Source organism: Flavobacterium arsenatis (assembly GCF_031456785.1).
Classification (GTDB): Bacteria; Bacteroidota; Bacteroidia; order Flavobacteriales; family Flavobacteriaceae; genus Flavobacterium; species Flavobacterium arsenatis.
This window is the reverse complement of sequence record NZ_JAVDVI010000011.1, coordinates 57,672-115,342: the sequence shown is the minus strand read 5'-3', so window position 1 is coordinate 115,342 and position 57,671 is coordinate 57,672. Positions and strand designations below refer to the sequence as shown.

Sequence of the window (57,671 nt, the reverse complement as noted above, 5' to 3'; positions counted from 1 at the left end):
CAAGCCTTTTGGCGGAGAAATTCTTCTTCCTTTATATTTACCCGAAATGATTCTCACGATTGAAAAAGTATAAAATGCTTCAAATTATCAGCAGTTGAAAATGAATTGTTTTTTTGTAAATCCGACACGTCCAGCAATTCCACGTGTCGCACATATTTGTAGGCCATCTTGAAAAGCGAACTCTCCTCGGCAATAGCTCCTAAAAGATGCAACTTGAAATGTTCCGGATTCAAATTCAGTTGTTCGGCAGTAAACAGCAAATAATAAATAAAATCAGCCTCCGTCAGATATTCAAACGAATTAAATAAAATCAGCTTCTGGTTTTGCACCACGACTATTTCAAATTTTTCAGTTCCAAAATGTACAAACACCTGTTTTTCCTCCACATTTTTCGATTTCTCAAGCAATTTGCTCACCAAAACACTGTTCACATGCTTGTAATCAAAACTCTCAAATTGATCCAATAAATAATTGTTCAAGTTAACGTAAGGTACATAAACATTATTCATTTCCTGATTCGCAATCGCATCAAATGTAAAGAAATCCGTCTCAAAAACCTTCGTGTTATACTGCAAATAACTCCCTAAAAACTGCTCGTCAAACAAAGCCGTCGGAACAAAAGTATTCAGATTGTTATCGTGCAAAACCACCACTTCGTCATACATTTTCGTCAATTCCTGATGGTCCAAAAACGCCTTCCAATAGTGGTCTTCCACCTTTGCCGAAGCAGGAAAAACTTTAAAATCAACTTCCTTAAACAACAAAACCGAATGATACAAAGTGTCCACAACAGCAAAACAAAATCCATTCAAAGATACCTGAAGGACCAGTTTTTTATATTTTTTTTCCGTTATGTTTGTGTTAACCGTCATTGAATTGTACTGCTGTTGGCAAACTTACAATTTTTTTAAACGACAGTAATTTTTAGGAGCAAAAACTTCAGGCATCTTTTAAACATCGTCCCGCCTTCCTTCCAAATCTTTTTTGTCTCGTTAAAAAAAAACGAGACAAAAAAGGATTTTCCCTCCAGTCGGGGCTAAATGGAATCGGTGTTGTGTTTTTGTAAACTTTCCTTAAAACCGTACAGAAGAAGCCCTCGTTTTCATCAAGAAACCTTAATTTTGTCAACACAACTTACAAACAATGATAAAAACAGTAATTTTTGATATGGACGGAGTAATTGTCGATACAGAACCCGTTCACTATTATGCCTATCAGCAACATTTCAAGCAACTCAATATCGAAATCTCCGACGAACTTTATGCAAGTTTCACTGGATTTTCCACCAAAAACACCTACGAAAGAATCATCAAAATCCATAATTTAAATCACGATGTTCAAACTTTGGTGCAAACCAAGCGAAACATATTCAACGACGCTTTCGACACCAAGAAAGACCTGCATTTGTTGGAAGGAGTTGAAGATCTGATAAAAGATTTGCATCAAAACGGCATTCAATTGATAGTAGCATCTTCGGCTTCAAAAGTAACAATCGATAGGGTTTTCAAGCGTTTTCATCTGCATCAATATTTTTCACACATCGTCAGTGGCGAAGATTTTCCAAAATCAAAACCACATCCTGCCATTTTTGAACATGCCGTATCATTGTCAGTCGCACCAAAAGAGGAATGCATTGTTATAGAAGATTCAACCAACGGAATTGAAGCTTCAATTGGAGCCGGAGTTTTCTGCATAGGCTACAAAAGCGAACATACAAAAGGGCAGGATTTATCAAAAGCCAACCTTATAATCAATCATTTCAACGAACTATCAGCCGAGAAAATTAAAAATTTAAATTCCAATATTTTAAATCCCAAATCCCAAATAAAAAACTCCAAATCTAAACTCTAAAATCTAAAATCTAAACTCTAAAATGGTCAAAACCGTAATTTTCGATATGGATGGAGTGCTGGTCAACAGCGAACCCTTGCATCACGAAGTAAGCCAAATACAATTCAAAGAATTAAACATAGAAGTAACCGAAGATATTTTTGCCACCTTCACAGGCAATTCCAACAAGATGATTTACCAGAAACTGAAAGATAGGTTTCAGCTTCCGCACAATATTGAAGAATTAATTTCAGCCAAAAACACCTTATTCATTGATGCTTTCGATAAGAAAGAAGATATGCATCTAATGCCAGGAGTAAAAGAGTTAATCATCGATTTGCATCAAAATGGCGTTCAACTAATCGTAGCTTCTTCTTCCGAAATGGAAATCATCAATAAAGTCTTTGAACGCTTCGATTTAGACCAATATTTCACGCATAAAGTCAGCGGAAATGATTTTCCTGAATCCAAACCAAATCCAGCAATTTTCTTGAAAGCGGCTTCGTATTCAAAAGCTCCAATCGAAGAATGCATCGTTATTGAAGACAGCACAAACGGAATTAAGGCTGCAAAAGCGGCAGGAATTTTTTGTGTGGCCTACAAAAGTGAAGAAGTCAATTCACAGGACCAATCCTTGGCCGATATTATTGTTTATGATTATAAAGATTTGGATTTCGAGAAGATTCAACATATAAATTCGTAATTTTTGTAGTTTTGTTTTCCCCTCCTCTGGAGGGGTGCCCAAAGGGCGGGGTGGTTATCAACTCAAAAATAAAACTATATGCCGAATAAAATTGTACTCACGAAAATTAACGAAATTACAATTTACAGAAATTTCATAGAGAATTTACCTTATAATATTAAATTAAAGGATAGGTCACGGGCTTTAAGAAAAGCCGGAAATTTTCCTGAAGTTGTATTTTGGAAGCAAGTACATACATCCATATTTTGGAAAATAGATTTCGACCGACAGCGAATAATTGGAAATTATATTGTCGATTTTTATGTAAAGACATTAGGATTGGTAATTGAAATTGATGGCAATAGTCATAATGATAAAGATTCATACGACAAAAAAAGAGAAGAGTTCTTAATTTCTTTGGGAATTAAAATAATTAGATTTTCAGATTACCGAATCTTAAATGATTTGGATAATGTTATGAAAGAATTGGAAGGTTTTATTATTAAAGAGTATTTTGTTTAAGATATTTGCCACCCCACCCTTCGGGCACCCCTCCAGAGGAGGGGAAGTTGGAGTCTAAAAATATTGAGCTTGCAGAATCAACCCACAGCGTTTTTATAAACTTTCAAACATTTTTCTCTAGCTTCTTTATGATCCACGATAGGTTCTGGATAGTTTAAAGTTTCCAATTCCGGAACCCATTTTTTGATGTATTTCAAATCCTTGTCGAACTTTTTTACTTGTTCGGTGGGATTAAAAATCCTGAAATAAGGAGCGGCATCAACACCTGAACCTGCAGCCCATTGCCAGTTGCCAACATTGCTGGATTGTTCATAATCTAATAATTTGGTTGCAAAATAGGTTTCGCCCCAACGCCAATCGATCAATAAATGTTTGCATAAAAAACTGGCTACAATCATCCGAACACGGTTGTGCATGTGTCCCGTGGAATTCAATTCCCGCATTCCCGCATCAACAAAAGGGTAACCGGTTTTTCCTTCGCACCATTTCTGAAAAAGGATTTCATTATTGTCCCAAACAATTGTATCGTATTTTTCCCTGAAACTTTTGTGTATTGTATTTGGAAAATGCCAAAGGATTTGCATGAAAAACTCCCGCCAAATCAATTCATTTAAGAAGGTTTCATTTTTAGAACCCAATGCTTTTTGTATCATTTTCCGGATACTCACAGTCCCAAAACGTAAGTGGGTTCCCAGCATCGAAGTCTTGTTTAGAGCTGGAAAATTTCTGGTTTGTTCATAATTGTCAATCAAATCCGAAGAAATATCATAAGGAGCAACTTTGATTTTTGAAGCTTCAAAACCAATGTCTTTTAAATTCAGAAAAGGGTAGGAGTGATTGGTAATATTCTCAATTAAATCTTCTGAATTATAATTATCTAAAAGACTTTTGTTGAAGTTTTGCTTCCATTTTTTTGAGTAAGGTGTAAAAACGACATAAGGTGAATTATCATCCTTAACTACTTCGCTTTTTTCAAAAATAACTTGGTCTTTGTAGGTCTTGAATCCAATAGTATGTTTTTTGAAAATCTGAAACATTTCTAAATCCCGCTTTCTTGCATAGGGTTCATAATCGTGATTGGTATAAACTTGCTCAATCTTATTTTCTTGAGCTAATTTTTCGAAGATTTCCGCAGGTTTTCCGTAAAAAACGGCAAGCGATTTGCCTTTTGCTTTCAGGGTTTCATTCATATTAACCAACAAATCGCTGATGAAATTTACCCTTGCATCATCTTTTGGAAGTTCGTCCAAAATGGTTTTATCAAAAATAAAAATGGGAAGGACTTCTTTTCCGGCACTTAATGCTTCAAAAAAACCTTTGTTGTCGTCGATTCTTAAATCACGCCTGAACCAGAATACATTCATTTTATAATTTTATGTTTTCAAACAAATTTAGCCATTTACTAGTAAACTCGACATTCCACCATCTACGTGAAAAACTTGTCCTGTAATCCAAGACGATTTTTCATCCATCAAGAAACTCGTCATTTGGGCAATATCTTCGGGCTGGCCAAAACGCTTCAAGGGATGTCTTTCAGCTGCTTTTTGCTGTTTGGTTTCGTTGTTTAAGAACTTGTCTGCCAGAGGAGTATTTGTCAAGGAAGGTGCAATGACGTTTACACGGATTTTTGGAGCATATTCAGCAGCCAAAGCTTTAGCAAAACCTTCAACAGCTCCTTTTGAAGCGGCAACACTAGTGTGGAATGGCATTCCCATTGCTACAGCGACACTACTAAATAGTACAATGCTAGATTGTTGAGAAGCAATAAGTTGAGGTAGAACTGTTTGTATCACTTTTACCAAATTGATGAAATTGATTTGCAGATCATCTTCAAAAGTTTCAATTTTTAATCCTTTGAACGGACGAAGGTTAATGCTTCCAGGACAATACGCCAAGCCATCAATAACTTCAGGTAATTTGGAAACATCTAAAATATCAGTTTTAGCATCAAAAGGAAGGTGAGTGATTTTTAAATTTGCAATGTTTTCTGAAGTTCTTGATGCAACGAATACGTTGTTTTCCTTTTCGAGGATTTTAGCAATTTCCAAACCAATTCCATAAGAACCGCCAATTAAGAGTATGTTTTTCATGTTTTATCCTTTAAATTCTCCAAACAATTCGATTAGTTTTTTTCTTCTGTATTCAAAAATTTCGTTCAATTTTGGCTGAACGATAAAGGGATGCACCATTTGACCCAGAATTCCCATTGGAAGTTTATAGTCAATGATGTCTTCCATTTGGACACCGCCCGGAATTTCTTTCAAAAAATGCTTGTGATGCCAAAGGTCATAAGGTCCAAAGCGTTGTTCATCTACAAAATACTTTTTATCTTCAACATGGGTTATTTCGGTTAGCCATTTGGTTTTGATTCCGAAAATTGGGGTTACAATATATTGAATGATTTGTCCCGGAAACATTGGCCTGTCTCCACCTGAAATAATATCAAAACTCATATAATCTGGAGTTATGGTCTTTAGATTTTTTGGACTTGACAAGAAATCCCAGGCTTCATCCAAAGTGATAGGTAGATTTTGAATCGATTTCAGAGTGTAGATTTTCATTTTCTAAATTTCTGTAAAGGTATAAATTGTTTAATCTTTTTGATTATTTGTTAAACAATATATTTTCGTTTTATGGTATTTTTAACATTTAAAGCCCTATCGAAATAGTATCTTTGAAGCATTAATCTTTAAAAATAGAATTTATAATGAAAAAAATACTAGTCGCTACAGCACTATTTTTAGTAAGTCTTCCTGTAATTTCTCAGATTAGAACTCCACAGGCGAGTCTAAAAGCAACGGTTAATCAAACTGTTGGTTTATCAGAAGTTACTGTTGAATATAGCAGGCCAAGTGCTAAAGGAAGAACTATTTTTGGTGACCTTGTTACTTTTGGAAAATTATGGAGAACCGGAGCCAACCAGAATTCAATGGTAACGTTCAGTGATGATGTCGTTATTGACGGAAAGACGTTGAAAAAAGGTAAATATGCCATCTTCACAACTCCAAAAGCGGATAACTGGGAAGTTTTTTTCTATACTGATACTCAAAACTGGGGAACTCCTGAAAGTTGGGACGAATCTAAAGTTGCTTTGAAAACAAGCGTTAAGCCAGAAAGTTTGAACAGAAAGGTTGAAAGCTTTACAATTGGAATCAATAATTTGGATAACAATTTTGCACATTTGGAGATTTCTTGGGAGAAAACATTAATTGCTGTGAAATTTGAGGTTCCTACTCATAAAACAGCAATGGCTAGTATTGACAAGGCTTTGAATGGTCCATCGAAAGATGATTATTATGCAGCAGGTGCTTATTTCTTTCAATCTAATGGAGATATGAACAAAGCTTTAGAATATGTCAACAAAGCTTTAGATATGAGTACAGATAAACCTTTTTGGCAGTTGAGACAAAAATCTCTAATCCAAGCTAAATTAGGAGATAAGAAAGGTGCAATCGAAACTGCAAAAGCTTCTTTGGCCGCTGCTGAAGCTGCAAAAAATAACGATTACGTTAAAATGAACAAAGACAGCATTGCTGAATGGAGTAAAAAATAATTTCATTCTTTTATAAAACTAAAACACCGACTTGAATTGTCGGTGTTTTTTTATGCTATAGCTTCAGCTTCTTTCTTTGTATTTGGTAGGATATATTGGAATAGTACTGATAATATGATGGTCAGCATTGCCCCAATAAAATTCAGCCATAAATAACCCAGCTTTTCATCGCCACTTGGATAGATGTGTATCGTGTAGTAGTAGATAAAAAATATTGTAATCTGGCTAACAACAGCTCCCCAAAAAATGGCTTTTGCTTTTACATATTTGATGTAGAAACCAACCAAGAAAATTCCAAGAACAGTTCCGTAGAAAATAGAGCCGATGATGTTTACCAATTGAATAAGGTTTTCAAACAAAGTTCCGATACAGGCGAAAAGAATCGCTATTATTCCCCAAATCAAGGTAAAGAACTTTGAGGCATTCACGAAATGTTTCTCGGATTTTTCACCTTTTAAGTTTCGTTTGTAGATGTCAATTACAGTTGTAGATGCCAATGAACTCAAACCCGAAGCTGTTGAGGACATTGCGGCACATAAAATCACCGCCAATAATAATCCTATAAAACCTCTTGGTAAATAATTGATAATAAAATGGATAAATACATAATCAGCATCACTGGTCTTATCTTTTTTGTCGGCTTTTCCAATCAAAACTTTTGCTTCGTCTCGGATTCCTTTTTCTTTTTCGGCCAAAGCCATAATCCTAGATTTCAAGACTTTATTTTCCCTATCGATATTCAATTGATGAGCATAATCCAAGGTTACCTGCTTTTTTTCTTCAGAAACCACAACGAGTTTTTCTTCCAAACTTTTATATTCTTCAGCATAAATAGAAGTTGCAATCGTTTTCTTGCTGTTTGGATTGAAGTTGATTGGAAGCGTTTGAAATTGAAAGAAAACATACACCATGACTCCCGTAAGCAAAATGAAGAATTGCATCGGAACTTTCATCAATCCGTTGAAAACCAATCCCATTTGACTTTCTCTGATTGATCTTCCAGACAGATAACGCTGCACTTGGGATTGATCGGTTCCAAAATAGGAGAGTGCCAAGAACAAACCACCTGTTATCCCACTCCAAAATGTATATCGGCTTTCGGGATTAAAGGAGAAATCAATGATGTTCATCTTGTCGTTTGCACCAGCAATCTGCAAGGCATTACTGAACGTAACTTCTTCTGGCAAATAGCTAAGAATCAAATAAAAGGCAATAAACATTCCCGACATGATGATGAACATCTGCTGCTTTTGGGTGACGTTCACGGCTTTTGTTCCTCCGGTGAAAGTATAGATGATAACCAAGGTTCCAATAGCGATGTTCATCTTGGTTAAATCCCATCCTAAAATAGATGAAAGGATGATTGCCGGAGCATAAATCGTTAATCCAGTTCCCAAACCTCTTTGGAATAAAAAGAGCAAAGCGGCAAGCGAACGTGTTTTTAAATCAAAACGTTGTTCGAGATATTCGTAAGCCGTATAAACCTTGAGTTTATGATAAATCGGAATAAAAGTGTAGCAGATGATAACCATCGCTAATGGCAAGCCAAAATAGAATTGCACAAAGCCCATTCCGTCGTTAAAGGCCTGTCCGGGTGTGGAAAGAAAGGTAATGGCACTTGCTTGAGTTGCCATTACAGAAATTCCAACGGTGTACCAAGGCGTTTCGTTGTTTCCTAATATGTAGTCGTTTACGTTTTTACTTCCTTTGGTTTTCCAAACGCCATAAAAAACGATAAATAACAGTGTGAGGATTAATATAGTCCAGTCTAATTGCTGCATCGGCTATGAAAAGTATTGCATTAGGAAATAAAAAATCAAGATATAAATGGCATTGGCAACAATCACCAAGGTGTAGTTTTTTTTCCAAGCTTTTATTTTTTTATCGTCCATAATTTTAGTTGTTTTTTTCTCCCATCGAAATCATATTCGCCAATAACCTATAAGCTCCTGGAACTCCGGCAGGCAATTCCCTGAAAAAGCTTAGGCCTGTGTAAATATAGTATCCTTTTCCATAATTTGCCACTAATAAAGCACCGTTTTTTGGACTTTCTCCATTATCGTTTGAAGATAGGATAGGAGTGAAGGCCTTGTCCCATTCATCTGGGTAGTATAATCCTTGTTCCTGAACCCAACCTTTAAAGTCGTTTGAGGTAATTTTATTCGGTGAATTAAGCATTTTATGTTTCGGTTGCAGGAATCTAACCTCTGCGTCTTCTTCTGTAACGCGGTCTCTGGAAATCTTTAAAGGATATGGAGCGAGTTCTTTTGTTACGAACTTTCCTGTAGTGTTGTATTGCACAATCATCGTTTTACCTTCTTTTACAAAATCAAATAAGATGGATTGCTTGAATTCTAGTTCATCAATAGTGTTATAGGCACGGATTCCGACAATAACGGCGTCAAATTGCTGTAATTTTTCTTTAGAAATATCAGATGGTTTTACGATAGAAACCTCATAACCCATTTGCATCAAATATTCAGGAACTTCATCTCCGGCACCCATGATATAGGCAATTTTTTCATTTCCGGTTTTAATGTCTAGCTTGATGAATTTAGCTGAAGAAGTTTTTAAAACCTGCTGGTTTGAAATGTGTTCGTAATTGATGATGATTTGTTCCTTGTCGAACGTTTTTCCATCAATTATTGCGATTGCTTTTGCATCAATTTCGCTTGCATTTGCTGGTGGCGTTATTTCGAAAGTTACGGTTTGTTCCGAACCTTTTCGGGTCAATTCAAAGGGAATTTCAGTTGGAGTCACTTTCCATCCTGTTGGCAATTCCAAGCGCAAATTACCTTTTACATTGTTTTTACCTGCTTTTATTTTTACTCCAATGGTTTTTGAATTGTTGTTGTTGAAAATTTTCACCTTGTCCGAAAAAGTAGTCGTTACATCAGGAACAATGTCAAACGGTTTATAGACTTCTCCTTTCACTTCGTCGTTGTATTTATAGATCACATTACGTTCATATGGCAAAGCCACACCATTTATGCTAATGACAAATTCTGTCTTTATCTCACGGATAATATCTGGGACACCGATGTTTTTCTGTTCATCCACACGATACATTCCAACGGTTCCTTCTTTTTTAAGCCAATAAGGATCGGTATAGGAAGCGTTTTGAGGTATGGTGATGTCAAGTTCTATGTTTTCATCAATATTTCTGTTCAAGGTTTTGTTTTGTATGAATTCCTTTGATTCGGGAAATATTTTAACAGAAGTCAAATCAATTTTCACATCACTTCGGTTGATGGCTTCCAATTTCAGTTTGATTGCACTTCCAGGAGTTGCTTCCTGATTTTCGGCAACAGCCTCTAAATATAAACCTGCACAAGACGCAATTATTTCCTTTATTTCCTTTGATTTGACAGTCTTCCAATGTTCGTCTTCCAGTTTTTGAATCATCGAGTAGGCTTTTACCAATTCAGAAATACTTGCTGAAGGATTTCTAAAATCGAAATTCTTTTCTACATTTTGCAAAACAGTTCCAACAGCATTTCCGCCTTTGATTCGGTTCCAAGAAGTATCAATTCCTTCAAAGAGATTGTTCTTTTCTTTTGGAGCATTTCCTTTTATCAATTCCATATATTCAAGATCATCGCCACGGCTTCCTGTACTTCCGAATCCTTGTGATTGATGACGGCTTCTGCTTAAAGCGGCAATTTCCTGATTTGATTTTCCTAAAGTTGGATAGTAAACACCAGTTGGCAAATTCACCAAAGCGGATTTATCTGCCTTTTCAAATTTATCTCTTCCTCCATAAAACCAGTAGGAAGTATTGAAAAGCAATCGTTTTGGTTGCCAAGGCTTCACCAATTCCAGTTGACTTGAATAAGCACTTTTATCGATGGCAATATCAAAAGCTTCCTGCGAAAGCATCGCCGAAGAAGTATGATGTCCGTGAGTAGTTCCAGGAGAACGATGGTCAAAACGGGTGATGATGACATCTGGCTGGAAATTTCTGATTACATACACCATATCGCTCAAAACCTGATCCTTGTTCCAAACTTTCAAGGTTTCATTTGGGATTTTTGAATAGCCGAAATCATTTGCACGGGAAAAAAATTGTTCACCACCGTCAATTTTTCGAGCTTCGATCAATTCCTGTGTTCTTATTACTCCAAGAAGCTCTCTTAATTCCGTTCCAATTAAATTCTGTCCGCCATCGCCTCTGGTTAAGGATAAATAACCCGTTCGAGCCTTTTGATGATTGGCCATGTATGAAATCAATCGGGTGTTTTCATCATCGGGATGAGCTGCAATATATAATACAGAACCTAGAAAATTCAGCTTTTGGATTTGGTTGTAAATATCTACTGCTGTTGGCTTTTTTGGTTGTTGGGCATTAGTTTTCTGAAAACTAAAAAGAAGGCATAAAAGGAATAGAATGGAAAGTTTTTGCATTGATGAGGGTTTAATTTTCAAATATACTAATAATATAAAACGCAATAATACTTTAGAATTTGTTTAACAATTGGACATAAAAAAAGACCCTTGATTGGGTCTTGATTATTTTGTCATTAATTATTTCTTGTCTTTTCCTTTTCCTTGTTTCCCGTGGTGTTTTCCACCTTTTTTATGAGGATGTCCTTCTTTGTGCTTTTTTGCGGGTTTCATTCCAATTGTTTTTTGTGGTCCGCCTTTGTAGCCTTTGTGGTATTTTACTTTATGATGTTTATGGTGAATGTAAGGCGTTGGGCCATGATAATCTGTCAAAACTACTTTGTAGCCACTGTATAGATCATACGTTCTGTATTGAGCCGGAAGCCGTGTTGCTCTAACCCATTTGCCATTTCCGTAATAGATAAATCTTGAAGCTCTAACGTCATAATAGGCCTCAACATCTGGAAGATAGTAATATTCTACGGTGTCATAGCCAGCTGGTCCCCAAGCCGGAGGAGCTCCAACGTTTACATTGACGTTTACTTGAGCTTGTGTCAAACTAGAAATCATTAAACCGATTCCTAACAATGCTAATTTTAGTGTTTTCATAGTTTTAAATTTTTAAGGTTAATAGTGTAAAGCCGTTAAGCCAATAAGTGTGCCAATACAGGATTTTTAACTTTAGATTAAGATATAAATATCACTTATAAATAATAGTTCGGGGTTTTCCAAACTCAAAATCCTGAAAGCCGAAATCCTCACTCTGAATCGAATTCGTATTGATGATATTGGTTCCTTGTCCAGGAATACTCGGATAATAGGACAAGGAGAATTGAAAGGAATTGAATACCAAAAAGTCGTTGCTGATGATGAGTCCAACACCAACAGAGGAATATAATTTGCTTTGTGTTAATCCAATTTCGTCGCTTCCAAGCATTGCTGCTGTAAAATTAAAATAGGGATTGAGTCGGAAACCCCACAAATCCCATGGCGAATAAAATTGTGTTTGCAATGCAAGAACAGCTTTCTTGGTGCCGTAAACAGCACTATTAAAGCCAGGAATTCCTGAACCATTTCTGCCAATATTCCCAGCCCCAAAATTACTTTGAAAGTGGCTATTCTCATTTATAGTAAGATAATCTCCTGTGGATTGCAATCTGTTTGTGCCTATAATCAACTGTGGTTTTATGAACTGTCTCATTTTCCATCGGTCGCCCAATTGGATCAGGTTTGTAAAATAGTTGGCTTGAAATGAAAAGGCAGTTTGTTCAGGTTTTGAATCACGGAAAAAAGTACCGTATTCAAAGTTGGTGCTCAAATAGCCCCATTTGAAGTAATTTCCGTAGGATGCTCTAGCACCTCCATACATTCGTCCAACTCCATTTTTAATTTGATAGCCACCCGTTATGCCATAAATTTTTCCAACTGGAACATCCTCAATAATTCCATAATTAAAGAGGTATTCGTCCTCAACAAACTGCCGGGAAGAAATACCTATACCACCTAAATAAAATTTTTCGTCACTATAAAAATTTATACTATCATAGGCAATGGTTGGTCTTTGTTTGTAATTAACATTCAAGTATCGAGCAGAAGTGATAAGATTCGAAGTCCTATCGTCCTCGGTATTTCCCTTAAAGATTCTAAAGGAATGGCCGCCCCAAAAATCCTGTGAATCGTATTTGAAATTTTGGATTGCATAATTACCTTCGGGACTTTGCAAAGTATCTTTTCTAAAAACCTGATCAAAATAAACTCCACCAGCCCATCTTGCAAAAGGAGAGTAGAACGGTCTTTCAAGGCCTAGGATTTTCCCATAATTATTATCAAGATCTTGTTCATAAGAAACGGTGGTCCGGATGAAAGTATTCATGATATTCGGAACAATATAAATCATCCTGTAGGCATTTTTGCCATCCTCATTCCGGTTGATGAATCGGTTGCTGAATTCATGTCCTGAACCCAAAAAATTACGTTCGGTTATTTCGATATTGGTTCTGGAAGTTGATGCTGAAATCTTTGGGATAATGCTCCAAGAATCCAAAACGCGAATAAAAACATCCACAGAATCTGAATTTTTAGAAACGGGTTCCGCAGTTATCACAACTTCCCTAACATAGCGCTGTGAACGAACCAGACGCTCACTTTCTTTAACCAAAAGAGAATCCAAAGGGCGATTTCTTTTGATAAGGAGGAGGTTCTTTATTGCAAGCCTGTTTGTTTTGATATGAATTCTGTTTCCCGTTCTTTCGGTCCAGTTTCGTGCTTTTCGGGTAGTGTCTGATATAGAAAAGCCAAAAGGGTCTAAGGTTTGGATTTCGATGTTCCTAACAATTCTGCCTTCATAGTTTTTATAAACCCTTTTTTTGGGTTCCCTAATTGGATTTGCCTTTTTCTTCTCGGTGGGTTCAAAAATGAGTTTGTGAAGTAGTTTGGTAAAACCTCTTTTCTTGGAATATTTTTCGATGTTTCGGTACATCTTTGCCGTATCTTTTTCTGTTGGTTTCACTTGCGAAAAACCATTACTGCAAATGCAGAAAAATAGAATAAAGATAAATTTGAATTTAAAATTCATTAGCAGCAATTAGAAATGGATATTAGCAAGATCATTACTATTTCAAAAATAATGTATTTAGCATTGTCTTTTACAACATCATTAACCTCAAAGTAGTTTTACGGTTAATTTAACTAAAAACAATTTCTAATTGCTTGATAATGAAATTTTGGAAAGTGTAGTTTTTTCTTCAATGCTTATTCTCTATATTGACTGTGATCGACCTCTTCTGTTATTGGCAGCTTTTTCATAACAAAACCCGAAACAGCCGCTTGAACTCCCATTCCTAGAAGCTTTCTAAAAAAGCCTCCTGAAGACCCCACAACTAATTTTTTTGTTAGAAAGCCACTTGCCAGACCCACGCCAATTTTCAACGCCTTCGTCTTAAAGTTTTCAGAGGTTACGCTCTCGCCAATTGACGAAACTACTTCTCCAATTTTTTCCTTTACAATATTAACGGGATTCAAATTATCAATAGTGAACTCGAAATGTGCTTTCAACAAGCTCAATTCGGCTCTTTGCTGATTTTTCATTACTCTGATTGCTTCAGCCAGAGATTGGTCGTCTTTAATTACTTGCATTTTTCTTTTCTTTAAAGATTTCGTTTATTAGATAATTGTTCAATTTGTCGTCCAGCCAAGGTTTTCTTTTTTTGACTAAAACAAGTGCCAGAACGCCATAAAACAATGCTAGAGTAAAAAATCCATAGTAGTTTTTACCCAGAATTTCTCCAATATAGAGTGCCATTCCAACAGTTAATAAAACAAAAAATAAAGCAAGGACTGCTACAATAGCAAATCTCGAAGCAACGGAAGCAAAAACATCCGTAACCTTGTCTATAGTTTTTAGTCTATACAATTCAAAGGTTGTCTTTGTATATTGCTCTGCTTTTTCATATAGCATTTCAACTAGAATCACTTTATCTTTCATAATATTTGGTTTTTAATTTTAAAAAAAGAATGTCCGATAAGTTTACCTGTGAGGGACAACCTATCGGACAATACAATTATTTTACGTTGCTTTCAACTGTTCTTTTAGCGTCGGCAGCAATTTCTTTTCCTTCATTGATGTAATTTGAAGCATCATTTTTAACGCTTTCATATTTTGAAGAAATAGTACTGATTACATCTTCATATTTCTTTTTGATGTCATCAATAGATCCTTTGCCTTTATCGGCAATTTTCTTACGTGTGTTAGTTCCTTTATCCGGTGCGAATAAAATTCCTAAAATTGCTCCTGCAGCCAATCCTGCCAATGCTCCTAATACTACTTTACCTGAGTTCATATCTAATTGTTTTTAATTAATAATTTATTTTTAAAAATTGTTGTAAAAGATATAGCGGTCTTCTACAGTTTTTCTTTTTCAAATAGCAATCTTTCCCATCCTCAATCGGATTGTAAGATTACATAAAGGTATAACCTACCGTAAATTGAATTATTTGGTTTTTATATCTTAATGAAGATTCATCACCATCTTTATCGCTTTTGCTTAAATCCCAAGCTGCTCTTGCAGAAAGGATAAAGTTTTCAACGGTAAAATCTACACCAGCAGAAAGTCCCCAGATACCTTTTTTGTAGTTATCATCGTTAATATCTTCCTCTTGTTCAGCGCTAAATCCGTTAAACTCATTTTTAGTACTCAACAAGTAAGAAAATTGAGGACCTACAAGGATAGAAAAATTTTCTATTGGTTTAATTTGCAAGTGTACAGGAATATCAAGATGTGATGTAGTTCTTGTAAACTTATAATTTTCTCCAAAAAGACCTTCTCCTTCAGATTTGAATCCTTTTTCAGAATATAAAACCTCTGGCTGAATCCCAACAAACGTTCCAAGAGGAATAGAAACAAATGCACCACCGGCAAAACCTACTTTACCATCGGCAACAAATTCATCTCCTTCTTCGTCATACACATTCGATAAGTTGATACCGGCTTTTACACCAAATTTAAAATTTTCTCTTGTGTCACCAGATACATTTGATGTGCCATCTTGAGCGAAACCTGTAGAGGAAACTGCCATAGCAAATAACAGTAACCCTGATCTTAAAATCTTTTTCATAGCTTGTTTAATCTTTTTTTGTTTTCTTTTTTAGTTTTCTGATTCAAATTCTTTTTCTAGTGCATCAGCAGTACTCTGAACATCTGCCTTGAAAGCTTCCCAAGTATCAGCACTGTATGTGGTGTATTGGTCTAGTTTTGCTTTCAATTCGCTGTTTTTTTCTTCCAGCCTAGCAATTCTTTTGTTGTGACGTTCTTGTGCATCTGCCGAACCTGTCATTTTTTTAACTTTTAAATCAGCAATCTTTTGCTCATTTTTGGTAATCTTTTCATTGATTTCCATTTTGTAGTTTTGATACTCTTGGTTCGCTTCGTTTTGTTCCTCAGCTACATCTTGTTTTGCTTCCAAAACATCTTCTTGAGCATCTTCTACTTTTGCTTCTCGATCTTTACAGCTTGTTAAAGTTCCTGCAAAAATCATAGCGATCATTCCTAGTGTTACAATTGACTTTTTCATAATTATAAGTGTGTTAAGTTTACATTACAAAGATGCCACTACTATCAAGAGATTCTGTTACAGTACTTTTTGTATATTTTACAATATTCACATATAATTCTTACAAAGGCTGGTTTTATTGGGGTAATGTTTAAATAGTATAGTTTTTACTATGTATTTGGTATGATAAAAAGATACCAATCAGATAATTTTTTGATTAAATAATAAAAAGTTGAGAGGGAAGAGAAAACAAGTGGCAATTTAAGGAAGAATTTAATCTGTACGTTAATTTGATATTTTATAAAGCACGAATAAAAACAATTAATTGATATTATTTTTATTTAAAACCATGGAACTGTTCCAGCATACTGTTCGGCAGAATTTAAAGCACTGGAACAGTTCCAACATAGTGTTCGGTAGAATTTATGGCATTGGAATTGTTCCAATATACTGTTCGGCAGAAATTAGGGCATCGGAACTGTTCCAACGTATTCTTTGGCGGAATTTATAGCATTGGAACTATTCCAGAGGTTTTATGAAAAATAATTTATTTAAAAAGATAATGACCTACTAAAACAATAAACACTTAAAGCAAAAAAGCTACATCCGGTTTGAATGTAGCTTTTAATTTTCAATGCAATTTTTATTTGTTTTTCTTGGCTTCTTTTTCTGCAGCCTTTTCTGCTTTCTCTTTTGCCTTTTCTGCTTCTTTTTTAGCTTTTTCTGCTTTTTCTTCGGCTTCCTTTTTCTTCTTGGCTTCTTCTTTTTCTTTTTTCTTGAAGTAACCTCTCAAAAGGAAATTACTTTTGGCAGCTTCCATGTTTTCATCCAAACCTTTTGTACTGCTTTTTAAGTTGCTGATGGTTTGGTCAATTTCGTTTGCCATGCTTTTGTCGTTGATCAGTTTTCCTAAAGTTCCATCACCACGGTTGATCTTCATTAGGATTTCGGCAATTTCGTTCGATGCAATGGCGGCATTTTCAGAGGTTACTTGCAAGCTTTGGATGATGGCATCGGTTTCTACAGGTTCGGTCGATGCAATCCTTTGACCGTCTTTCACAATTTTAGAATTTGGGTTTCCTTGCGACAGCACAACCACTTTATCGCCAATAATTCCTTCGGATCCAATTCCAGCTTCACTATCCGATTTGATGAATCTTTGAACATCTTTCTTGATGAGCATATCTACTTTTACCATCGAGTCGTTGATGATTCGGATATTGTCAACCGTACCGACGTTGATTCCAGAGAAACGAACCGTGTTTCCAACTTGGAGTCCACTAACGTTTCTGAAATCGGCAGTCACCTTAATCACAGGGTCGAATAGATTTTTTTGTTTTCCGATGACAAAAATTGCCAGGAAAAAAAGTACAATCCCTACGATTATGAATAATCCCAGACGTACTTTAAAATTGTTGCTTTGCGTTTCCATGTTTTATATTTCTTTTGGGTTTCTACTATTTTGACTTTGGAAGTAAGAATTGATCAATTCGTCGTCGGTGTTTTCAAACTCTTCCAGTTTACCTTCCTTATAAACTTTTCCTTTCTGCAACATGATCAATCTGTTGGCTACTGTTCGGGCACATTCTATATCGTGTGTGATGATGATAGAAGAGGTTTTATATTTTTTCTGAATATCATTTATCAGCAGACTTATTTCGTGTGAGGTAACGGGGTCTAATCCTGTTGTTGGTTCGTCATAGAGCATAATGGCAGGATCTACGATGATGGTTCTTGCCAAACTGATCCTTTTTCGCATACCTCCTGAAAGTTCCGATGGCATCTTGTCTATGGCATCTGGAAGACCAACATTTTCAAGTGCTTCCTTGATTTTGTTTTGAATTTCTTCATCCGAAATCTTTTCTTTCATACGCTTTAGCGGAAATTCAAGATTTTGACGCACCGTCATCGAATCATACAAGGCACCACTCTGGAAAAGGAATCCAATTTTTCGTCGAACGTCTTCCAGTTCCTTGTATTTCATTCCGTTTACTTCATCGCCCATAATATTGATCATTCCTGAATCTGCTTTAAGCAAACGAACAATGCATTTTATGAGTACAGATTTTCCAGTACCCGATTTTCCAAGAACAACAAGGTTTTCGCCCTTGCGAAGTTCAAGTGTCAATCCATCCAGTACTTGCATCTCACCAAATCCAATACGGAGGTCTTTGATTTCGATTACGTTTTCGGTATTTGTAGTTGCTTCTATCATATAATATCAGTTATTTGAACCGCAATTAAATCGACAATAATTACCAGTAGGGAAGACATCACTACGGCAGAATTGGCCGCAATTCCAACGCTTTCGGTTCCTCTTCCTGCATTAAATCCTTTATAGCATCCAACAAAACCAATCACGGTTCCGAAGAAAAAGGTCTTGATGACGGCCGGAAACAAATCGCCAAATTCTACATCTCCAAAAGCTTGGGTGATGAACAAGACAAAGCTCACATCGCCTTTGATATTCGCTGCCAGCCAACCGCCCAAAATTCCTAATGCATCTGCATATAAAACCAATATCGGTAGCATTAATGTTGCGGCAAGAACCCTTGGAACGATAAGGAATTTTATAGGATTTGCCGATGAAACTTCCATGGCGTCAATTTGTTCGGTAACTCGCATGGAACCAATTTCTGCACCCATGCTCGAACCAATTTTTCCTGCACAAATCAGGGCTGTAATTACGGGACCCATTTCTCTGATGATGGAAATGGTAACCATTCCCGGAAGCATTGTAACGGCTCCAAAATCAACCAAAACTGGTCGTGCTTGGATTGTAAGAACCAATCCGATGATGAGTCCTGTAACGGAAATCAATCCTAATGATTTGTTTCCAATTTGAAAACACTGCTTGAAGAACTCCCTGAATTCAAACCCAAGCGAGAAGGTGTTTTTGAATACGTTGGTAACAAACATGAACACATCGGCAACATTAATCAGAAACTTTTGCAAGCTGTTTTTTCTGTTTATGGTTACATCGGTAATGTCTTCTGTTTTTTTCCTAGCGTATGTTTTAATCTTTGTAATCGGTTTTTTCATTTGAAGTGTAGATATTTTAAAGATTAATTTTTGGTGATTTTATTCATTTTTGGTATCTGGACCAGTAGTGGTTTCTGTGAAAATGGTCTTGGATACTTCTTCTTGATTTACATTGATGGTATCGGTTGCATTTTCAAAGTTATAAAGCGGAAGCCTTATGTGTCGCCACTCGTAAGTCTTGGGTAAATCATCTCCCATCAGATAGCCCCAAGCCTGCAATCCTTCAATCCTGTCGAATATTACTTTCAAGATAGCAATCAATGGAATTGCCAAAAACATTCCGGCAACTCCGGCCAAAGAACCTCCAATGATGATTCCTACAATAGAAACAAAAGCATTGATTTCTACTTTTGAACTCACCACCATTGGCACAAGAATGTTGTTATCGATAAATTGAACAACAGCATTCACGACTAAAACACCAATAACCAATGACAAATCGGGAGAACCTGTGAGTGAAGCAAAGATGCTGATGACGTAGGCAAACATAATTCCTACATAAGGAATAAGGTTCAGAATTCCTGTAATTACACCAAGCAAAATGGCATATTTCACTCCAACAATAGACAATCCGATGCTGGTTAAAGTTGCGACACTAATGAGCTGGATGGTTAAACCAACAAGATAACTTTTTACAGCTACTTTAACATTGCCCAAAATATTCTGTAGTTTTTCGTGGTGTTGAGGTTTGAATAATTTACACATGAATTTTATAAAATGTGTTCTGTATAAAAGAAGCAGGAACATATAGATTGGAACCAATGCCAGATTGAATAAAGTATCTGTAAATGACATCAAGGTGGAACCAAGCATTTCCTTGCCTGATTTTAAAGAATCCGATGTGGCTGAATTGATGTATTCTTCCTGTTCTTTTGTACTGATGTTGAAATGATCCCTCACATACATCTGGATGTTGGCAATATGAATTTTTATGTTGGTTTGGATCTTGTCCCAATCGCTGACAAAATCGCTAATTTGCCAGGATAGAAATGTTATTATGCCAACAATGAACATTACAAATAATAATACCGAAACTATGACTGCGAGAATATGAGGAAATCGGAGTTTTGATTTGAGGAACAACATTATTGGCCTCAAGAGTATAGAAAACAAGATGGCCATTAATATTGGAATGATAATTCCTTGTCCTATATAGAAAATAAAAAAGATAGAAATTAAACTCAATAAAACAAATGCCAGTTTAGCATAGAAAGGAAATTTGTAGATTTCATTCATATAATTTAGCTATATAAGTTAGGGTACTTAAGGTTTAGCAAATATTATATTAATGCTACGATAACACGTTACATAAATTGGTAAATATGTTATATAATTTACACGTTTTTAGTAAAATTAATCTGTAAATTCTTTGTCATCAAAAGAATTATTTTTGATGATGGAAATACCTTTTTGAAGCAACAAAGTATTCGGATAGGTAATCATTTCGCCATCACTGGTTTTGAGCAGGGTATGAAACGTATTGATGTCTTCGATTTCTGCTTCGATAGGGAAATCCTTGTCGTGAATCTTGATGGTGTCGCCAATTTTGAAAGGAAAGGAAAACAATAAAATAATTCCGGAAGTGATGTTGCTCAAAATAGACCATTGGGCAAATAACGCAACACCAATAACTGTCAATACGGATGAAACCGTCATGAACAAATCATTGGTTTCTACACCCCAAATTATAAAAAGAGAAGTAAAGAACATGACAGTCAGAAATACACTTATGTATTTGATGATTAGGTTCGTCCTGTGTTCTAATATTTCGCTTGTCTTGGCATATTTTCGAACAAGTTTTGTACTTCCAACACGCAATATTAATGCTAAAATGATTAAGATTCCTGTAGAAATTATTTCAACAAAATATTGATTGATAAATGACATCATTTTTTATAAACTATTTAGATAATTATAAACCTTATCAACCGGCAATCCCATTACGTTTGCATACGAACCTTCAACCTTTGAAACTCCAATAAAGCCAATCCATTCCTGAATGCCATAAGCTCCAGCTTTGTCATAAGGTTTATAATTTTCAAGGTAATAATGAATCGCATCTTCAGATAATTCATTGAAGGTAACTTTCGTCAATTCATAAAAAACATCTGTGTTTTCAGTAGTTTTGATGCAAACCGAAGTAATCACATCGTGTGTATTGTTTGAAAGTGATTTCAATATCTGGAAAGCATCGTTGTAATCCTTTGGTTTTCCTAAAGCCTTTTCATCAAACCAAACGATTGTGTCGCTTGTAATTAAAATATCATTTTCTTGCAATTCGCCTTCAAAAGCATTGGCTTTCAATTCGGCTAGGAAATTGGTGATTTCTTCTGCTTCCAAACCTTCAGGATAAATCTCTTCAACGTCTTTCAATCGGATTTCGAAATCCAGATCCAAATCTTTCAGAAATTGCTGTCTTCTTGGCGAACCCGAAGCGAGAATGATTTTATGGTTTTTGAATTTATCTTTAAGCATTCAATTGAATATTTAGGTTAACAACTAAGGCCGATAGAATACCGAAAAGCAATACAAATTTAAGTACCAAACTCAAATGATGAAAATCTTCTTTGTTTTTTGCCGAAGCACTTTTTACGGTAAAATAAATGAGTGGTGCTACAATTAGTAACAAGCAGTAAATTGTAGCGATGTATAATCCATTGATAAAATAATATTCATTGATGTAGTAAAGAAGGATTACAATCGGAATAAAACTGATCAAGAAAACAAGCCTTGCGGTTCTAGTAACGCCAAGTGCAATAGGCAAAGTGTTCATTCCTTGGTTATAATCTCCGTTAACATCTTCAAGGTCTTTCACAATTTCTCGGATGAAATTAATGATGAAGGCGAAGATGGCATAATCCAGAAGCACTCTGAAAATCAATCCTAAAAATGCTTGATTTTCTGGAGTTATCAAAGGATATAGATTAAAAATACCAATGATGATTACCGCAAACGATGTTAGGATTGCAACAATTATGTTCCCAATCAACAAACTCTGTTTTAGGCTTGATGCATAAAGATATAAAACAGCAGAAACCAAGATAAAAACCAATGCAAATGCGGGTTTTTCGATGACATTGGCCAGATAGAATCCAGTTCCAACACCAATGATGTTCAATGCGATATATAAATTAAAGGCTTTATCTTCAGAGATGTATTTTCCAACTACAACTTCATTTGGTTTGTTGATAAAATCAGTTTCCTTATCAAAAATATTATTGATCAGGTATCCGGCTCCTGCAAGCAAAACTGTTGTGAAAACCAACAAGAAATACTGCCAATCGTTTAACGCAAGTGGAATATTTTGCTGGTCCAGAAAGCCATATTTGAATATAAATTGCATCAAGGCAATCATCAATAAATTCTGAAAACGTATTAACTTTAAAAATTTCATCAGGAAATGGATAGGTTTTGTGTTTGTAAAAATTTGATAATTAATGTATTATATTTAATTATTTCATTTTCAATTATCCTCCTAAAGGTAAATTCTTTAAACAGATAATCTCCTTTTATTTTTAGTTTTTTTAACAAAAAAATACCCGAAATCTCTTTCGGGCATTTAAAAATTCTATTTTCGATTATCCTCTTGAAGCTCTTCCAACGCTTGGACCTCCGTTGCTTCTAGTGTTTCCACTTTCTGCTTTTTGGGTTCTTTGTGGCTGACTCACGTTTTGAGTTCTTGCAGGAGTGCTTCTTTGTGGCTGAACCGTTGGTGCCGTTGTTCTCACAGCTGGAGCGGTAGTTCTGGTGGTGTTTACCCTTTCGGTAGTTACTTTTTGAGCACTGTTGCTTCTTGTATTTTGAACCGGCTGCACCGTCTGACTTCTCGTTGGAGTAGTGGTTGTGGCCCTAACCGTTTTCGTTTCCGTTTTAACTTGAGTAGGAGTGGTGCTTCTAACAGCATTATTACTTCTCACAGCATTATTGCTTCTCACGTTTCCAGTTTCAGTTTTAGCTTGTGCAGGTTTAGTGTTTGTTCTAACGGTGTTGGTTCTAGTCGCTTCAACAGAATTACTACGAGTTACAGTTGATGTGTTAGCATTTCTAACGCCATTGTTGGTTCTGGTCTCGCTTGCATTTCGTGTTTGAACCAACTCATGTCTGTTGCTTACGTTGTTGTTTCGTCTTGTAAATGAACTGTTTGGGTTTTGTCTTTCATATCCATTAGCACGTCTTGTTTGGTGCATTGCAATTGCTCTTTCGCTTCTTCTAACATTTACATAATTGTAAGTATTATAGTTGTGAATATGAATGTTCACGTTGTTTCTATATCTGTAAATCGGATAAGGAGCCCATCCATAATAATATCCTGGATAATAATTCCAATAGTATGGAGAATAGTAAGGACGGTAAGAATTTACCCAAAACACGTTATAAATAACGGGTCTGTTTACATAAATTGGCTCATAGATATAGTTGCTTCCGTACATATAAACATCTCCAACTACCTGAACTTGAACATTATTGTTGTTGTCTCTTTCTACTTCAATTGTAGCAACATCCTGAAATAGATCTCGATCCAAAACTGCTTGAAGCACAATCAAGTGGGTGTTTCTTTCAACAGATTCTACAACTCTCAAATAATCTACCTGACGGTCGTTGTTCAAGTCAAGGTTTGATATTTGGTTTTTTGGATCGTTCAATCTTCTTTCAAAATCCTCCAAATTTTCCGAATCTCCAAAGATTGAAGCAACAGCTCTCAAATCTAAATTATCACTAATGTCAGAATTTTTGGCATTAACAGTTGTCACATCTTGTGCATTGGTTTCGTTTGCAAATAAGAAAGCAAACAGGGCTAGGGTGAGTATCTTGGTTTTCATAATGTGGAAATTTATTGGTTAAAAGTTTTTGGTTTTTTTTCTTATAACCGTAATTCCAACATCTGTGCCACGAATTTTATTTTAATATTTAATTAACTAAATCATTGGTAAGATTTCAAGAATTGGGAAGGAGTGAGACCTGTTTTTTGTTTGAAAAGCCTTGAAAAATAAGCATAATCTTCATAGCCAAGACCAATTGCAATTTCAGAGAAACTTTTGCCGGTGTGAAGCATTATCCTTTTTGCTTCTAATATTATCCGATCCAAAATAACTTCCGAAGTCGTTTTTCCGATAACACTTTGCGTAATCCTGTTGAGGTGTTTGGGGGTGATGTTCATCATCGAGGCATATTTTGAAGGCGATTTTTCAACACTAAAATGTTCCTCGATGAGGTTTTCCAATTCATTGAATTTTTGTGCATACAAGCTATGATTGACAATTTGCTCCGTTTCATCATTCAGATAAATCCTAGAAAGTTTGGCATATATTATATCCGAATAACTCACCAGAACCTGATGCTTCAGTATATTTTTGTTTTGATATTCCGACAGCATCGACTCAAATAAAGCAACTATTTCTGTAACCGGATTTTCTTCCAATTCAATCAACGGGCTATTTTGAACCGATTGAAAGAAAGGGAAATTAGAAATGCTGTTGTGTGAATAATGCAAATCATAAAAATCTTTGGTATGAGTGAAGATAAAACCATCAACATCATCTGAAAGTTCCCAATGATGTGTTTTTCCGGGAGAAATAACGAATATATTTCCGGGTTTTACTTCATAGGTATTAAAATCAATTTCATGAGTTCCAATTCCTTTTGTAAATAAAATACACAGATAAGAATTGTGTTTGTGCGGTTTTGTAATCTTGCTTTTATTCTGAAGGATGTGTTCCCGAAGATTGTTTACGTAGAAATCTTTTTCGTTTTCTTGATTTTGAAGTTGGGATATGTCGAGAATATTGATCATTAAAACAAATACTTTTTTGAATTTTGTAAAGTTAGTTTAAAATGATGAATGTCCGAATAATGCAAAAAAATAAAATGCCACTAAATCAATCAGTGGCATTTTATTTTATTCAACTCTTTTCATGCAAATCCTTTCCGGCGGATGCAATACCATCGGGAATTTTTCAATTTTCACCGAGCTACTGTCCAATCCAAAGGCTTTTTCTTCGGATAGGCTTAATTTCTTGATCAAGAAATAGGTGTTCATGACTAATTTTTCGTGCCACAACATGTCGCTGTCATTGGAAAGGAATTTCTCTGAAAGTACAAATTTAAAATCACCAATGATGTTATTTCGGTTTAATGATTCGTAACGGCTTGTAATATCAACTTCGCCATTTTTTACCATGTCTTTCACCACTTCCTTAAACATGATGTTGATTTTTGTAGGTTCTCTAAAACCTAAATTGAAATCAATTCTAATCAAATCATCTTTGATTAATTCGGTTACTTTATATTCTGTTTTATAAGGTTCGTTCAAGATGTTAACGTGGATAAACCAATATAAGTCGGCTCGTTTGGGACGTTTTTGCAAAATTGAATACAATACTTTTTCTTCAATTTCATCCAATCTTCCGGAGTTGGTCATGTAAACCAAATGAGTTGCATATTTAGGAATAGATAAATCGCTACTCAATTCGCCAAGGACTTTCTTGTAATTGTCAATCTTGACCATTTTAGTATAAGCCTTGCTGATTTTTTTAGCCCTATACCAAGTTGCCATGATCAGAATCAAAGCAATTGCAATGATCAAAGTTACATAACCTCCATGCGAAAACTTTTTGATATTGGCCACAAAAAAGCTCAATTCAATCAAAGCATAAATCGAGATAATTGGCGTGATGAAATACCATTTTACCCTTTTCATAATTAAATAATAATTGAGCAAACAAGTGGTCATAATCATGCAAAGCACGATGGCCAATCCGTAAGCAGCTTCCATATTACTTGATTCTTTGAAGCGTAAAACAATCAATACGCAACCAACAAATAACAACCAATTTATTGATGGAATGTAGAGTTGCCCTTTTAATTCAGTAGGATATTTGATTCTTACTTTTGGCCAGAAATTCAATCGCATTGCTTCGTTAATCAAGGTAAAAGAACCACTAATCAAAGCTTGAGAAGCAATAACCGCTGCAAGTGTTGCAATTGTGATTCCGATAGGCTGAAACCAATCGGCCATAATCAAATAAAAAGGATTTCCGTTAGATCCGCCAAGACTTTTCAAGGTTTCGCCTTCATGATGAATCAAATAGGCACCTTGTCCGAAATAGTTTAAGACCAATGTAGTTTTTACAAAAATCCAGCTTACGCGAATGTTCTTTCTGCCACAATGCCCCATGTCAGAATACAAAGCTTCGGCACCAGTTGTACATAAAAAAACGGCACCCAGAATGTAAAAACCTTCGGGATGTAGGGATAACAAATGATAGGCATAATATGGATTCAAAGCTCTTAAAACATCTGCATGATAGTAAATTTGAATGACTCCAAGGGTTCCCAACATTCCAAACCAAATAAGCATCATTGGTGCGAAAAATTTGCCTACCAAATTGGTTCCAAATTGTTGAATGAAAAACAAAACAAATAGAATTCCAATTACGATGGGAACCGTATTTATTTCAGGATAAAACGTTCGTAAACCTTCAACGGCAGACGAAACAGAAATTGGAGGAGTGATAATTCCATCGGCCAACAAAGCACTTCCACCAATTACGGCAGGAACAATTAGCCATTTGACTTTTGTCCTTCTTACTAATGCATACAAAGCAAAAATTCCACCTTCGCCATTATTGTCGGCATTTAGAGTAATAATTACATATTTAATTGTGGTTTGAAGTGTTAAGGTCCAGAAAACACATGAAATTCCTCCTAAGACAATGTCTGCATTTATTGGAAGATTTCCAATAATTGCCTTCATTACATACAACGGAGAAGTACCGATGTCACCGTAAATTATTCCTAAAGTAATCAGTAATCCTGCTAAAGATAATTTACTCAAATGACTCTTATGCGAAGCACTCATAAAATGGTATTAAGGGTGCAAAATTAATTAAATTTCGGATAAAATTAACATTTTAACACAAGCATATATTTTGCAGAAGCTTTTAGATCATCCATTTAAAAAAAGTAAGTTTGCAACTCTAAAATTCCATCTATGAAAAAAATAGTTTTTATACTCTTAAGTTTCTCATTGATAATCTCTTGCAAGAAAAAAGAAACTAAAGTAATTGAAAATGAAGCAATTCCATTTGTTTCCGCAACTGTTGATAAGATTTTAACCGACAGCATTTCAATAAGAGCCATTTCCATTGATTCTGGGAAAATTTGGTATGCCGGAAACAACGGAAAGTACGGTTATTTCGATTTGAACAGCGAAAAAGACTTCAACGGTCATGTTGCTAAAGATACTTTGAAACTTGAGTTTAGAAGTATTGCCAAAACTTCCTCACATATTTTTATTCTCAATGTTGGAAATCCAGCACTTTTATACCGAATTTCAAAAGACGGCTCTGAAATCAAATTGGTCTATCAGGAAAAACATGAAAAAGTGTTTTATGACAGTATGCAATTCTGGAACGATCAGGAAGGAATTGCCATGGGCGATCCAACAGCTGATTGCCTTTCTGTAATAGTCACAAGAGATGGAGGAACAACCTGGAAAAAACTTCCATGCAATACTTTGCCAAAAGTAGAAGAGGGAGAAGCCGTTTTTGCCGCAAGCAATACCAACTTAATCATCAAAGGAAATGACACTTGGATGGTTTCTGGAGGAAAAAAAGCAAGAGTATTTTATTCAGCCGATAAAGGAAATTCATGGAAAGTATTCAACACGCCAATCGTGCAAGGCGAAGCAATGACCGGAATTTTCACAGCCGATTTCTACGATTCCCAAAACGGATTCATTGCTGGAGGAAATTATGAAAAGCCAAATCAGAACTTCGGAAACAAAGCATTTACAAATGATGGTGGAAAGACGTGGAATTTAATTGCCGAGAAAAAAGGATTTGGCTACGCTTCATGTGTTCAATATGTTCCAAATAGCAACGGAAAACAATTGGTTACAGTTGGAGCTTCAGGTTTGCAATATTCCTCCGATTCAGGCGAAAACTGGAAACAATTTTCTACCGATAAGGATTTATACACCATAAGATTTATGAACGATTCAACCGCAATTGCTGCAGGAAAAAATAAAATCGTCAAAGTAAATTTCAAGACAAAATAATTATTAGTCCAAAAACTGAAAAAGCCTGAAGCGATTATTCGCTTCAGGCTTTTTTTTAATCTAAAATCTAAACTCTAAAATTATTAATACCAGCGTTTCTTATTCTGTTTAGAACCCGCCGATTTTCTAGATTTGTGAGCATCACCACTTCTATTTGAATTTTTCTGTGGAGTAGCTTCAGCTTCAGGGCTTCCAGCATGCCAAGGATAAGGATGGTCGGTAATCGTCTGAACATCAACTTTGATTAATTTTTGGATGTCTTTCCAATAAGGATGTTCGTCCTTGCTGCAAAATGAAATTGCAATTCCGCCATTTCCAGCACGACCCGTCCTACCAATTCGGTGAACATACGTCTCAGGAATATTTGGCAAATCAAAGTTGATTACAAAAGGCAATTGATCGATGTCGATACCACGAGCTGCAATATCGGTTGCAACCAAAACGCCCACTTCTTTCGCTTTAAAAGCATCCAGAACGCGTTGTCTGGCACTTTGCGATTTGTCTCCGTGGATAGCTTCAGCAGCGACACCGTGCTTACGCAATGCTTTCACTACGTTATCAGCACCATGTTTTGTTCTAGAAAAAACCAGTAAATCGGTCAATTTTTCATTTCGAATCAAATGGTATAATAAATTTCGTTTTTCAGTCTTATCTACAAAATAAACACGTTGCTCCACGTTTTCTGCAGTTGAAGAAACAGGCGAAACGGAAACCGTTGCAGGATCTTTCAGAAACATTTCAGCCAGTTCACGAATTGCAATTGGCATTGTTGCAGAAAATAGTAAGGTCTGGCGGTTGTTTGGCGTAAGCTTCACAATCTTCTTTACATCATTCACAAAACCCATATCCAACATCTGGTCGGCTTCGTCTAAAACTAATGTATGCAAATGGTCCAAATCAATATAACCTTGCTTGTGCAGATCCAATAAACGTCCTGGAGTTGCTACTAAAATGTCAACGCCTTTGCGTAAAACATCCACTTGCGGAACTTGTGAAACACCTCCAAAAATGGTCAATTGTGTCAAGTTGGTATATTTCCCGTAGGAATCAAAATTTTGCCCAATCTGTACTGCCAATTCCCTTGTAGGTGTTACCACCAAACAACGAATTTGCTTCGCTTTTTTGGTAGAACCTACAATTCTGTGCAATTGGTGTATGATTGGAATGGCAAATGCTGCCGTTTTTCCGGTTCCGGTTTGAGCACAACCCACTAAATCCCTGCCTTCTAAAACCAGCGGAATAGCCTGTTGCTGTATAGGTGTTGGTTCCAAATATCCTAATTCGTGAACCGCTTTTTGTATACTTTTGGAAAGTGATAAATCTTCAAATAACATATAAATAAATGCTTTCAAGTGCTCTGAATTAAGCACAAAGAGGTTGCAAAGATAGGTTTAATATTTGTAATGTGTAGAATAGTGGAGGTTTAGGTTTTTTTTGAGGAGCTAATCCCGCCATCCGCTGCAACTCCTCATCCTGAAAGCTTTTTTTCTAATGTCCAAAAAGGAGCTTCCGTTGGTCGCTCTTTTTGGCCAAGAAAAAATAGCTTTCAGGATTCCGGGGTTTCCGCTACTGTCGGGGCTAGCTTCGCTGGTGGAAACTTTAGGGATTGGAATAATCGTCTGGTAAAAGATTTAGATTACCATTTCCAATCCAAATCTGATTTATAGTTTACGTTTAATTTTTGGGATAAAATTAGTAGTTCTTCTTTTATTTGGTTAACATCTTCTAATTCATCTTTAGGAATAAAAATAGAATTTGTTTGAAGTTTAATATAATAAAACTTACCCGTTTCAATTATTGTTTCAACCGTTTCAATTTTGAATTTCACTTCTTTGTCAATATCTACTAGATAAATATAAACATCATCAATTTTTAAATTTACATCTTTGCCAAATTCATTTTTATATACTTTAACAGCTTCTTGGTAATTTTTAAAAATACTTTCTTTTATTCGATAAGGAGAAAAGATTAAAGAAAGTAGAGCTGCTAGTGGAAAAAAATAGCTAAAAGGATTATCAAAGCCTCTGAATGCAAAAATAGAAAATACAGAAAGTATGATAAACCATACAAAAGTACCTCTTATGATCTGTTTCCTTACCCTACCATCATCCTTTGCAAAATACAATTGCAATTGTAAATAATAATTTTCTTTTAATTTATAATTCAAATCCATAAGCTATTCCCTCTCAAACAACCCCAAAGTTCCACCAACCCAATCCTTATCCTTATTGAATTTCACTCCAATCATTTCACCACGGCTCAAACGAACCAAGTTGCACAATAGAGTAGGAGCCTTGTCTTCTTTTCGCCAAACACAAAGCACTCGAACTTCGGCTTTTACCTTTCCATCAGGCGATTGCACGATAGGAATATAGTTGACTTTCTTTTGCAAAATATACAATTCTTTTTCTGTCACCGCTTCGATATCTTCTTTCTTGACATGAAAAATCACACCGCTTCCCGAAAACGAAAACAAAGGTTTCAAGACATAATTCTCTAAATCTTCTGGGATTTCTTTTAAATCACTCAACAAAGTAGTTTCAATAAAATATTTTCCTTTCAAGAATGGTAGAATGAATTTACTGATTCTGAAAAACCAATTCGGATGTCCGGCCCATTCCACCTCCAAATCATCCGAAAAACTGAACTCCATTTTCAAGTCTTTTCGCAATTCCAACTCGTCAAAAATGACACGGTTGTAAATTCGTTTTACTTCAATTTCGGCTCCAGCCTCATTTTTATAGTATAATTTTTTCCCTTTTTTAATCAATTCTGTCACACAAACAATCGGAATTCCGATGTCTCTTTTGCAATAGTAAAAATCAATCTTGGTGTTTTGCTTTTCAGGTTCAATTTCCAAAAGGATTACATTTTCCTTTGGATGATTGTTGCAAATCGCTTGCTCAATAATCTTCAAATATTCTTCTGGAGAAATGTCGTTTATAAAAGGCGTTAGTTCTTCCAAAAAAGGATAATGTGCCTTGAATTTATCATACAAAACATATTGATAGTTGAACAAAGAAGGAAATCCTTGCACTTCAATCAGCTTTGGAATAACCTTTCCATCTTCTTCACAAATACCAAAATCAATGGCTAGAAAAGTAGTATGTTCATCTTCATTTGGAACTTTACTGTTAAGTTCTAGAGATTTGTTGGTTAGCTCTTTGAAGTTATCTTTTTGAATCAAATCTATCACATCTTGACAGCCATCAAGAAGTTGTTGCTTCAATTCATTCGAAATAAAAAAAGGCGTTTCGGCCATTCTGAAAGTTGGCAAGTAATCAAAGTCAGATGCAATGTCGTCTTGAAACTCTTGGTATTTTTCGGGAGTAAAACTATCGTTGAAAAGTTGTCTGTATTTTGGAATCATCTTTGGTTTTTTGGTTAGTTGGAAATAAAGAATGCCACAAACTCAAAATGAAAATTTGTGAATTCGTGGCAGTTTTTCTATGAAAATAAGTTATACTTAATTCGATAAAATCTTCTTCGTTCGCATCAAATCATTAATAGCAATTCGAAGGAAATTCGGAATCAAGGTTTCATTGGTTTTGTAAATCTTGTCCTCGTCAAGCAAATCTTCCAGCATGTTTCTAAACTTTCGCTTGCCTTTCATTTTCTTGATTTTCTCTCGTCGCTCGTTATTTTTCATATTGGCAACAAAACTGATCGGATCGGCTTCAGGATGAAACTGAGTTCCCACCATATATTCTGAAAAACGAACCGCCATAATCGCTCTTTCATATTGAACGTGATCGCGGATTTTTTCCAAAGAGATAATTTTAGCTCCTTTTTTAGCAAAAATAGCCAGCTTTGGTTGAATCACTTGATAATCACGGGAATCGATTCCATAGAAAGGATCAGCAAGACCTTCAAAAACGGGATCATTTGCCCCTTCTTTTGTTTTATGAATCGTCATTACACCAAAAGAAGTGTCGTTTCGTTTTGTAATTTCGGCCAAGCCAAAATGTTTACAAGCCATTTGAAAGGAGTGACAAATAAAAAGAACGTGTTTTTTGATGTTGTTTTCCTTGTTCCAAAGAGTTAAGGCATCAATAAAATCGTAGTATTTTAAATCCCAATTTCCGTCGCCTTCCAAAGGATTTCCGGGACCCCCGGTTGAAATAAAAATATCAAATTTCTTAATATCCGGCAATTCTGATTTTCCTCGAACATCAAAAACTTTAAAAGTAACTACTTGATTGAATCGGTTTATAATATCGATGATACAACGCATTCCTTGATTTGGTTCTCCATCATACATGTCAAGAATTGCAATTTTGATTGAATTATCACTCATTATATTTAGTTTAACTGATTGTAAATTAACTGCAAAGATAAAAATTACGTTTAAAAATCACTTTAAATTATAATCCTTTTGTGAATTCGCTTGTGATAAAATCAACCACTTTTGTCAAATCGCCTGTTTGCTCGAAAATTGCCAATTGTTTTGCGGCACCGGTTCCATCTCTCAAAATGTTGTGTACATAATTGATTTCGTCTCGGCTTCCCAATTCATCCACCACATCATCAATAAATTCAAGCAATTCGAGAATCAATTCACAGGTTGGCACTTCTTTTTTCAAACCAAAATCAATCATATTGCCTCTGATTCCATAACGTGCTGCACGGAATTTATTTTCTTTTATCAAAGCCAAACGATAAATATTGAAACTAGTGTTTGCCATGGTCAATTTATACAGTTTTGCAACGACAGCCTGTATTATTGCTACAATACACATTGTTTCATCAACTGTCAAGCTCATGTCGCAGATACGGAATTCAATCGTGTCATAAAATGGATGCAAACGCAAATCCCACCAAATTTTCTTTGGATTGTCAATGCAATTGGTTTGCACCAAGGTATCCAAGAAGTTGTCATACGATTGCAAAGAATCAAAATATTCTGGAAGTCCAGTTCTTGGGAATTTATCAAAAACCTTGGTTCTGAAAGATTTATAACCCGTTTGTCTTCCTTCCCAAAAAGGGGAGTTGGTTGAAAGTGCAAAAATATGTGGCAAGAAATAACAAGCTTGGTTCATCAATTGCAAACCAATTTCACGGTTTTCAATCCCGACGTGGCAGTGCATTCCAAAAATCAAATTGGAACGAGCGGCATCTTGCAATTCGTTTACAATATTATGATAACGAGGATCGTCTGTAATCTCCTGGTCCTGCCATCTCGAAAAAGGATGCGTTCCGGCTCCACCAACTAGAAGCCCTTGCTTATCGGCCAGTTCAACAATTTTCTTCCTCAGGAAAGTAATTTCTTGTCGGGCTTCCTTTACATTCTTGCAGATATTGGTTCCAACTTCTACAACCGATTGATGCATTTCGGCTTTAACCTGTTCGTTCAGGATTACTTTTGCACCATCTACAATTTTCGAAAGATGCGAACGTAAATCTCTTGTTACGGGGTCTATAATTTGGTATTCCTCTTCAACTCCAAGAGTGAATATTGGTAATTTTTTCGTCATGATTTTGTTAATTGAATATAGAAATCTTAATTTTAGTTATAGTTGTATTATTTTATTACATTATAAAATGTCTTCATAATTCTAGTATTTTGAAGCAGAATAAAGTCCTTATCCAGTCGAGAGACTTTATTCTTAAAGTCATACTGACTCCATCAAAAGTAATCCATTTATTTTTTTAATATGATTTGGATTTATCGTTGTTAGCAGTATATTTTTATTGATAATTTGGTATTAATTTTTGAATCAATTTTTGTCCAGAAACAAATTTTATTTCAATTAGTTTACTTTTTGTGCTGTCGGAGAACATTTTAATGTTTATTATTTTTTTTCTTCATTAAAATTATATGGTGGTATTTCTATTATTTAATTTTGAATGGAAACTAAATTTAGGATTGATTTTATTTGCATAATAGTGAAATTGATCGTCAGTTATACCTTCTGTTTCATTTTTTATTGATATAATTTTCGCAATGTTTTCATTATTATAAAGAAAAGTGATTGTGTCATTTGTTTTTATTAAATACTTACTTTCTTCTAGGTAATCTCCTTGTTTTTGTGAACTCAAAGTAGTTCCTTTAAACTTTTTGTCATTTACCTCTTTGCTTTTATCTATTTGAGAAAACGATATTGAAAATGAAAGAAAACAGAAAAGTAAAATCAAATAGTTTGAGTTTTTGAAAACCATATTTTTTGTGCTCATAATTTTCAATTTATTATATTAAATTATTAAATAGTTTGGCTATTATCAACGTCCCGCAACTTTGCTAATTTTCAGAACTTCATATTTTCCTACTGCTTTATTAACTCAATATTATTAGGAACACTAAAAAAAGGTGTTACTCCAGGTTGATAATTTGATGGAGTACTCATGTAACTTGAATGGTTTTTAAATAATTTAAAAAATATCTTCTCGGGTTGCCCTGTTGCTGTGGCTACTTTAGAAATTTCGCAACGACTTACTAAAACATTGGTTGTAAAATCTTGAAAAATACCGTTAATATAGTTGGCATCTTCTTTACCGCTTAAGTAGCTTCCTATTCCATTTCCAATCACGAATTGATTTGTAGGTGTAATATTCGTATTATCAAAAATAATATTTCCGTTATTGTCTTCTAGTTTGTAGGTTAATACTATTTGATCTATATAATAATAGTATGAACTAGTCGGAATTATTTTAGAGAAAAATTGATTAATTCTAACCAATTTTAAAGTTAATATTTTGTTTGTTCCAAAATATTTCCATGTTCCTATATACGAGTTAAGTTGGTCGGAAGTGTCTTTTATATAATCTCCATTTTGGTAAGAATAATTTACCAATCGCGTTTGAGAATATGATACAGTTCTTAAAATTGGAAATTGAGCTTGCATTGAAATTGTAAATAAAAAAACGATGGTTACAATTGCTTTTGGTATTATGTCATTTATATTTAACATGGTGTCTCGGTTATTTGATTATTATTGTTTAATCCTCTTTTTTTCCAGTTGCTAAAATTTTCATCACAACTGAATACTTCAAACCCAGAATTGGAATTTCCTGTCTCTTTAAAAAATCTCAAAAAGCCCTCTAATTGTTTGGTACTAGACTTTTTATAATCTACATACACTTTTTCAAAAGAATCTTCCATCATATTTTTAAAAGGATACAAAGCATTTAAAGTATTTATAAAGGCTGTTTTATTGGTAATTACTATTGCAAACGTTCCTTTAGCACTGGTAACCATCAAGGTACAATTACTTGCTGTTGAGTTTTGGATTAGAGCTGCAAAGCTAAATAAATCTGAAAGGCTAAAAACCGCAAAATTTCTTTTTGAAGTTGCATCAAGATGGCAATGTATAAATCCATTTTGATCGTTTCGGTTTGGGGCTAAAGGAATATCTACATAACTGCCATTATCTTCTTCTTCAGTACCTTGAAATTCTGACGAAAATTTAGGAGCATTTTGGTAGGTTACATAGCCGGATTCTACATTTTGAGTGGCAGCTTTTTGCTTTAGCTCAGTCATCTTTGCTTTATAATCGGGGTCTTTAGATTTTGCTTGTAAACTTCCGCAAGGAGTTCCTGCTTGAATTAGTGGTAATGTAGCAATTGTTCCGCCTCCACCGCCACTTGTTCCTGAACCAGTACCAGTACCAGTGCCAGTACCACCCGCATCATTACCACATGTGTATGCCCAAAGGTAAATAGTCCTTATGTTAGTATAATCTGGATCCCAACAGCCATCTATTGTGCAGGCTTCTTCAATCTCTACTGCAACAAGTTCATAACAGGAGCCTGACGATCTTTGTGAAGTAGATATTTGATTCATATTAAATGGCTCTATAATCGTTTTAGTTGACAAGTCAATTTCTGTGCCATTTTCTAACAATTCTCTTTCGGCTTCTGTTAGGATGTAAGTTACTATAAATGCTTCGTAAGATCCGTTAGGCAATGATGAAAGTACTATATTATTTAGGTTATAATTTCCCTGATCATTATATATTGTAAATGTATAGGAATGATAGCTACCATCCAAATTCTCAATATGAATGGCAGTATCAAAATCTAAATCAAAACTTTCGTTTTCATACCTTGCTGAATAGGTATTTCCACGATTTGAAAGTTCTATATTAATAGAATCTATTTTATCTACTAATCCACTATTACTTTCAAAGGCAGTAAATTTTTCTAAAGACCTTACATAATTATTGGAATTTAAGGGTATTTCATCAACCATCTCCTTTTCGCAACCGCTAAGAATTGTGATAAAAAATAATATTAAAATCCATTTTATTGAATGATTTATTTTCGTCATGATTTTGTTTTGTCCATTAGATAATTAGAAAATCGGAAGAATTGTTTTTCCAATTTTCTAACTATTTTTTTTCTAATTTATATTATTTTGCCGCATTTTTAATAAAAGTTCCCCAAGTCAAATTCATTTCGCCTGGTTTTTGTTTTTTTGCTGCAGCGATTGCCATTTTAGCAGCTTCTTCTACAACCCAGTCAAAATTTTCTTGGCCAACTGAAGTCAGTTCTGCATCTGGAGCAGGATTTCCGAAGTCAATAGCATAAGGAATACCATCTCTTACGGCAAATTCTACGGTGTTGAAATCATATCCCAAACCTTTGCAAAGTCTTAATGTGTAGTCTTTTATAGTTGCCAATAATTTTTTATCGGTATTCGGATTTTCAACTACATATCTTAAATGATGCGGATTTCTTGGTTCGTATGGCATGATTCTAACTGCTTTTCCGCCAAGGCAATACACACGATAGTAATCTTGAAACACAATTTCTTCCTGCAAAAGCATTACCAATTGTCCGGTTTCGCGGTGTTTTTCCCAAAATTCTTCTTTGTTTTCAAGGCGATAAACATTTTTCCAACCTCCACCAGCATACGGTTTCATATAAGCTGGAAATCCGATATAATCAAATATTCCATCCCAATCTAAAGGGAAAGCCAAGTTACGGAACGATTTTCCAGTTGTATCTGTTGGATGTTCTGCAGAAGGAAGGATTACCGTGTTAGGTAGCGGCACTCCCAAAGTATCTGCCAATGCGTTGTTGAAAAATTTATCATCGGCACTCCACCAAAACGGATTGTTGATAACGTTTGTTCCGGTCAAGGCCGCGTTTTTAAGATAAGCACGGTAAAATGGTACATCTTGAGAAATCCTGTCGATGATAACGGCATATTCACCACCTTTGTTTTGAACTACTTTGTCAATAGAAACGGCTTCTGCTATGATTCCTTTTTCGTTTTTTGAGTTTACTCTGTCTATAAATGCTTGCGGAAAGGTGTCTTCCATTCCAAATAAGATTCCAATTTTTTTCATAATATTTTTGTGTTTTGTTTTAGTTTAAATTTATGCTAGAAAAATTTAATTCGTGATAGATAATGCGGAAACATTTCTTTCCAAACCGGCCAATCGTGTTTTTGGTCTCTTCGGATGTCCAGCCAATGCTCGATACTTCTGTTGCTTAGAACCTTGCTCATTTTTAGGTTGGCATCCAGACAGATGTCCCAATTTGAGGTTCCCAGAACGATGTCCATTTGCCATAAATTTGGGTCGTTCAAGCCATAAAGAAAATCTTCGGGACTATTGAAAAACACATCTTCGTTGTGAAAACCGTCCATAAAACTTTTGATATCAAAAGCACCACTCATCGAAAACATGTGGCTCACATAGCCGGGATGACGAAAAGCAAAGTTTGCGGCATGATAGCCTCCAAAACTGCAACCAGCAACGACTACTTTTCCAGAGCCAGTGTTATGACGAACTCGTTCTACAATTTCATGACAAATCATTTTATCGTACCAAACGTGGTTTTGGATACGATGAACGGGATGAATCTTCTTGTTGTAGAAACTATCCTTGTCGATACTTCCCGGACAAAAAATCTGAATCAATCCTTGTTCGATGTACCATCTTGCAGATTCAATAAGTCCTTGGTCCTTGTTTTCGTGATAGCTTCCCATTGAAGTTGGGAATAAAATAACCGGGTATCCAGCATGCCCAAAAACAAGCATTTCAATTTCACGGTTTAAATTTGGTGAGTACCACTTGAAGTATTCTTCTTTCATATATTAGCTATTTTGTTTTTAAATGGTGACGTATATTGGGCAGGATTTGTAGCAATTTATGACCTTATTTCAATCTTGCAATTTTTAATAAATAATATTTAAACAATTATAATGAAAATAATCAGTATTTATAACGGTAAAATGATTTTTTTACAAAGAATTATTATAATGATTATATATTGAAGTTTATATTAACGAAACAATAATTAATGCTTGAATTTTCTTGATACAATAAATTTTAATCAATAAAAAAGGCTCGGTTATTGTTAATCGTAATGAAAAAATAAGATTTAATTTTACTAAAATTATAATTTTTAGTTAATTTCAATACTATCAACTTAAATAGCACGTTAATTTTTTACTTTTAACCATTGAAAAATTGCATACAAAAATCATGAAATATTTCATTCTACTTTTCCTTACTGTTTTTCTGAATATAGAAGCCAAGGCCCAAGATATAATTAGCAATCCTAGGGCTATTCCGGCTATGCCATCTCCAACGCCCAATCTTCCGAATATTAGTCCTGAAAAAAAACCAAGTATTTTTGATGTAAAACCTAAAAATGATGTTCCGGATTTGTGGAGTGATAAGAGCAAGGTTGAATTCAAGAAGGAAGAATTTGCAAATCCGGCCGATCGCTATACAAAAAAAATGAATAATAGCTTGAATACAGAAGGAAATGGTGATGCCAAAATGTTTAGAAGAGATCAATATTTTGGCGATTTTAAAACCAAATCCGAAAGCATTAAAGTGCTCTACCGAGATCCCCAGGCAGTTGATGGAGATTTGTTGAAAGTTTTACTCAATGATAAAGTGGTGATGGATAATATTTTCCTGGAAGGAAATTTCAAAACCTTAGAGATTAAACTTATAGCTGGTTTTAATAAGATCGATTTTGTGGCTTTGAATGAAGGACAATATTTCCCAAATACGGGTGCTTTTATAATTATGGACAAAGGAGTCCAGCTTTATTCAAGCGAATGGAACATGTCTACAGGTTTTAAAGCTTCTTTTATAATTGTGAAGGAATAATTAATCCAATTAAAAATTCATAATTTTTAATTGGATTTAAAACCACTTTCTAGTAAACAAATTCACCAACACACTCGGACTTAAAGTAACTATAAACCTAATCTTTTCTTGATAATTGTTATCGGCAATTTCCCATCCATTGTTAGAATACACAGGGAAATACAGCTCAAAATAATCTGTTACCAAATTCAACCTGACACCACTATCATACACAAATTGTTCTCCTTGATTTTTGTTTTTCATAAACCCGGCATCCCCATAAATTTCGACCCAATTCCAAATATTAAAACTTGCATTGGTTGTTGCCATCCATTGATTTGCATAAGGATTTACCAATTTTGATTTGAATCCACCTTCGGCAATGATGAGTTGTTGGCTGAAAAGTCCGCTGGTTTCGGATCTACCATAATAATTATAGTCAAATAGATAATCAGTAGGTCGATCTAGTGCAAAACTAAAAAAATCTGAATCGGTCGTGTTGTATAAAAAAGCACCTGCAAAAAAACGAATGTTGATTTGCCTATTGTCATTAAATAATTTTCTATAGCCTAATTCTACTGATGATTTCCCGAATTTGCTAGACAATTGTAAATCCGTCGAAAGATTGAAATGCTTGGTGATTTCGGTTTTGTTATCGGAGTATTTTGCATTAAAAACACTATAATTTTGATTATTCTCATCAAAACTCAAATCATAGTTTGATTCTTGTCGATTCACCATAACCTGCCGAATCAGCAAACCACGTTTTCTGTTGTCTCGAAAGTCCTTTTCGCGGAAGCGGAAAACGGCTGTTGGGTTTATTTTCAGATAGGTTGCATCTGGAGCATAATGAAAATAATTTCCGCTAATGGAATACCGATTATTGAAAGCTTCACTTTTTCGGTTGAATTGGTTAATGGCTAAAGAGAAACTTCCAATTAGTGATTGAGTATTAGCAGAATAAGCTGGATTTATATCAAAAATAAAGGGTTTGTCTAAAATAGTTTTGTTATGGAAGCGAATTCCAGGAGAAATTCCGTCATAGAGGTTATAAGTTGCGGTTGGAACATATAAAATTTGATTGTAATAGGGATCTTCCAAATCCTTCATAAACACAAATTTAAAAGGCCTGTTGTTTGGAAAAAAGGGCTTCATAGATTTCCAATTGTTCCTTAAATTGAATTCTGGAACCTCATTTTTATAGTTGATGACAATTTTATCGGCCTCTTTTCTTTCAACCGTAAAAGTGCTGTCGGTACTGATGTTTTCATACCATTCTTTGAAAACAATTTCTTTTCCTTTTAAGCCATAAACCGGAATAGGAACCGTTGTATTGGTTCGGTTTTTAATCGTAAAAGTAACGCTGTCTTGTGTTTTAGAAATGTCACTGAATTTATAATCTACAATTTCCCTTGAATCGATGATTGTATTAAAAAACCAATCTATGTCTTTTGGAGAATTTGTTCTCAAAATCTGCTCAAAATCCTCACGAGTAGTTTGTTTCTGCAGGTTGATTTGATAAAATTCCTTCAAACTTTTGTCAACAATATCGTTTTGCAGGTAATGATCCAGGTATTTAAAACTCAATCCAGCTCTATATTTTCCTGCAATTTGTTCGTTGAATTTGATGAAGGTGTTTTTAGGATCTCCAATCGGCTGATCTAGATTTTTTCTTGCCATCAGCATATAAAAATAGCTGTATTGGTTGTTGAAAGGCAAGTTTGTGAGGTTGTAGTTTCTCAATATTCGAAACTTGGAAATGCTTCCCATCATCTTGCTTTCGGGATAAAATTCGTCGATGTATCGCATCATCAAATACATCTGCATTCCATCATAAATCCAATTGTCTTTTCTTGGATCGAGCCGAAGACTCGTTTTGAGGTAATTGTTCAAATAGGTCTTCATGAATTTTATCTCAAACAAAAAATCATCTTGAAACGGACTCAAAAAAGAGGGCAATTGGTTGAGTCCATAAAATGGATTTCGTTCATAATCTGCTTGGGAAATGACCAGTTTTTTGTGAGGATAGGGTCCAATGTTTTCCTTTACAAAATCCATCATCTGACTTATAAGTAAAGCCTTTCGAACATCATCCAGATTGTTGCTTTTTAAATTCGTAACCACTTCAATATCTGACTTTCTGAAACTATGAAAGTTGTCATTTTGCTCTACATAAATACTGAAATCAATCCTGTTTTTGCCAGAAAGTTGATAAATTGAATTTGTATTCTCATTATTTTTCACAGAAGATAAATCGGAAATCACTGCAAATTGTTGTGGAACTTTAACCGTCAAATCAAAGTCGGAAACTGCATTGGCAATATCATCAAGGTTGTTGTTGCTGTATTTCAGGAAATTTCCATCTTCAAATCGGGCAGGAGTGAGGAACCAGTTTTTGAGATACATTTTTCCGTTTTCCCCATAACCATAATTTGTAAAACGGTCACTAGGAAGTTTTATGGAATAATTGAGCTTTAAGATGATTTTCTGATTTGGATGAACTGCTTCTGGCAACGAAACCAAAATCAGATCCGGTTGTTCAAACATCCTTTCCCATTCCACTTTTTTTCCATTTGCATCTTGAATTGATACATTATTTGTGCTTCCTCGTTCTTCGTCCCTTGCAACATGAAAACTTCGCACAAATTCATCCGAAAAGCGTTTGGCAAGCGGAGTAGTTTTGGAGGAATAGGCGTTGTTCCAATCGTTCAACACAACCGTGGTCAGTATTTTATGGGTTTGGTTGTAAAACGTCAATTCCTGTTGCACATGTACGGTTTTTTCTTCAGGTTTGATGTCAACCACCAATTTGGAATGATGTTGAGCATATTGACTGGTAGAAACCAACAACGCAAGGCAAAAAAGTATTCTAGGGAAATATTTCAATGATTTCTTTTTCAAATTTGAGTAGCAATTGTAAACACTATAAGATGCGATTTATTGTATAGGTTGCTTATTTGTTTCTTAAAAACAACGTTCACAAAGAAAACAAAAACTTGCATCCTTGTGAACGTATACGTACAAGTTTTCCTAAAGGTTTTAGAAATTAGGGCTTAAATTGTATTTCTTGTAGAAAGTATCCAATACTTCAACCACTTCTTCCTCGGTATCCACAATCTTTATCAAATCAAGGTCGCCCGGACTAACGTTTGCATATTTCTCTACCAAAACGGCTTTGATCCAATCCATCAAACCTGACCAGAAGTCACGTCCTACGAGGATTACAGGGAATTTTGCCACTTTTTTCGTTTGAATCAAAGTAATGGCTTCAAACATTTCGTCAAGCGTTCCGAAACCTCCTGGCATCACGACAAAACCTTGGGAATATTTAACGAACATCACTTTTCTTACGAAGAAATAATCAAAATTCAAGTTTTTATCTCGGTCGATATAAGGATTAAAATGTTGCTCAAAAGGCAATTCGATGTTTAAACCAACGGAAGTTCCACCACCTAAATGGGCTCCTTTGTTTCCAGCTTCCATGATTCCAGGACCACCACCAGTGATAACGCCATAACCAGCTTTACTTATTTTAAAAGCAATTTTTTCTGCCAATAAATAGAAATGGTCTTCAGGTTTTGTTCGTGCTGAACCAAAAATAGAAACGCACGGACCAATTCGACCCATTGTTTCATAACCGTTTACGAACTCTGCCATAATTTTAAAAATGGCCCAAGAATCGTTGGTTCTTATTTCATTCCACGTTTTCTGCTTTAATCTGTCTTGGATTATTTTATCCTCGTCATTGTCAAAATCTTCTAATCTCATCTTTAGTGCTTATTATTTATTCTTATTTTTTTATTTGCTTGGCAATATATAAAATTTTTCTTTTAGAGCTAACAGGTTTTATCCTGAAGCTTCGGGACTTTTAGATCTTTAAAATTATTAATGAAGCTCTTTCTTTAAAAACTGAGCCGTATAGCTTTTCTTCACTTTCGCCACTTCTTCAGGAGTTCCTTTAGCTACAACAGTTCCACCGCCTTTTCCCCCCTCTGGACCAATGTCAATAATATAATCGGCTAACTTGATAACGTCCATATTGTGTTCGATAATCAAAATTGTATTGCCTTTATCGACCAATTTATTGATGACTTCCATCAAGACGCGAATGTCTTCGAAATGCAAACCAGTCGTAGGTTCGTCGAGAATATAAAAGGTATTTCCTGTATCTTTTTTAGCCAATTCTCCTGCCAATTTGATACGTTGTGCTTCTCCTCCCGAAAGTGTTGTGCTTTGTTGCCCCAAAGTGATATAACCCAAACCAACATCTTGCAATGTTTTTACCTTTCGGTAGATTTTTGGTATATTTTCAAAAAACGGAACGGCTTCATCAATCGTCATATTCAAAACATCCGAGATGGATTTTCCTTTATATCGGATTTCTAAAGTCTCTCTGTTGAACCTTTTTCCCTGACAGGTTTCGCATTCCACATAAACATCTGGAAGGAAATTCATTTCGATCGTTCGTACACCTGAACCTTCGCAAGTTTCACATCTTCCACCTTTTACGTTAAAACTAAAGCGTCCAGCTTTGTAACCGCGAATCATACTTTCAGAAGTCATGGTAAAGAGATTTCTTATCTCTCCAAAAACTTCTGTATAAGTCGCAGGATTAGAACGTGGCGTTCTTCCAATTGGACTTTGGTCGATGTCAATGACCTTATCGATATGTTCCAAACCTTCAATCTTTTTGTAAGGCTGTGGTTTTTTTACACCATTAAAATAATACGCATTCAGAATCGGGTAGAGGGTCTCGTTGATTAAGGTTGACTTTCCACTTCCTGAAACTCCCGTTACGCAAATCATTTTTCCCAGAGGCAATTCTATCGAAACATTTTTCAGGTTGTTTCCAGTTGCTCCAGTAAGTTTCATTGACTTTCCGTTTCCTTCACGACGCTGTTTTGGTACTTCAATTTCACGTTCGCCATTTAAATAGGAAGCGGTTAAAGTGTGTTCTTTCAGAATTTCCGCAGGAGTTCCTTTACTGATGATTTCGCCACCATATTTTCCTGCTTTTGGACCAATATCAATCACATAATCGGCACGTTCAATCATATCTTTGTCGTGTTCTACGACAATAACAGAGTTCCCGATGTCTCGTAATTGTTCCAACGAGCGGATCAGTTTTTCATTATCTCTTTGGTGCAAACCTATGCTTGGTTCATCCAAAATATACAAAACCCCAACCAATTGCGAACCAATTTGGGTAGCCAATCGAATTCGCTGTGCTTCTCCACCCGAAAGTGATTTTGAACTTCGGCTTAAAGCCAAATATTCCAAACCAACATTCATCAGGAAAGCCAAACGGTCTTTGATTTCCTTAATAACTTCGGTTGCAATTCGTTTTTGTTTATCCGATAAATGGTTCTCCAAATCATTGAACCAAACGGTCAAATCTGAAATATCCATCGAAGACAATTCGTGAATATTTTCGTTATTGATTTTGAAATAAAGCGCTTCTTTTTTCAAACGGGAACCTTCACAAACAGGACATTTCACTTCATCCATGAATTCTTTTGCCCAACGTTTTATGGAAGTTGAACCACTTTCGTCAAATTGATTTTTGATGAAATGCGAAATGCCTTCAAATTCAATCTTGTATTCTTTTGTGATGCCTAACGTTTTTGATGCTACGGCAAATTTATCTTTTCCGCCATTTAGAATCGTGTCCATTGCTTCTTCAGAAATCGACTCAATTGGATCAGTGATTTTGAAGCCATATTTTTCTCCGATAATTTCCAATTGCTTGAAAATCCAAGTCGATTTATATTCTCCCAAAGGAGCAAACCCACCTTGCTTTATGGACATTTTTAGGTTAGGAGTTATTTTTTTGATGTTGATTTCGTTTACCATTCCCAAACCGTTGCAATGATCACAAGCACCTTTTGGAGAGTTGAACGAAAACAAGTTGGGTTCAGGATTTTGATAGGAAATTCCCGTTGAAGGACACATCAAGTTCCGACTGAAATAACGAACATCCTTACTGTCTTGTTCCAAAACCATCAAGACATTTTCGCCGTGATACATTGCCGTATTGATGCTTTCCATCAGACGTTTTTCGCTTTCAGGACTGTTATCGGCTACAATTCTATCGATTACAATTTCGATGTCGTGTGTCTTGTAACGATCCAGTTTCATTCCAGGTGTGATGTCTTTTATATCGCCATTGATTCGGACTTTTAGGAATCCTTGCTTGGCAATTTGCTGGAATAATTCGGCATAATGTCCTTTTCTGGCACGAATAACGGGAGCCAGAATATTGATTCTCTTATCCTTGAAATCTTCCGAAATTAGCTCCTTTATTTGTTCATCGCTGTAACTGACCATTTTTTCGCCAGTGTTGTAACTGAAAGCATCGGCACCTCTTGCATAAAGCAAACGGAGGAAATCATAAATTTCAGTTATTGTTCCAACGGTCGAACGCGGGCTCTTGCTGGTTGTTTTTTGTTCGATGGCAATAACAGGGGAGAGTCCGTCAATTTTATCCACATCCGGACGTTCTAAACCACCAAGAAACTGTCGGGCATAAGCCGAAAAAGTTTCCACATAACGTCGTTGTCCTTCGGCATAAATGGTGTCGAAAGCAAGTGATGATTTTCCAGATCCTGAAAGTCCAGTGATAACTACTAATTTCTCACGAGGAATTGAAATGTCTATGTTTTTGAGATTATGAACGCGGGCTCCTAAAACTTCTATAGTATTGTCTGATTCTAGCATATTTTTTGGCAATTCCGAATAGGTCGGAAGCAAAGTTACTATTTTGGTTTGTAGTATGTAAATTATTTAATAAATTGTTTGGAAGGGTTTTGTTTATGTTTAAGGGAAATGGAAGAACAATTAAGCAAGTTGTCAATTTCCCTTGATGCGATTGAAGATGCCTTTCATCAAAGCTTTTCCATCGCGTTTTTGTTTTGGAACTTCATAGGCTTTGAGTTTACTATTTTCTTCCTTAAAAACATAGCTGAAGGCAAATTGTGGTTGTCTAGGATCTTTAGTTAGCAAACCAAAACGCAAGTCATTAAAATAGTAAAGATTATCTATTTTAGTGACGATAAACCATCCTTCGCTTACCTCCTTTAAAGTTTCAAAATCTGGATTTCCTTCCAGTTCTTTTGTCAATTTATTGTTTTTAGCATAGGTTTCAAATGTGATTGGCTTGCTGTCGAACAAAGAAAAATCACCTAAAAGATAGGCATTGTTTGTAGCAACGTTTGCATTCCATAAGATGCAATTGAAGGCGGTTGGCTTTACGATAAGTGTACTGTATTCGATTTTTTGCTTTTTCAAAGCATCTTCAAATTGATTCAGGGCATAAAGTTTCAATCCGGAAGTGAGAAGCAGATAAAGCGAACTGATGTAAATGCCTCGTAGGACATATTTTTTCCGTAAAGAAAATGTTTTCTTTCGCCATGCCATCATCAACGAAACCATCAATGGCAAAGTATATAGTGGGTCGATGACAAAGATGGTTTTTAAAGCAATGCGATCGGGAATTGGCCAAAAGATTTGTGTTCCCCAAGAGGTAAACAAGTCGAGAAGAACATGAGTTATCAAACACCAAAACGCCATAGTGGTAGCACTTTTGAAACTGATTTTTCCTTTTTCGAATTTGGAAATAGCCCAGCCCAACATCGGCGAAAGTCCTATAAAGAAGAGTAGGGAATGGCTCAAGCCCCGATGGATGGCCACGCCATCAACGGGATTCATAAATTGTCCGACAACGACATCCAAATCGGGAATTGTACCGAGGATGGCACCGTATAGGAAAGTCTTTCGTTGCAGTTTTTCACCAGCACATAATTCGGCTGTGGCAATTCCTAGAACGATTTGGGTAAATGAATCCATTGGGTTGAAAATTGGCTGCTTTCAAGATGCAAAAATAGGCAAAGAAAAACGCTTTGTCAGTTTTGTAACGATAAATAGCCTATTTTAAGATTCTAGGTTGATGCAAGCTACTTGATCCATAAAAAAATCCCGATGCTATAATGCACCGGGATTTTATCTAGCCGCGAAGGCAATAATTAGCTGACTTGTGTTTTCCTGTTCTTTAAATAATAGAAGGCAAAGCAGATGCCTAGCAACATCATATAGATCATCCATCCGTTGATTGGGGCCTGCTCGACTGAACCGTCCGTGTTCCCGTTCTCGTCCTCCATTCCGGTACCCGGATTGTCGTCAGCAAACATTAGAAAATCACTGAAAAGAATTGCTGCAAATAGGTAGACTTTTAAAAATTTACGTAACATAATTGTTTTATTTAATAGATTATTTTTTTACTTGTTCTGGTATTGCTTTCGCTGGTGATCTGAACGATCAGTACCTGCTGTTCAACCATAAGATCGCTGATGGCAAGCGTTGTAGCGTTTACATCGGCAACACTGTAGAGCAGTCTTCCGCGGATGTCAAAGATATCCACCTGTTTCATCGACACTTTTCCAGCATCTATTTTCAGGGTGTTTCCTTCCCTGTAGATGATCACATTGTTTGCATCAAAAATGGGATTCTCTGTTCCAAGTGTTGCATTCATGTACACCACCTCAAAGCGGTCTTCGAAAGTCCCCTCTTCTGAAGAGAAAGTATAATCACCAACTTTCAAGTCGTGGTAGATATTGAACACGTTGTCTTTAAGGTAAACCTGTTGGTTCCCAGCGAACAATCCATCGTAGTTGCTCATTTTCAAGGTAAGGATTCCGGCATTGTTTGCCTTGTAGCTTAAGGGAACGGCATCATTTTCTGTAAACGAAGCCCTTGCCTGTATGGCCAGTTTGGTGGCATCTGCCTTTGTATAAATAGATAGGTCGGAGTCGTTGTATAATCTTCCGTCCCAACCGAAGTCGAGTCCGTTCGTAGTGTTGGCGCTGTATCCGATTACTGCCTGTCCGAAACTTGTGCTGCTGTTGCTGATGTCCAGCCAGATGCGCGACAATTGGTTGTCAGTGGCATCCATGGTCGTTGCACCAGATCGGAAAAAAGGTCCGATGCTACTTGGCCTCCTCATAGCATTGTTAAAGCTAAGCTCGTTTGCAGTGGTAGAAGCCTTGAAAAGGAAGCCTTGACCAGGTTGGATCACCCAATCAGAAGGATCACCTGTAAAAGATCCTGAAGAATCCGAAGGCTCATCCACAGCCGCGCTTCCCATATTGGTAACGGTTACATAGGTTGCCGTTGCCGCCAGGTTTTTCTTTCTCCAGAAATAAAGCGTACCGTTGTCCATCTGTGCTTGGTTGGCATCGATGAAGTCACGGATGCTGATTGGCGACGGATAAGGGTTTCCAACTGCATTGAAACGTCCGCCCTGATTGGATAGGGGTATGCTGATATCTCCGTTGTTTGGTGTTCCTTCGAACACGCCGTTGAATACAGAGGTAGCTTCTGCAGGTAGCCCGGCAGGCATTCTTACAAGGTAGCCTTTCCCAGATGTGAAGGTAACCGCATTAGGATTGCTCCCGAAGATACCCGATTGGCTCAGGTAGTTGCTGTAGGCACTCAACGCTGTATTGTACACAAAGAAGCTCGCGTCAACAGTATCTGGTGAGAAATTTTTCAAGGTCTGTGTCCCGCTTGTTGGCGAAGACCAAAGGGTGTAGTCCAGATTATAAAGGGCATTGCTGTCCTTGTGGAAGGTGATGCTTCCTGTATTTTCGTTGGTGGTTGTAAGCGGATGCTGTAAAAGGTTTGCACCATTGCTGAATACCAGTTGGGCGGTAGGATCCACTATTACAGATTCTGCAACAATCAGGTTGTGGCCAGAGGCGAACGTTACTACAGCATTATTTATTACTTGAATGCTACAGGCTTCAAAATTTCCTGTCGAGGTATAGTCGCCAGCGAAGATGACATTTGAATCTGCCAATGGTTCTGTTTGAATCCAAAAACTACCAGTCCATATAGCGTTCGTTTGACAGGATGCACAATCCTCATCGATGTTGCCATCGCAGTTGTTGTCAAGCCCGTCGCCACAGATTTCCTCTGCTCCAGGATAAACAGTTGCCTCATAATCATTACAGTCGTCCGCGTTTAAAACATATCCTTCCGGTAAATAGCAGTAAGAGATACTGCTGTCGGGGTTTCCGTATCCGTCTCCATCAGCATCCTCATAATATACTGCATTTTCTGAATCTAGGATTGTCAAAGCAGCGTGATCTGAGATTACATCAGATGCACACTCATTGGAAGCAACACAACGGTAAGTAAAGCCTTCCATGGAAGTGTTCAGATTATAGATCGATAGTTCTCTGGTGTGAACATCCGAATAGTGTCCTCCTTCTGAAACGTCTTCATCCTCCAAGTTTGTAAACCCAGCACCGTCATTAACCTGCCATTGATAGTTTGTAGCACTGATGGCATAACAAGTGTAGGTGGCAACTTCGCCTAAACACCATTCGGCAGGATAAGGCTGTCCTGTGAAGACCATTGTTGTTTTTATGAAAAGTAAACCTGGGTCGGAAGTAGCCGTATCCCCACCGCCACGTACAATGCAACGGTAGACATAGCCATTCATTTCCATTGAAGGGGTGATTATAGTAAGCGTTGCTGTGTCGACACCGCTGTATAGGTCCCCGTTACCGATGTCTGTATATCCGAAGCCATCATTGACCTGCCACTGATAAAATTCCGCACCGCTAGCGGTTACCGAAAAGGAGTCATCTTCACCAAGACAGACTGTTACTTCATGAGCGGGATGGGTGATTATGGCTAAGACACATTCATCAACATTCCCATCACAGTTATTGTCTGACCAATCATCACAGATTTCAACTGCTCCCGGATAAGTGTTAGGATTATCATCGTCACAGTCGCTAAAGTTAGAAACAAAGCCCTCCGGTGCACCTGTACAAGAGTCTGTAGTCACCATTCCGTTTCCGTATCCATCTCCATCAAAATCCTCATAATAGGTTATATTTTCAGACACCGTCAGTGAGGCACTCTCAGAGGTTGCATCAGGGAAGGAATTTGCTGAGGCGATACAACGATAGGTAGAGCCGTTCATTTCTGAAGTAGCTTCTGTGATGGTGAGTGTTGCAGTTGTAGCATCGCTGTATGCACCGCCATCGCTGATGTCTGTAAATCCTGATCCGGAATTGACCTGCCATTGATAGCCTGTTGCATTGCTGGCTGTAATAGAAAAAGAGGTGTTGCCTCCTGCACAGATGGTAGCGGCAGAAGGATTGGAGGATATTGAGGTAGGTAAAGCATCTGGGATATTCAATGAACCTATGTCTTGCATATTGTTACGCCATACTTCGTTGCCGGTACCATCGGTGTTGACCCTTTTGATTTCGTTATTGGCACCATCCCAGTAGTAAATTTTATTGTTGATCTTGTCTAGTGCTAGAGCATCTACTGACCAAACAAAGAACCCACCTACTAAAAATGTGCGAGATGATCCATCCAGATTAATACTTTCTATAGAGATATCACCATTGTCAATATTAGAGAAATATAATTTTGAATTCGCCTCATCGATAACCATTTTACCGAAATTGATGTCAAGAAAAGTCTCCAAATTGGTACCATCCAAATTCGAGCGTAAGATTTTATAATAATACTCATCGTACCAATACATTTTTTGGTGGGTTGAATCTACTTTTAGGTCCTTAAAATATCCATAATTTACGGTTGTTAGTACTATAGTTCTTTCATTTCCGTCCAGATTGACCTTTTCGATAATACTATTTTCGCCATCAGAGGAGCACCAATATAGTTTTTGATTTGTAAAATCTATTGACATGCCAGTTATAGAATATACGTCTGTAACAAGGATAGTGGCATTAGTCCCATCGAGGTTTGCTTTCATGAACGAAGTTTGAAGTTGATCGTACCAATACATTTTTTGGTTGGTTAAGTCTACTTCTAATCCATGCCAAGAAGCAAAACCTGTTGCTGCGTAATGGGTGTTCAGTGCTGTACCATCAAAATTGATGCTTTCAATCTTGGTTGGATTGTTTTTGTTCCAGTAGAGTTTCTGGCCGCTCATGTCAAATCCTGTATTAAGCAACGCCATCAACAGGATCACCTTAAAAAAAGAGTGTAATCTTTTGTTCATACTATAATTGATTATGTTGGGAAGGGTTAGGGGTATTAGGAACGAAAAGTTCCCGCAAAATCTTCCAAGACCAAATGTAGTAGAATTAAAATTTTTTGTTAAAAAAGGAGGGGGGACAAATAGGGGGACAATTGATAATCAACTGATTTATAAAGAAATTCAGTGTTATAATAATAAGAAGTAAACCAAAAACAGAAAAGTAACTGCAGTAGTTTTATTTAGAAATCCAAGAACAGGTCTTCCAGTTTTTGCTCTTTCGAAAGATTGATTTTCTTACGGAGCCTTTGTCGGTTTTTCTTGATGCTCATCGAACTGATTCCAGTCATTGCCGCCATCTCGTGCGAATTGAATCCAAGTTTCAGCAAGGAACACAAACGGATTTCAGCCGGGGTAAATTCAGGATAGGCTGTTTTAAGTTTTGTAAAAAATCCGGCATGCACTTTTTCAAACAAGATTTTAAAGCGTGTCCAGTCTTCTTCCGTCAAGATGGTTGCAAAACGAAGCTTTTGCAATACAGCCTGTTCATTCTCGACAGGTATTTCGTGTTGCCGCCGCATCAGGTTCATCTCAGATTGTGTTTTCTCCAGAAGGTCGGCTTTCTGCCGTAGGTTCCGCACATATTCCTCGAGTTGTTCGCGGGAAGATTTGAGTTCGTTTTCGGCCATTTCTTTTTCCAACTGTAGTAGCCCTTCTTTCTGTTTCTGGATTTTCCTTTCTCGAAGTTGCCTGCTGTACAATAGTGCAATTACTATTGCAAGTAGTACTCCTAATGAAATGTACAGCTTCTGCATCATTTCGGCCGCCTGTTTTTCTTCTCTTAAAAGTTGTAAGCGGTTGTTGGTTTGCTGTGCTTCAAACATTTGGAGAATCGACGTATTTTTCGACAGTCTTGCACGGCGTTCGATGCTGTCCCTAATAGTGTTGGCCGCCTTGAGATAGTCCAGTGAACGCTCCGTATTACCACGTGCGTCCCAAACCTTGGAAAACACATTGAAGAGGTATTGTTTTCGAACGTAATTCTGAACAGGCATATCGCCGGATTTAAAGGCTTCTTCCAATAAGTCTTCCGCCTGTTGAAGTTGTTGCAGTGCCAAGTCAACCTTTCCAGTATGCAACGATATGTCTGCCAAACCGGTAAGTGCTTCTACAATCAATTCGGTGTTGTTCACTGTCAGACTGCAGTTGTAGTATTCCTCCATAAACGGCTTGGCACGTCCGTATGATTTTTCGCTGAGATATTGTCGCCCTATATCGCCAGAATTGATACCTATCCATGCCGTATCCTTGGCAACTACCGCTTGATGTCTGGATTGCTTGAAATATTTTTTGGCGCTATCCGGCTCAACAAGTTCCCGATAACTCAGTCCGATCGAGTTGAGTATGCCTATGTGACGCCTTGGATTTTCCATAGGATTCTTCAAGCTCAGCTTAAAGTACCTTACAGCTTCATTAAAGTTGCTCAGATGATAATAGACATAGCCCAGGCGATCTAGCATACCCGCCGCATTATAAATGTCTTTGTATCCAATCTCGTCAAAAACATAATGGGCCTGAAGCAAATTTTGCAGGGCTTCCACAGGTTTTTTGGTGTGGGTAAAATAGTAGTAGCCTAAAGAGTGCCGAAAATAGGCGGCTTGAAGTTGCTGTCCATTTTTTTCCGACATTGCTATTGCCTTTTGCATCTGGGCAATGCCTTTTTTATCTTGCTGTCCGTCCATAGCAATGACATATAAACCGCGATAGAAAACAATCGAAGCAAGCGTAATCTTATCGTTTTTTTTTAGGGCGATTTGCTCAAGGTCATGGAGCATTTTTATTCTATGGGTTGGTTCGTAAGAAAACAGATTTTTGTTGAACCACTTTTCCAACTCGTTAATCTTGTAGGGATCATCTGCTTGGATTAGATTTTGTAAGGTATCTTGTTGTGAAAAACAAGGAAAAGACATCAATGCCAAAAATGGCAACAATACTTTGCAACAACGATAAAAGAAGATATAAAAAAGGGGCATATCTTATTTATTGGGGGACTATTAGGGTATCGCAAGATAGCATATTTTAGAAAAATAGTATTTGAGTAGTCGATAAATTCTTTTTTTATAGGCATACATTGGTATCTAAAAACACGCCTGCTAAATTCTTGGCAAAAGATCTACCCTTACGAAATCGTGTTGAATTGCAAAGACTATATTGAGCAGAGAAAACGCTACACAATTATTTTTTGTTCGATTGTTCGGTATTTTACTGAAGATAATACTTCGATGCAGCAAGTAGAACAATTACTTAATTTTAGTGTAGAAGTATTTTAACTAGTTTTTTTTAGATTTCTTATCATATAAAATTTTATATTTTCTTCCGCAAACCCAAAATTTCGGATTTGATTCAAATACATTTTTTTTTATTTTAGATTAGCATTTTTCCCTTTTCAAAAAGGTATTACCCTAATTATTCAATCGATTTCGCTTAATCTGCAAAATTCTAAATTATATATCATTGCAAATTCTTCAATAAAATTAATAAATGTAAATATTACATTTATTTATAATCATTAAATATGTTATTTAATTGATAATAATTTATTTATTGATTTCATATTTTGCTTTATATTAAAATAAATGTAATATTGTAAAGTCAATCCTAAGTACTAATTCTTATAATTATGTATCCTAAAGCTCCCTTTCATACAAGTTTTTACTGCAATAAAATTGCTTTTTTATGGCTGTTTTTAGGGTTTAATGCAGTTGCCCAAAATGAGGCTTTGGAGTATTTTGATTTAAAAGAGGTGAGACTGTTGGAAAGCCCTTTCAGCAAGGCCATGGAAAAGGATAGGGAATATCTGCTTGAAATGGATGCCGACAGACTTTTGGCACCTTATCTTAAAGAAGCAGGTCTAGTTTCTAAGAAAGAGAATTATCCAAACTGGGAAAGTACAGGATTGGACGGTCATATTGGAGGCCACTACCTTTCTGCATTGTCATTGCTGTATGCTTCAACTGGAGAGGATGTTATTCTAGCCAAGGTAAATTATTTTGTAGCCGAATTGGAACGTTGTCAAAAGGCAAACGGAGATGGGTATCTCTCTGGTATTCCAAGTGGAAAAAAGATATGGAAAGAAATAGCCAATGCCGATATCAAAGCCAGTTCTTTCGGATTGAATGACCGATGGGTTCCGCTATACAACATCCATAAAACCTATTCAGGCCTGCGTGATGCCTATATTTATACAGGAAATGACAAAGCAAGAGAGATGCTTATAGCCCTTACAGATTGGATGATGAAAGAAGTTTCTGGGCTAAATGAAATCCAGATCCAAGACATGCTTAGAAGTGAACACGGCGGATTGAATGAGATTTTTGCAGATGTTTATGACATGACGGGTAATAAAGAGTATCTAAAACTCGCTCAAAAGTTCTCTCACAAAGCAATATTAGATCCTTTGATTGCAGGACAGGATAATCTGAATGGTATGCACGCAAATACCCAGATTCCAAAAGTGATCGGATTTAAACGAATTGCTGATCTTTCGAAAAATAAGCAATGGGATGATGCTTCCACTTTTTTTTGGAAAAATGTAACAGGAAAGCGATCGGTTGCCATTGGAGGAAATAGCGTGAGCGAACATTTTAACGCTACAGATGATTTTTCGGGCATGATCAAAAGTATAGAAGGTCCTGAAACTTGCAATACGTATAACATGCTCAAGCTCACCAAGCAACTCTATGCAACTTCGCCAACGACGGACTACATAGAGTATTATGAAAAAGCATTATACAACCATATTCTTACTACCCAACACGCTGAAAAAGGAGGGTTTGTTTACTTTACACCGATGAGGCCAGGTCATTATCGTGTATATTCTAAACCAGAAACCAGTTTTTGGTGCTGTGTGGGTTCGGGTATGGAAAACCATGTCAAGTATGGCGAAATGATTTATGCCCATCAGGGTAACAACTTATATGTGAACCTCTTTATTCCATCAAAGCTCAATTGGACATCTAAAAAAGTCAAAGTCGTTCAGGAAAATAATTTCCCAGAAGAAGCCTCTACGAAGTTGACGATTGATGTTGAAAAGAAAACTTTTTTTTCCTTGAAACTAAGGTCTCCAAAATGGACAGAAAAGCAAAAGGTGAAAATTCTCATTAACGGAAAAGAATACAAAACTAAAGAAGATAAATCCGGCTATTACACTATTTCCAGAGATTGGAAAAAAGGCGATGAAGTAGTTTTTCAAGTGCCGATGCGACTCCAGCAAGAACAGCTTCCAGATGGGTCGGATTATTATGCTTTTACTTATGGCCCGGTGCTTTTGGCTTCTAGTTATGGAAGTGAAAACCAAAAGGGACTTTTTGCAGATGATAGCAGGGGTGGTCATATTGCTAACGGACAACATATTCCATTGGCAGAGATTCCAATACTATTAGAAAGTTCAGCTTCCTTGTTGGGGCATATCAAAACAATCAAGGAGCGTCCACTTTCCTTTCATCTGGATGGCATATACCAAGAACAATTCTCAAAAGGATTTGATCTATTACCCTTTTATAAGATTCAAGCCGAACGCTATATAATTTATTGGCCAAAAGCCGATGCTGAAAAAGTGGAAGCCCTACAAAAACAAAGAGCCAAAAAAGAAAATCAAGAACTCAAGCTAGATGCTATAACAACAGATAAATTGGTTGCCGGTGAACAACAACCAGAGGCCGATCATTTCATTCAAATGGAAAATTCCAACACGGGCTACAGGGAAGACCTACATTTCAGGGATGCTAAGGGTTGGTTCAGTTATCAAATGAAAAATAAAACTGGCAATGCTCGATATCTATATGTAGCCTATTTTGATGCCGATGCAAAGAGTGTAATGAACATCAGCATTAATGGGAAATCTATAATTACAAAAGAAATGAAGGGAACATCAGGTGTTTCAGTGCAGTATTTGCAATTACCGCTTTCGGAGGTTGATTATGCAAAGGAAACCATCACAGTTAAATTTTCTGGTCAAGATAATCTGCCTACTTCAAAGATAGTTGAGGTTCGGTTGTTGGATACAGCCTATAACTTGAATGAATAAAAACTAATATTTAAAAATCACATAAAAAACACTTTTAAAACATAAGATAATGAAACACAATCTATTCAATTTAGGATTTTTTGGAAATAAAGCCAATCTATTTGTAGCTACAGCTTTGCTTTCGGTTAGCGGTCTATCTGCACAAACTTTTTCAAATTTTAGTTACCGAGGTAATGATGCCATTTATACCAACAATCCTTTAAAAGCGGATGAATTTTATTCTCCAATTCTCCAAGGATGTTACCCTGATCCAAGTATTACCAAAAAAGGAAATGACTATTATTTGGTAAATTCTTCGTTTGCAATGTTTCCTGGAGTGCCAATTTTTCATTCTAACGATTTGGTCAATTGGAAACAAATCGGTCACGTTTTGGACCGTCCTTCACAGCTAAAAGTTGAAAGTGCAGGAATTTCAGCAGGAATTTATGCTCCAGACATCAAGTACAATAAAAACAACGATACGTTTTACATGATTACGACGCAATTTGCTGGAGGAATGGGGAACATGGTCGTTAAAACCAAAGATCCGATGAAAGGTTGGAGTGATCCGATAAAACTTCAATTTGATGGAATTGATCCTTCACTTTTTTTTGACGATAACGGAAAAGCATATGTTGTGCATAACGACGCTCCAGATCAAGGAAAAGAATTGTACAGTGGACATCGTGTCATTAAAATTTGGGATTATGATGTAGAGAATGATAGAGTAATTCCAGGGTCAGACAAAATTATTGTGGATGGAGGAATTGATATTACCCAAAAACCAATTTGGATTGAAGGACCACATATTTACAAGAAGGATGGTCGTTACTATTTGATGTGTGCTGAAGGTGGAACTGGAGATTGGCATAGTGAAGTAATTTTGGTGGGTGATAATCCAAAAGGACCTTTCAAACCAGCTCCAAACAATCCCATTTTAACGCAAAGATATTTCGTAAAAGATAGAAAAGACAAGGTAGATTGGGCAGGTCATGCTGATTTGGTTGAAGGGCCAGACGGAAAATATTATGGCGTGTTTTTGGCAGTTCGTCCAAACGACAAATTTCGTGTAAATACAGGCCGTGAAACGTTTATTTTACCAATTGATTGGAGTGGAGAATTTCCAGTTTTCGAAAACGGACTAATTCCGTTGCAACCAAAATTGAAAATGCCAGCCGGTGTTCAAAATCAAACGGGTCAGAATGGATTTTTCCCTAACGGAAATTTCACTTTCACAGAAAATTTCAAAAACGAAAGGTTAGATATGAGATGGATTGGTCTTAGAGGTCCACGAGAAAACTTTATTTCGGTTTCAAAAGAAGGATTGAAAATGAAGACTTTTTCGTCTAATATCAAGGCGATGGCTCCAACATCAACCCTTTTTTACAGGCAACAACATGCTACATTCGAAGCA

At 36.2% G+C, this 57,671-nt stretch carries 49 protein-coding genes (2 of these 49 cut by a window edge); 8 read left to right on the top strand and 41 right to left on the bottom strand.

What is annotated here, in order from left to right; all coding sequences use genetic code 11:
* Nucleotides 1-57: the 5' portion of a 16S rRNA (guanine(966)-N(2))-methyltransferase RsmD gene (gene rsmD / locus J2X31_RS12795; RefSeq protein ID WP_310027206.1), read on the bottom strand. 531 nt of this gene lie to the left of the window's left edge; the window shows 57 of its 588 coding nt (coding positions 1-57); its start codon is at nt 55-57; the stop codon falls past the left edge of the window.
* Nucleotides 54-872, bottom strand: a complete 819-nt coding sequence (locus J2X31_RS12790) for a DUF3822 family protein (protein ID WP_310027205.1) — start codon at nt 870-872, stop codon at nt 54-56. The genes rsmD and J2X31_RS12790 overlap by 4 nt, the downstream gene beginning before the upstream one ends.
* A gap of 271 nt (nt 873-1,143) precedes the next feature.
* Here J2X31_RS12790 and J2X31_RS12785 point away from each other — a divergent pair, with 271 nt between their 5' ends.
* From J2X31_RS12785 to J2X31_RS12775, 3 genes are all read left to right on the top strand, one after another.
* The gene (locus tag J2X31_RS12785) at nt 1,144-1,851 is read left to right on the top strand and encodes an HAD family hydrolase (RefSeq protein WP_310027204.1); all 708 of its coding nucleotides are present in this window, start codon (nt 1,144-1,146) and stop codon (nt 1,849-1,851) included.
* Nucleotides 1,852-1,873: 22 nt separating this feature from the next.
* Entirely contained in the window at nt 1,874-2,533 is a 660-nt protein-coding gene (locus tag J2X31_RS12780) for an HAD family hydrolase (protein WP_310027203.1), read from the top strand.
* Nucleotides 2,534-2,611: 78 nt separating this feature from the next.
* Nucleotides 2,612-3,034, top strand: a complete 423-nt coding sequence (locus tag J2X31_RS12775) for an endonuclease domain-containing protein (RefSeq protein ID WP_310027202.1) — start codon at nt 2,612-2,614, stop codon at nt 3,032-3,034.
* Nucleotides 3,035-3,111: 77 nt separating this feature from the next.
* Here J2X31_RS12775 and J2X31_RS12770 read toward each other — a convergent pair whose 3' ends face one another.
* From J2X31_RS12770 to J2X31_RS12760, 3 genes are read right to left on the bottom strand one after another with little or no spacing between them, the layout of a single operon-like run.
* The gene (locus J2X31_RS12770) at nt 3,112-4,398 is read right to left on the bottom strand and encodes a cryptochrome/photolyase family protein (RefSeq protein WP_310027201.1); all 1,287 of its coding nucleotides are present in this window, start codon (nt 4,396-4,398) and stop codon (nt 3,112-3,114) included.
* Nucleotides 4,399-4,425: 27 nt separating this feature from the next.
* Nucleotides 4,426-5,124, bottom strand: a complete 699-nt coding sequence (locus J2X31_RS12765; RefSeq protein WP_310027200.1) for an SDR family NAD(P)-dependent oxidoreductase — start codon at nt 5,122-5,124, stop codon at nt 4,426-4,428.
* Nucleotides 5,125-5,127: 3 nt separating this feature from the next.
* The gene (locus tag J2X31_RS12760) at nt 5,128-5,595 is read right to left on the bottom strand and encodes an SRPBCC family protein (RefSeq protein WP_310027199.1); all 468 of its coding nucleotides are present in this window, start codon (nt 5,593-5,595) and stop codon (nt 5,128-5,130) included.
* A 146-nt stretch (nt 5,596-5,741) separates the two neighbouring features.
* On the opposite strand from J2X31_RS12760, the gene J2X31_RS12755 reads away from it, so the two are divergent.
* Nucleotides 5,742-6,587: a DUF2911 domain-containing protein gene (locus J2X31_RS12755; protein WP_310027198.1), complete on the top strand. Its 846-nt coding sequence runs from the start codon at nt 5,742-5,744 to the stop codon at nt 6,585-6,587.
* A 50-nt stretch (nt 6,588-6,637) separates the two neighbouring features.
* Here the strand turns inward: J2X31_RS12755 and J2X31_RS12750 are convergent, their stop codons facing one another.
* The 19 genes from J2X31_RS12750 to J2X31_RS12660 all read right to left on the bottom strand — a co-directional run bounded on the left by J2X31_RS12750 (nt 6,638) and on the right by J2X31_RS12660 (nt 26,919).
* Nucleotides 6,638-8,368, bottom strand: coding sequence for a sodium:solute symporter family protein (locus tag J2X31_RS12750; RefSeq protein ID WP_310027197.1), 1,731 nt, complete (start codon nt 8,366-8,368; stop codon nt 6,638-6,640).
* Between the two features lie 115 nt (nt 8,369-8,483).
* Nucleotides 8,484-10,991 carry a PIG-L family deacetylase gene (locus J2X31_RS12745; protein ID WP_310027196.1) on the bottom strand — a complete coding sequence of 836 codons (2,508 nt, stop codon included), beginning with the start codon at nt 10,989-10,991 and terminating at the stop codon, nt 8,484-8,486.
* 120 nt (nt 10,992-11,111) lie between these two features.
* Nucleotides 11,112-11,579: a hypothetical protein gene (locus J2X31_RS12740; protein ID WP_310027195.1), complete on the bottom strand. Its 468-nt coding sequence runs from the start codon at nt 11,577-11,579 to the stop codon at nt 11,112-11,114.
* 91 nt (nt 11,580-11,670) lie between these two features.
* Nucleotides 11,671-13,545 carry a BamA/TamA family outer membrane protein gene (locus tag J2X31_RS12735; RefSeq protein WP_310027194.1) on the bottom strand — a complete coding sequence of 625 codons (1,875 nt, stop codon included), beginning with the start codon at nt 13,543-13,545 and terminating at the stop codon, nt 11,671-11,673.
* Nucleotides 13,546-13,721: 176 nt separating this feature from the next.
* Entirely contained in the window at nt 13,722-14,105 is a 384-nt protein-coding gene (locus tag J2X31_RS12730) for a hypothetical protein (RefSeq protein ID WP_310027193.1), read from the bottom strand.
* Nucleotides 14,092-14,454: a hypothetical protein gene (locus tag J2X31_RS12725; RefSeq protein ID WP_310027192.1), complete on the bottom strand. Its 363-nt coding sequence runs from the start codon at nt 14,452-14,454 to the stop codon at nt 14,092-14,094. The genes J2X31_RS12730 and J2X31_RS12725 overlap by 14 nt, the downstream gene beginning before the upstream one ends.
* Before the next feature lie 76 nt (nt 14,455-14,530).
* The gene (locus J2X31_RS12720; protein ID WP_310027190.1) at nt 14,531-14,809 is read right to left on the bottom strand and encodes a YtxH domain-containing protein; all 279 of its coding nucleotides are present in this window, start codon (nt 14,807-14,809) and stop codon (nt 14,531-14,533) included.
* A gap of 118 nt (nt 14,810-14,927) precedes the next feature.
* Nucleotides 14,928-15,584 carry a porin family protein gene (locus tag J2X31_RS12715; protein WP_310027189.1) on the bottom strand — a complete coding sequence of 219 codons (657 nt, stop codon included), beginning with the start codon at nt 15,582-15,584 and terminating at the stop codon, nt 14,928-14,930.
* Between the two features lie 30 nt (nt 15,585-15,614).
* Nucleotides 15,615-16,040 carry a sll1863 family stress response protein gene (locus J2X31_RS12710; RefSeq protein WP_310027188.1) on the bottom strand — a complete coding sequence of 142 codons (426 nt, stop codon included), beginning with the start codon at nt 16,038-16,040 and terminating at the stop codon, nt 15,615-15,617.
* Nucleotides 16,041-16,662: 622 nt separating this feature from the next.
* Nucleotides 16,663-17,451 carry an MlaD family protein gene (locus tag J2X31_RS12705; protein ID WP_310027187.1) on the bottom strand — a complete coding sequence of 263 codons (789 nt, stop codon included), beginning with the start codon at nt 17,449-17,451 and terminating at the stop codon, nt 16,663-16,665.
* A gap of 3 nt (nt 17,452-17,454) precedes the next feature.
* Entirely contained in the window at nt 17,455-18,234 is a 780-nt protein-coding gene (locus J2X31_RS12700) for an ABC transporter ATP-binding protein (protein WP_310027186.1), read from the bottom strand.
* Nucleotides 18,231-19,061, bottom strand: coding sequence for an MlaE family ABC transporter permease (locus tag J2X31_RS12695; RefSeq protein ID WP_310027185.1), 831 nt, complete (start codon nt 19,059-19,061; stop codon nt 18,231-18,233). The genes J2X31_RS12700 and J2X31_RS12695 overlap by 4 nt, the downstream gene beginning before the upstream one ends.
* 39 nt (nt 19,062-19,100) lie before the next feature.
* On the bottom strand, nt 19,101-20,297 hold the full coding sequence (locus J2X31_RS12690) for an AI-2E family transporter (RefSeq protein ID WP_310027183.1): 1,197 nt from the start codon (nt 20,295-20,297) through the stop codon (nt 19,101-19,103).
* A gap of 117 nt (nt 20,298-20,414) precedes the next feature.
* On the bottom strand, nt 20,415-20,948 hold the full coding sequence (locus J2X31_RS12685; protein WP_310027246.1) for a mechanosensitive ion channel domain-containing protein: 534 nt from the start codon (nt 20,946-20,948) through the stop codon (nt 20,415-20,417).
* Between the two features lie 6 nt (nt 20,949-20,954).
* Entirely contained in the window at nt 20,955-21,536 is a 582-nt protein-coding gene (locus tag J2X31_RS12680) for a Maf-like protein (protein WP_310027182.1), read from the bottom strand.
* Complete coding sequence (locus J2X31_RS12675) at nt 21,529-22,455, bottom strand: geranylgeranylglycerol-phosphate geranylgeranyltransferase (RefSeq protein ID WP_310027181.1); 927 nt, start codon at nt 22,453-22,455, stop codon at nt 21,529-21,531. Before J2X31_RS12675 ends, J2X31_RS12680 begins: the two co-directional genes overlap by 8 nt.
* A gap of 184 nt (nt 22,456-22,639) precedes the next feature.
* Complete coding sequence (locus J2X31_RS12670; protein ID WP_310027178.1) at nt 22,640-23,881, bottom strand: hypothetical protein; 1,242 nt, start codon at nt 23,879-23,881, stop codon at nt 22,640-22,642.
* 101 nt (nt 23,882-23,982) lie between these two features.
* A complete protein-coding gene (locus J2X31_RS12665; protein ID WP_310027176.1) occupies nt 23,983-24,852 on the bottom strand; it encodes a helix-turn-helix domain-containing protein in 870 nt (289 codons plus the stop codon).
* A gap of 105 nt (nt 24,853-24,957) precedes the next feature.
* Nucleotides 24,958-26,919, bottom strand: coding sequence for a KUP/HAK/KT family potassium transporter (locus J2X31_RS12660; RefSeq protein WP_310027174.1), 1,962 nt, complete (start codon nt 26,917-26,919; stop codon nt 24,958-24,960).
* A 132-nt stretch (nt 26,920-27,051) separates the two neighbouring features.
* Here J2X31_RS12660 and J2X31_RS12655 point away from each other — a divergent pair, with 132 nt between their 5' ends.
* Nucleotides 27,052-28,119, top strand: a complete 1,068-nt coding sequence (locus J2X31_RS12655) for a WD40/YVTN/BNR-like repeat-containing protein (protein WP_310027173.1) — start codon at nt 27,052-27,054, stop codon at nt 28,117-28,119.
* Nucleotides 28,120-28,202: 83 nt separating this feature from the next.
* Here the strand turns inward: J2X31_RS12655 and J2X31_RS12650 are convergent, their stop codons facing one another.
* From J2X31_RS12650 to J2X31_RS12605, 10 genes are all read right to left on the bottom strand, one after another.
* Nucleotides 28,203-29,453 carry a DEAD/DEAH box helicase gene (locus J2X31_RS12650; protein WP_310027245.1) on the bottom strand — a complete coding sequence of 417 codons (1,251 nt, stop codon included), beginning with the start codon at nt 29,451-29,453 and terminating at the stop codon, nt 28,203-28,205.
* Between the two features lie 302 nt (nt 29,454-29,755).
* Nucleotides 29,756-30,292, bottom strand: coding sequence for a hypothetical protein (locus J2X31_RS12645; protein WP_310027171.1), 537 nt, complete (start codon nt 30,290-30,292; stop codon nt 29,756-29,758).
* A gap of 3 nt (nt 30,293-30,295) precedes the next feature.
* The gene (locus J2X31_RS12640; protein WP_310027170.1) at nt 30,296-31,489 is read right to left on the bottom strand and encodes an ATP-grasp domain-containing protein; all 1,194 of its coding nucleotides are present in this window, start codon (nt 31,487-31,489) and stop codon (nt 30,296-30,298) included.
* A gap of 96 nt (nt 31,490-31,585) precedes the next feature.
* Nucleotides 31,586-32,416: a type 1 glutamine amidotransferase gene (locus J2X31_RS12635; RefSeq protein ID WP_310027169.1), complete on the bottom strand. Its 831-nt coding sequence runs from the start codon at nt 32,414-32,416 to the stop codon at nt 31,586-31,588.
* 67 nt (nt 32,417-32,483) lie between these two features.
* Complete coding sequence (locus J2X31_RS12630; RefSeq protein WP_310027168.1) at nt 32,484-33,593, bottom strand: carboxylate-amine ligase; 1,110 nt, start codon at nt 33,591-33,593, stop codon at nt 32,484-32,486.
* A gap of 340 nt (nt 33,594-33,933) precedes the next feature.
* Nucleotides 33,934-34,293, bottom strand: coding sequence for a hypothetical protein (locus J2X31_RS12625; RefSeq protein WP_310027166.1), 360 nt, complete (start codon nt 34,291-34,293; stop codon nt 33,934-33,936).
* 89 nt (nt 34,294-34,382) lie between these two features.
* Nucleotides 34,383-35,027 (bottom strand): DUF6705 family protein, encoded by a 645-nt coding sequence (locus J2X31_RS12620; protein ID WP_310027165.1) that lies wholly within the window; start codon nt 35,025-35,027, stop codon nt 34,383-34,385.
* Nucleotides 35,021-36,385, bottom strand: coding sequence for a hypothetical protein (locus tag J2X31_RS12615; RefSeq protein WP_310027164.1), 1,365 nt, complete (start codon nt 36,383-36,385; stop codon nt 35,021-35,023). Before J2X31_RS12615 ends, J2X31_RS12620 begins: the two co-directional genes overlap by 7 nt.
* Nucleotides 36,386-36,467: 82 nt before the next feature.
* Nucleotides 36,468-37,409: an ATP-grasp domain-containing protein gene (locus J2X31_RS12610; RefSeq protein ID WP_310027162.1), complete on the bottom strand. Its 942-nt coding sequence runs from the start codon at nt 37,407-37,409 to the stop codon at nt 36,468-36,470.
* A gap of 35 nt (nt 37,410-37,444) precedes the next feature.
* A complete protein-coding gene (locus J2X31_RS12605) occupies nt 37,445-38,158 on the bottom strand; it encodes an esterase family protein (RefSeq protein ID WP_310027161.1) in 714 nt (237 codons plus the stop codon).
* A 394-nt stretch (nt 38,159-38,552) separates the two neighbouring features.
* Here J2X31_RS12605 and J2X31_RS12600 point away from each other — a divergent pair, with 394 nt between their 5' ends.
* A complete protein-coding gene (locus J2X31_RS12600) occupies nt 38,553-39,191 on the top strand; it encodes a hypothetical protein (RefSeq protein WP_310027159.1) in 639 nt (212 codons plus the stop codon).
* A 36-nt stretch (nt 39,192-39,227) separates the two neighbouring features.
* On the opposite strand, the gene J2X31_RS12595 is transcribed toward J2X31_RS12600, so the two are convergent.
* From J2X31_RS12595 to J2X31_RS12570, 7 genes are all read right to left on the bottom strand, one after another.
* Complete coding sequence (locus J2X31_RS12595; protein WP_445351664.1) at nt 39,228-41,978, bottom strand: gluzincin family metallopeptidase; 2,751 nt, start codon at nt 41,976-41,978, stop codon at nt 39,228-39,230.
* Between the two features lie 231 nt (nt 41,979-42,209).
* Nucleotides 42,210-42,938 carry an LOG family protein gene (locus J2X31_RS12590; protein WP_310027157.1) on the bottom strand — a complete coding sequence of 243 codons (729 nt, stop codon included), beginning with the start codon at nt 42,936-42,938 and terminating at the stop codon, nt 42,210-42,212.
* 117 nt (nt 42,939-43,055) lie between these two features.
* Complete coding sequence (gene uvrA / locus J2X31_RS12585) at nt 43,056-45,887, bottom strand: excinuclease ABC subunit UvrA (protein WP_310027156.1); 2,832 nt, start codon at nt 45,885-45,887, stop codon at nt 43,056-43,058.
* Between the two features lie 132 nt (nt 45,888-46,019).
* Nucleotides 46,020-47,015 carry a metal-dependent hydrolase gene (locus J2X31_RS12580; protein WP_310027154.1) on the bottom strand — a complete coding sequence of 332 codons (996 nt, stop codon included), beginning with the start codon at nt 47,013-47,015 and terminating at the stop codon, nt 46,020-46,022.
* A gap of 176 nt (nt 47,016-47,191) precedes the next feature.
* Nucleotides 47,192-47,416 carry an Fjoh_0651 family PID-CTERM protein gene (locus J2X31_RS18290; protein ID WP_510184080.1) on the bottom strand — a complete coding sequence of 75 codons (225 nt, stop codon included), beginning with the start codon at nt 47,414-47,416 and terminating at the stop codon, nt 47,192-47,194.
* An 11-nt stretch (nt 47,417-47,427) separates the two neighbouring features.
* Nucleotides 47,428-51,216 (bottom strand): RemA C-terminal-like gliding motility protein, encoded by a 3,789-nt coding sequence (locus J2X31_RS12575; protein ID WP_310027153.1) that lies wholly within the window; start codon nt 51,214-51,216, stop codon nt 47,428-47,430.
* Between the two features lie 218 nt (nt 51,217-51,434).
* Nucleotides 51,435-52,712, bottom strand: a complete 1,278-nt coding sequence (locus tag J2X31_RS12570; RefSeq protein WP_310027152.1) for a hypothetical protein — start codon at nt 52,710-52,712, stop codon at nt 51,435-51,437.
* 1,160 nt (nt 52,713-53,872) lie between these two features.
* Here J2X31_RS12570 and J2X31_RS12565 point away from each other — a divergent pair.
* Together J2X31_RS12565 and J2X31_RS12560 are read left to right on the top strand one after the other, a co-directional pair.
* Nucleotides 53,873-56,278: a beta-L-arabinofuranosidase domain-containing protein gene (locus J2X31_RS12565; protein WP_310027151.1), complete on the top strand. Its 2,406-nt coding sequence runs from the start codon at nt 53,873-53,875 to the stop codon at nt 56,276-56,278.
* Nucleotides 56,279-56,327: 49 nt separating this feature from the next.
* Nucleotides 56,328-57,671, top strand: partial view of a glycoside hydrolase family 43 protein gene (locus J2X31_RS12560; protein ID WP_310027150.1) — the 5' portion only. 372 nt of this gene lie beyond the right edge of the window; the window shows 1,344 of its 1,716 coding nt (coding positions 1-1,344); the start codon lies at nt 56,328-56,330; its stop codon lies off the right edge, out of view.

Bases quoted from the DNA above. Each gene is read 5' to 3' on its own strand.
- J2X31_RS12790 (WP_310027205.1), bottom strand. From the start codon at position 872: ATGACGGTTAACACAAACATAACGGAAAAAAAATATAAAAAACTGGTC.
- J2X31_RS12785 (WP_310027204.1), top strand. From the start codon at position 1,144: ATGATAAAAACAGTAATTTTTGATATGGACGGAGTAATTGTCGATACA.
- J2X31_RS12780 (WP_310027203.1), top strand. From the start codon at position 1,874: ATGGTCAAAACCGTAATTTTCGATATGGATGGAGTGCTGGTCAACAGC.
- J2X31_RS12775 (WP_310027202.1), top strand. From the start codon at position 2,612: ATGCCGAATAAAATTGTACTCACGAAAATTAACGAAATTACAATTTAC.
- J2X31_RS12770 (WP_310027201.1), bottom strand. From the start codon at position 4,398: ATGAATGTATTCTGGTTCAGGCGTGATTTAAGAATCGACGACAACAAA.
- J2X31_RS12765 (WP_310027200.1), bottom strand. From the start codon at position 5,124: ATGAAAAACATACTCTTAATTGGCGGTTCTTATGGAATTGGTTTGGAA.
- J2X31_RS12760 (WP_310027199.1), bottom strand. From the start codon at position 5,595: ATGAAAATCTACACTCTGAAATCGATTCAAAATCTACCTATCACTTTG.
- J2X31_RS12755 (WP_310027198.1), top strand. From the start codon at position 5,742: ATGAAAAAAATACTAGTCGCTACAGCACTATTTTTAGTAAGTCTTCCT.
- J2X31_RS12750 (WP_310027197.1), bottom strand. From the start codon at position 8,368: ATGCAGCAATTAGACTGGACTATATTAATCCTCACACTGTTATTTATC.
- J2X31_RS12745 (WP_310027196.1), bottom strand. From the start codon at position 10,991: ATGCAAAAACTTTCCATTCTATTCCTTTTATGCCTTCTTTTTAGTTTT.
- J2X31_RS12740 (WP_310027195.1), bottom strand. From the start codon at position 11,579: ATGAAAACACTAAAATTAGCATTGTTAGGAATCGGTTTAATGATTTCT.
- J2X31_RS12735 (WP_310027194.1), bottom strand. From the start codon at position 13,545: ATGAATTTTAAATTCAAATTTATCTTTATTCTATTTTTCTGCATTTGC.
- J2X31_RS12730 (WP_310027193.1), bottom strand. From the start codon at position 14,105: ATGCAAGTAATTAAAGACGACCAATCTCTGGCTGAAGCAATCAGAGTA.
- J2X31_RS12725 (WP_310027192.1), bottom strand. From the start codon at position 14,454: ATGAAAGATAAAGTGATTCTAGTTGAAATGCTATATGAAAAAGCAGAG.
- J2X31_RS12720 (WP_310027190.1), bottom strand. From the start codon at position 14,809: ATGAACTCAGGTAAAGTAGTATTAGGAGCATTGGCAGGATTGGCTGCA.
- J2X31_RS12715 (WP_310027189.1), bottom strand. From the start codon at position 15,584: ATGAAAAAGATTTTAAGATCAGGGTTACTGTTATTTGCTATGGCAGTT.
- J2X31_RS12710 (WP_310027188.1), bottom strand. From the start codon at position 16,040: ATGAAAAAGTCAATTGTAACACTAGGAATGATCGCTATGATTTTTGCA.
- J2X31_RS12705 (WP_310027187.1), bottom strand. From the start codon at position 17,451: ATGGAAACGCAAAGCAACAATTTTAAAGTACGTCTGGGATTATTCATA.
- J2X31_RS12700 (WP_310027186.1), bottom strand. From the start codon at position 18,234: ATGATAGAAGCAACTACAAATACCGAAAACGTAATCGAAATCAAAGAC.
- J2X31_RS12695 (WP_310027185.1), bottom strand. From the start codon at position 19,061: ATGAAAAAACCGATTACAAAGATTAAAACATACGCTAGGAAAAAAACA.
- J2X31_RS12690 (WP_310027183.1), bottom strand. From the start codon at position 20,297: ATGAATGAAATCTACAAATTTCCTTTCTATGCTAAACTGGCATTTGTT.
- J2X31_RS12685 (WP_310027246.1), bottom strand. From the start codon at position 20,948: ATGTCATTTATCAATCAATATTTTGTTGAAATAATTTCTACAGGAATC.
- J2X31_RS12680 (WP_310027182.1), bottom strand. From the start codon at position 21,536: ATGCTTAAAGATAAATTCAAAAACCATAAAATCATTCTCGCTTCGGGT.
- J2X31_RS12675 (WP_310027181.1), bottom strand. From the start codon at position 22,455: ATGAAATTTTTAAAGTTAATACGTTTTCAGAATTTATTGATGATTGCC.
- J2X31_RS12670 (WP_310027178.1), bottom strand. From the start codon at position 23,881: ATGAAAACCAAGATACTCACCCTAGCCCTGTTTGCTTTCTTATTTGCA.
- J2X31_RS12665 (WP_310027176.1), bottom strand. From the start codon at position 24,852: ATGATCAATATTCTCGACATATCCCAACTTCAAAATCAAGAAAACGAA.
- J2X31_RS12660 (WP_310027174.1), bottom strand. From the start codon at position 26,919: ATGAGTGCTTCGCATAAGAGTCATTTGAGTAAATTATCTTTAGCAGGA.
- J2X31_RS12655 (WP_310027173.1), top strand. From the start codon at position 27,052: ATGAAAAAAATAGTTTTTATACTCTTAAGTTTCTCATTGATAATCTCT.
- J2X31_RS12650 (WP_310027245.1), bottom strand. From the start codon at position 29,453: ATGTTATTTGAAGATTTATCACTTTCCAAAAGTATACAAAAAGCGGTT.
- J2X31_RS12645 (WP_310027171.1), bottom strand. From the start codon at position 30,292: ATGGATTTGAATTATAAATTAAAAGAAAATTATTATTTACAATTGCAA.
- J2X31_RS12640 (WP_310027170.1), bottom strand. From the start codon at position 31,489: ATGATTCCAAAATACAGACAACTTTTCAACGATAGTTTTACTCCCGAA.
- J2X31_RS12635 (WP_310027169.1), bottom strand. From the start codon at position 32,416: ATGAGTGATAATTCAATCAAAATTGCAATTCTTGACATGTATGATGGA.
- J2X31_RS12630 (WP_310027168.1), bottom strand. From the start codon at position 33,593: ATGACGAAAAAATTACCAATATTCACTCTTGGAGTTGAAGAGGAATAC.
- J2X31_RS12625 (WP_310027166.1), bottom strand. From the start codon at position 34,293: ATGAGCACAAAAAATATGGTTTTCAAAAACTCAAACTATTTGATTTTA.
- J2X31_RS12620 (WP_310027165.1), bottom strand. From the start codon at position 35,027: ATGTTAAATATAAATGACATAATACCAAAAGCAATTGTAACCATCGTT.
- J2X31_RS12615 (WP_310027164.1), bottom strand. From the start codon at position 36,385: ATGACGAAAATAAATCATTCAATAAAATGGATTTTAATATTATTTTTT.
- J2X31_RS12610 (WP_310027162.1), bottom strand. From the start codon at position 37,409: ATGAAAAAAATTGGAATCTTATTTGGAATGGAAGACACCTTTCCGCAA.
- J2X31_RS12605 (WP_310027161.1), bottom strand. From the start codon at position 38,158: ATGAAAGAAGAATACTTCAAGTGGTACTCACCAAATTTAAACCGTGAA.
- J2X31_RS12600 (WP_310027159.1), top strand. From the start codon at position 38,553: ATGAAATATTTCATTCTACTTTTCCTTACTGTTTTTCTGAATATAGAA.
- J2X31_RS12590 (WP_310027157.1), bottom strand. From the start codon at position 42,938: ATGAGATTAGAAGATTTTGACAATGACGAGGATAAAATAATCCAAGAC.
- uvrA (WP_310027156.1), bottom strand. From the start codon at position 45,887: ATGCTAGAATCAGACAATACTATAGAAGTTTTAGGAGCCCGCGTTCAT.
- J2X31_RS12580 (WP_310027154.1), bottom strand. From the start codon at position 47,015: ATGGATTCATTTACCCAAATCGTTCTAGGAATTGCCACAGCCGAATTA.
- J2X31_RS18290 (WP_510184080.1), bottom strand. From the start codon at position 47,416: ATGTTACGTAAATTTTTAAAAGTCTACCTATTTGCAGCAATTCTTTTC.
- J2X31_RS12575 (WP_310027153.1), bottom strand. From the start codon at position 51,216: ATGAACAAAAGATTACACTCTTTTTTTAAGGTGATCCTGTTGATGGCG.
- J2X31_RS12570 (WP_310027152.1), bottom strand. From the start codon at position 52,712: ATGCTAGATCGCCTGGGCTATGTCTATTATCATCTGAGCAACTTTAAT.
- J2X31_RS12565 (WP_310027151.1), top strand. From the start codon at position 53,873: ATGTATCCTAAAGCTCCCTTTCATACAAGTTTTTACTGCAATAAAATT.